At 72.0% G+C, this 57671-nt stretch carries 44 protein-coding genes, 1 tRNA gene and 3 pseudogenes (1 of these 48 only partly in view); 25 read left to right on the top strand and 23 right to left on the bottom strand.

From position 1 onward, the window contains the following. Positions 1 to 167: the beginning of a PaaI family thioesterase gene (locus ACQP2P_RS43305; RefSeq protein ID WP_433611105.1), read on the bottom strand. It extends 340 nt beyond the left edge of the window; only the first 167 of its 507 coding nucleotides appear in the window; it begins with the start codon at positions 165 to 167; the stop codon falls past the left edge of the window. A gap of 66 nt (positions 168 to 233) precedes the next feature. On the opposite strand from ACQP2P_RS43305, the gene ACQP2P_RS43300 reads away from it, so the two are divergent. The 4 genes from ACQP2P_RS43300 (at position 234) to ACQP2P_RS43285 (ending at position 5882) form a co-directional block, all read left to right on the top strand. Further along, complete coding sequence (locus tag ACQP2P_RS43300; RefSeq protein ID WP_433611103.1) at positions 234 to 719, top strand: winged helix-turn-helix transcriptional regulator; 486 nt, start codon at positions 234 to 236, stop codon at positions 717 to 719. A 112-nt stretch (positions 720 to 831) separates the two neighbouring features. After that, on the top strand, positions 832 to 2637 hold the full coding sequence (locus tag ACQP2P_RS43295; RefSeq protein ID WP_433611101.1) for a S8 family serine peptidase: 1806 nt from the start codon (positions 832 to 834) through the stop codon (positions 2635 to 2637). A gap of 27 nt (positions 2638 to 2664) precedes the next feature. Beyond that, positions 2665 to 5145: a putative bifunctional diguanylate cyclase/phosphodiesterase gene (locus ACQP2P_RS43290; RefSeq protein ID WP_433611099.1), complete on the top strand. Its 2481-nt coding sequence runs from the start codon at positions 2665 to 2667 to the stop codon at positions 5143 to 5145. Between the two features lie 38 nt (positions 5146 to 5183). After that, complete coding sequence (locus tag ACQP2P_RS43285; protein WP_433611097.1) at positions 5184 to 5882, top strand: NRDE family protein; 699 nt, start codon at positions 5184 to 5186, stop codon at positions 5880 to 5882. On the opposite strand, the gene ACQP2P_RS43280 is transcribed toward ACQP2P_RS43285, so the two are convergent. The 3 genes from ACQP2P_RS43280 to ACQP2P_RS43270 are packed head-to-tail and all read right to left on the bottom strand — an operon-like array spanning position 5871 to position 7709. Continuing rightward, complete coding sequence (locus tag ACQP2P_RS43280; protein ID WP_433611095.1) at positions 5871 to 6680, bottom strand: SDR family NAD(P)-dependent oxidoreductase; 810 nt, start codon at positions 6678 to 6680, stop codon at positions 5871 to 5873. The genes ACQP2P_RS43285 and ACQP2P_RS43280 overlap by 12 nt on opposite strands. After that, entirely contained in the window at positions 6677 to 7258 is a 582-nt protein-coding gene (locus ACQP2P_RS43275) for a DUF998 domain-containing protein (protein WP_433611093.1), read from the bottom strand. The genes ACQP2P_RS43280 and ACQP2P_RS43275 overlap by 4 nt, the downstream gene beginning before the upstream one ends. 10 nt (positions 7259 to 7268) lie before the next feature. Beyond that, complete coding sequence (locus ACQP2P_RS43270; RefSeq protein ID WP_433611091.1) at positions 7269 to 7709, bottom strand: DUF4396 domain-containing protein; 441 nt, start codon at positions 7707 to 7709, stop codon at positions 7269 to 7271. 103 nt (positions 7710 to 7812) lie between these two features. Here ACQP2P_RS43270 and ACQP2P_RS43265 point away from each other — a divergent pair, with 103 nt between their 5' ends. Then, entirely contained in the window at positions 7813 to 8775 is a 963-nt protein-coding gene (locus tag ACQP2P_RS43265) for a LysR family transcriptional regulator (protein WP_433611089.1), read from the top strand. A 33-nt stretch (positions 8776 to 8808) separates the two neighbouring features. Here ACQP2P_RS43265 and ACQP2P_RS43260 read toward each other — a convergent pair whose 3' ends face one another. Then, positions 8809 to 10365: a cellulose binding domain-containing protein gene (locus ACQP2P_RS43260; RefSeq protein ID WP_433611087.1), complete on the bottom strand. Its 1557-nt coding sequence runs from the start codon at positions 10363 to 10365 to the stop codon at positions 8809 to 8811. A 122-nt stretch (positions 10366 to 10487) separates the two neighbouring features. On the opposite strand from ACQP2P_RS43260, the gene ACQP2P_RS43255 reads away from it, so the two are divergent. Continuing rightward, positions 10488 to 14594, top strand: a complete 4107-nt coding sequence (locus ACQP2P_RS43255; protein ID WP_433611085.1) for an AAA domain-containing protein — start codon at positions 10488 to 10490, stop codon at positions 14592 to 14594. Positions 14595 to 14649: 55 nt separating this feature from the next. Here the strand turns inward: ACQP2P_RS43255 and ACQP2P_RS43250 are convergent, their stop codons facing one another. Beyond that, positions 14650 to 18324 carry a family 78 glycoside hydrolase catalytic domain gene (locus ACQP2P_RS43250; protein ID WP_433611083.1) on the bottom strand — a complete coding sequence of 1225 codons (3675 nt, stop codon included), beginning with the start codon at positions 18322 to 18324 and terminating at the stop codon, positions 14650 to 14652. A 258-nt stretch (positions 18325 to 18582) separates the two neighbouring features. On the opposite strand from ACQP2P_RS43250, the gene ACQP2P_RS43245 reads away from it, so the two are divergent. From ACQP2P_RS43245 to ACQP2P_RS43230, 4 genes are all read left to right on the top strand, one after another. Next, a complete protein-coding gene (locus tag ACQP2P_RS43245; protein WP_433611081.1) occupies positions 18583 to 19407 on the top strand; it encodes a cyanophycinase in 825 nt (274 codons plus the stop codon). Further along, positions 19397 to 22060 carry a cyanophycin synthetase gene (cphA, locus tag ACQP2P_RS43240; RefSeq protein WP_433611079.1) on the top strand — a complete coding sequence of 888 codons (2664 nt, stop codon included), beginning with the start codon at positions 19397 to 19399 and terminating at the stop codon, positions 22058 to 22060. Before ACQP2P_RS43245 ends, cphA begins: the two co-directional genes overlap by 11 nt. Next, positions 22042 to 23547: a serine/threonine-protein kinase gene (locus ACQP2P_RS43235; RefSeq protein WP_433611077.1), complete on the top strand. Its 1506-nt coding sequence runs from the start codon at positions 22042 to 22044 to the stop codon at positions 23545 to 23547. Before cphA ends, ACQP2P_RS43235 begins: the two co-directional genes overlap by 19 nt. Before the next feature lie 160 nt (positions 23548 to 23707). After that, entirely contained in the window at positions 23708 to 25036 is a 1329-nt protein-coding gene (locus tag ACQP2P_RS43230) for a hypothetical protein (protein ID WP_433611075.1), read from the top strand. A 1626-nt stretch (positions 25037 to 26662) separates the two neighbouring features. Here ACQP2P_RS43230 and ACQP2P_RS43225 read toward each other — a convergent pair. Together ACQP2P_RS43225 and ACQP2P_RS43220 are read right to left on the bottom strand one after the other, a co-directional pair. Beyond that, on the bottom strand, positions 26663 to 28756 hold the full coding sequence (locus ACQP2P_RS43225) for a DEAD/DEAH box helicase (protein WP_433611073.1): 2094 nt from the start codon (positions 28754 to 28756) through the stop codon (positions 26663 to 26665). Positions 28757 to 28798: 42 nt separating this feature from the next. Beyond that, a complete protein-coding gene (locus tag ACQP2P_RS43220) occupies positions 28799 to 29698 on the bottom strand; it encodes an NlpC/P60 family protein (protein WP_433611071.1) in 900 nt (299 codons plus the stop codon). Between the two features lie 118 nt (positions 29699 to 29816). Between ACQP2P_RS43220 and ACQP2P_RS43215 the strand changes: the two genes are divergently transcribed. After that, positions 29817 to 30680 (top strand): hypothetical protein, encoded by an 864-nt coding sequence (locus ACQP2P_RS43215; RefSeq protein ID WP_433611069.1) that lies wholly within the window; start codon positions 29817 to 29819, stop codon positions 30678 to 30680. 363 nt (positions 30681 to 31043) lie between these two features. On the opposite strand, the gene ACQP2P_RS43210 is transcribed toward ACQP2P_RS43215, so the two are convergent. Beyond that, entirely contained in the window at positions 31044 to 32660 is a 1617-nt protein-coding gene (locus ACQP2P_RS43210; protein WP_433611067.1) for a DEAD/DEAH box helicase, read from the bottom strand. 235 nt (positions 32661 to 32895) lie between these two features. On the opposite strand from ACQP2P_RS43210, the gene ACQP2P_RS43205 reads away from it, so the two are divergent. Further along, a complete protein-coding gene (locus ACQP2P_RS43205) occupies positions 32896 to 33570 on the top strand; it encodes a ferritin-like fold-containing protein (RefSeq protein WP_433611065.1) in 675 nt (224 codons plus the stop codon). An 80-nt stretch (positions 33571 to 33650) separates the two neighbouring features. On the opposite strand, the gene ACQP2P_RS43200 is transcribed toward ACQP2P_RS43205, so the two are convergent. Then, positions 33651 to 33884: a DUF3107 domain-containing protein gene (locus ACQP2P_RS43200; RefSeq protein WP_350619790.1), complete on the bottom strand. Its 234-nt coding sequence runs from the start codon at positions 33882 to 33884 to the stop codon at positions 33651 to 33653. Between the two features lie 69 nt (positions 33885 to 33953). Beyond that, entirely contained in the window at positions 33954 to 34592 is a 639-nt protein-coding gene (locus ACQP2P_RS43195; RefSeq protein ID WP_433611063.1) for a TetR/AcrR family transcriptional regulator, read from the bottom strand. 89 nt (positions 34593 to 34681) lie between these two features. Between ACQP2P_RS43195 and ACQP2P_RS43190 the strand changes: the two genes are divergently transcribed. The 5 genes from ACQP2P_RS43190 (at position 34682) to ACQP2P_RS43170 (ending at position 40835) form a co-directional block, all read left to right on the top strand. Continuing rightward, positions 34682 to 36793, top strand: coding sequence for a hypothetical protein (locus ACQP2P_RS43190; RefSeq protein ID WP_433611061.1), 2112 nt, complete (start codon positions 34682 to 34684; stop codon positions 36791 to 36793). Between the two features lie 27 nt (positions 36794 to 36820). Then, positions 36821 to 37849, top strand: a complete 1029-nt coding sequence (locus ACQP2P_RS43185) for an alpha/beta fold hydrolase (RefSeq protein WP_433611059.1) — start codon at positions 36821 to 36823, stop codon at positions 37847 to 37849. 6 nt (positions 37850 to 37855) lie between these two features. Next, positions 37856 to 38719, top strand: coding sequence for a DUF3152 domain-containing protein (locus tag ACQP2P_RS43180; RefSeq protein ID WP_433611057.1), 864 nt, complete (start codon positions 37856 to 37858; stop codon positions 38717 to 38719). Positions 38720 to 38786: 67 nt separating this feature from the next. Next, positions 38787 to 39965 carry an adenylyltransferase/sulfurtransferase MoeZ gene (gene moeZ / locus ACQP2P_RS43175; protein WP_433611055.1) on the top strand — a complete coding sequence of 393 codons (1179 nt, stop codon included), beginning with the start codon at positions 38787 to 38789 and terminating at the stop codon, positions 39963 to 39965. A 72-nt stretch (positions 39966 to 40037) separates the two neighbouring features. Further along, positions 40038 to 40835, top strand: a complete 798-nt coding sequence (locus ACQP2P_RS43170; protein ID WP_433611053.1) for a squalene--hopene cyclase — start codon at positions 40038 to 40040, stop codon at positions 40833 to 40835. A 341-nt stretch (positions 40836 to 41176) separates the two neighbouring features. On the opposite strand, the gene ACQP2P_RS43165 is transcribed toward ACQP2P_RS43170, so the two are convergent. Then, entirely contained in the window at positions 41177 to 42058 is an 882-nt protein-coding gene (locus tag ACQP2P_RS43165) for a hypothetical protein (RefSeq protein ID WP_433611051.1), read from the bottom strand. A gap of 99 nt (positions 42059 to 42157) precedes the next feature. Further along, positions 42158 to 42322 (bottom strand): annotated as a pseudogene (locus ACQP2P_RS43160) (integrase); the annotation flags it as partial. A 96-nt stretch (positions 42323 to 42418) separates the two neighbouring features. Here ACQP2P_RS43160 and ACQP2P_RS43155 point away from each other — a divergent pair. Both ACQP2P_RS43155 and ACQP2P_RS43150 read left to right on the top strand, forming a co-directional pair. After that, positions 42419 to 43138, top strand: a complete 720-nt coding sequence (locus ACQP2P_RS43155) for a hypothetical protein (protein ID WP_433611049.1) — start codon at positions 42419 to 42421, stop codon at positions 43136 to 43138. 62 nt (positions 43139 to 43200) lie between these two features. Next, on the top strand, positions 43201 to 43470 hold the full coding sequence (locus ACQP2P_RS43150; protein ID WP_433619519.1) for a transcriptional regulator: 270 nt from the start codon (positions 43201 to 43203) through the stop codon (positions 43468 to 43470). Between the two features lie 16 nt (positions 43471 to 43486). On the opposite strand, the gene ACQP2P_RS43145 is transcribed toward ACQP2P_RS43150, so the two are convergent. Beyond that, entirely contained in the window at positions 43487 to 44863 is a 1377-nt protein-coding gene (locus ACQP2P_RS43145) for a gamma-glutamyltransferase (protein WP_433611047.1), read from the bottom strand. A gap of 49 nt (positions 44864 to 44912) precedes the next feature. On the opposite strand from ACQP2P_RS43145, the gene ACQP2P_RS43140 reads away from it, so the two are divergent. Both ACQP2P_RS43140 and ACQP2P_RS43135 read left to right on the top strand, forming a co-directional pair. Further along, entirely contained in the window at positions 44913 to 46259 is a 1347-nt protein-coding gene (locus ACQP2P_RS43140) for an MFS transporter (RefSeq protein ID WP_433611045.1), read from the top strand. Then, the gene (locus tag ACQP2P_RS43135; RefSeq protein WP_433611043.1) at positions 46201 to 47661 is read left to right on the top strand and encodes a pyridoxal phosphate-dependent decarboxylase family protein; all 1461 of its coding nucleotides are present in this window, start codon (positions 46201 to 46203) and stop codon (positions 47659 to 47661) included. Before ACQP2P_RS43140 ends, ACQP2P_RS43135 begins: the two co-directional genes overlap by 59 nt. On the opposite strand, the gene ACQP2P_RS43130 is transcribed toward ACQP2P_RS43135, so the two are convergent. From ACQP2P_RS43130 to proB, 4 genes are read right to left on the bottom strand one after another with little or no spacing between them, the layout of a single operon-like run. Next, a complete protein-coding gene (locus ACQP2P_RS43130) occupies positions 47627 to 48598 on the bottom strand; it encodes a complex I subunit 1/NuoH family protein (protein WP_433611041.1) in 972 nt (323 codons plus the stop codon). The genes ACQP2P_RS43135 and ACQP2P_RS43130 overlap by 35 nt on opposite strands. Continuing rightward, complete coding sequence (locus ACQP2P_RS43125; RefSeq protein ID WP_433611039.1) at positions 48598 to 49116, bottom strand: NADH-quinone oxidoreductase subunit C; 519 nt, start codon at positions 49114 to 49116, stop codon at positions 48598 to 48600. Before ACQP2P_RS43125 ends, ACQP2P_RS43130 begins: the two co-directional genes overlap by 1 nt. Continuing rightward, entirely contained in the window at positions 49113 to 49622 is a 510-nt protein-coding gene (locus tag ACQP2P_RS43120) for an NADH-quinone oxidoreductase subunit B (protein WP_433080872.1), read from the bottom strand. Before ACQP2P_RS43120 ends, ACQP2P_RS43125 begins: the two co-directional genes overlap by 4 nt. A gap of 22 nt (positions 49623 to 49644) precedes the next feature. Further along, entirely contained in the window at positions 49645 to 50745 is a 1101-nt protein-coding gene (proB, locus tag ACQP2P_RS43115; RefSeq protein WP_433611036.1) for a glutamate 5-kinase, read from the bottom strand. Positions 50746 to 50797: 52 nt separating this feature from the next. On the opposite strand from proB, the gene ACQP2P_RS43110 reads away from it, so the two are divergent. Beyond that, the gene (locus ACQP2P_RS43110) at positions 50798 to 51097 is read left to right on the top strand and encodes an MGMT family protein (RefSeq protein WP_433611034.1); all 300 of its coding nucleotides are present in this window, start codon (positions 50798 to 50800) and stop codon (positions 51095 to 51097) included. A gap of 105 nt (positions 51098 to 51202) precedes the next feature. Here ACQP2P_RS43110 and ACQP2P_RS43105 read toward each other — a convergent pair whose 3' ends face one another. Beyond that, on the bottom strand, positions 51203 to 51958 hold the full coding sequence (locus tag ACQP2P_RS43105) for an SDR family NAD(P)-dependent oxidoreductase (RefSeq protein ID WP_433611032.1): 756 nt from the start codon (positions 51956 to 51958) through the stop codon (positions 51203 to 51205). An 84-nt stretch (positions 51959 to 52042) separates the two neighbouring features. Between ACQP2P_RS43105 and ACQP2P_RS43100 the strand changes: the two genes are divergently transcribed. Then, positions 52043 to 52660 (top strand): TetR/AcrR family transcriptional regulator, encoded by a 618-nt coding sequence (locus ACQP2P_RS43100; RefSeq protein WP_433611030.1) that lies wholly within the window; start codon positions 52043 to 52045, stop codon positions 52658 to 52660. A 1228-nt stretch (positions 52661 to 53888) separates the two neighbouring features. Next, positions 53889 to 54263, top strand: coding sequence for a hypothetical protein (locus ACQP2P_RS43095; protein ID WP_433611028.1), 375 nt, complete (start codon positions 53889 to 53891; stop codon positions 54261 to 54263). Positions 54264 to 54354: 91 nt separating this feature from the next. On the opposite strand, the pseudogene ACQP2P_RS43090 reads toward ACQP2P_RS43095, so the two are convergent. From ACQP2P_RS43090 to ACQP2P_RS43080, 3 genes and pseudogenes are all read right to left on the bottom strand, one after another. Further along, positions 54355 to 55040, bottom strand: a pseudogene (locus ACQP2P_RS43090) (HAD family hydrolase). Continuing rightward, positions 55037 to 55544 (bottom strand): annotated as a pseudogene (locus ACQP2P_RS43085) (hypothetical protein); the annotation flags it as partial. The pseudogenes ACQP2P_RS43085 and ACQP2P_RS43090, both read right to left, overlap by 4 nt. A 942-nt stretch (positions 55545 to 56486) precedes the next feature. Further along, positions 56487 to 56567: transfer RNA gene (locus ACQP2P_RS43080), tRNA-Tyr, on the bottom strand. A gap of 101 nt (positions 56568 to 56668) precedes the next feature. Between ACQP2P_RS43080 and ACQP2P_RS43075 the strand changes: the two genes are divergently transcribed. Beyond that, a complete protein-coding gene (locus ACQP2P_RS43075) occupies positions 56669 to 57163 on the top strand; it encodes a YajQ family cyclic di-GMP-binding protein (RefSeq protein ID WP_433080862.1) in 495 nt (164 codons plus the stop codon). A gap of 261 nt (positions 57164 to 57424) precedes the next feature. Here ACQP2P_RS43075 and ACQP2P_RS43070 read toward each other — a convergent pair whose 3' ends face one another. Further along, positions 57425 to 57565 carry a hypothetical protein gene (locus ACQP2P_RS43070; protein WP_433611026.1) on the bottom strand — a complete coding sequence of 47 codons (141 nt, stop codon included), beginning with the start codon at positions 57563 to 57565 and terminating at the stop codon, positions 57425 to 57427. Positions 57566 to 57671: the final 106 nt, after the last annotated feature.

Here is a 57671-nt window from a genome sequence, read left to right as displayed (position 1 = left end):
AGGCGCCCGGTGCCGAGCAGGTGCATGATCGGTGGGGCCGGCAGCTCGCCGCGGTTCATGGCCCGCAGCAGCTCCAGCCCGCTGCGCCGGCCCAGCTGCTCCGCGTTGAGCATTGGGTCGGACCACGAGAACGTGCGGCTGCGGAGGTCGCCCTCGGTCTGGGTCATGGCCCCAGCCTCGCGGCCCGAGGCTAAGTCTGTCAACAGGACTCAGCCCCGGGTTAGCCTGACAGCATGAGACCCAGGGCACTCGAGTGGTCCGTGGAGAACTGCACGATCGGGCGCGCGATGGCGATCCTCGGGGAGCGGTGGACCCTCGTCGTGCTCCGGGAGGTCTTCAACGGCATCTTCCGCTTCGACGACATGCGGGAGCGCACCGGCATGCCCCGGCAGGTGCTCACCAACCGGCTCGGCGTGCTCGTGGCCAACGGGATCCTGCGCCGGGTGCCCTACCGCGAGCCCGGGTCGCGGGCCCGCGACGAGTACCGCCTCACCGAGAAGGGCTTCGACCTCTACCCGCTGCTCGTCGCCGTGCGCGAGTGGGGCGACCGGTACCTCGCCGACCCGGGCGGCCCGCCGCTGGAGACCGTCCATCGCGACTGCGGCGCCCACGTGCACGCCACGCTCGTGTGCGAGGCCGGGCACCACGAGGTCGCACCCCGTGACGTCGTGCCGCGGCCCGGACCCGGGGCAATTCGGCGCACGCCCGCCAAAATCTAGTGCCCGGCGTCACGCACCGTGCGTGAAGTACGACCGATCTGTTGACAACGGAACGCTACGCGCTGCCCAACCATGGATCACGGCTAGTCATGAACCCATGGAAGGGGCCCGCATGCCGAGCAGAAACCGGGGCGCACTGGGCGCCGCATCCGCCGCGATCATCGCGATCGCGGCCGGAGCGGTCGCGCCGGGCGGGCCGGCGGTCGCAGCCACCACCCCGACGGCCACCGCCGCCGGCCTGACCCGCGTCATCGTCGAGTACGACGATCCCGACGCGGCCGCCCTCGCGGTCTCCCGCGCCGGCGGCAAGGTCGGGCGGCCGCTGTCCGTCGTGGACGGCTTCGTGGCCGAGGTACCAGGTCAGCGACTGTCGGCACTCAAGACCGCGCCCGGCGTGCGCGGGGTGACCGTGGACGGCACGGTCTCCCTCTCCGCCGCCCGGTGGCGCGCCGAGGGCGACTCCAACTCGATGTTCAGCGTCGTTCGCGCCACCGGCGCCCTCGACGTGTGGAAGAAGGTCGACTCGACCGGCCGGAACATCGCCGGCACGGGTGTCGGCGTGGCGCTCATCGACTCCGGCGTCTCGCCGGTGATGGGCCTCAACGACACCACCCGCATCGTCAACGGCCCCGACCTGTCGTTCGAGTCGCAGGCTCCCAACCTGCGCTACACCGACACGTTCGGCCACGGCACCCACATGGCCGGCCTCATCGCCGGGCGTGACCCGCTCACGAACCTGCTGGCGGTCCGCGACCCGAGCACCTTCACCGGCATGGCCCCGAACGCGACGCTGATCAGCGTCAAGGTCGCCGCCGCCGACGGGGCCACCGACGTGTCCCAGGTGATCGCCGGCATCGACTGGGTCGTGCAGCACCGCAACGACCCGGGCCTGAACATCAAGGTCCTCAACCTGTCCTTCGGCACCGACTCCAACCAGGACGCGAAGCTCGACCCGCTCTCCCACGCGGTGGAGTCGGCCTGGAAGAAGGGCATCACCGTGGTCGTGTCCGGCGGCAACGACGGCACCAGCCGCAGCAACCTGTCGATGCCCGCGGTGAACCCGTACGTCATCGCGGTCGGCGCCGCCGACTCCAAGGGCACCGACCCGCGCGCCGACGACGTCGTGGCCGACTTCAGCAGCCGCGGCAACGCCACCCGCTCGGTCGACCTGACCGCTCCCGGGCGCTCGATCGTCGGCCTGCGCGACCCCGGCTCGTACGTCGACGTGAACTACCCGACCGGGCTCGTCCCCGGCGACACCACGGGCCGCTACTTCCGCGGCAGCGGCAGCTCCCAGGCCGCGGCCATCACCTCCGGCGCGGTCGCGCTGCTGCTGCAGCAACGCCCGTCGCTCACCCCGGACCAGGTGAAGAAGCTGCTCACGAGCACCGCCGACGCCATGCCCAAGGCCGAGAAGCTCGGCAGCGGGGCGGGCGAGCTGAACATCAAGCGGGCCATCGACGCGCCGACGCCGACCACGGCCGCGGCCGCCCAGACCTGGACGGCGTCCACCGGGACCGGCTCGCTGGAGGCGTCCCGCGGCACCGCCCACGTGGCCGACCCGACGAGCGGCGTCGAGCTGACCGGCGAGCAGGACATCATGGGCCTGGCGTGGAACGGCACCACCTGGGGCAAGGCCGCCACGGCCGGCACCGCGTGGAGCGGCGGCGCGTGGAACGGCGCGGCCTGGACCGGCTCGGCGATGAGCACCGGCCTGTTCCCGGGCCTGCCGACGGCCCAGACCTGGAGCTCGGTCAACTGGGTCGGCACCAACTGGGACGGCCGCACCTGGAGCGGGCGCACCTGGAGCGGGGCCACCTGGGACGGGCGCACATGGAGCGGCCGAACTTGGTCAGGAAACACCTGGAGCGGCCGAACTTGGAGTGGGAGCTACTGGTCCAGCTCCATCTGGCAGTAACGCCGCATTAACCGTACAAACAGGGCGATGATGACGAAAGTACGCGGTTGGGGTCGCCCGGATGCGCGGGTCGCGACGCTCAGTCTCTGGCTGGGCGTCGCGACCGTCGCGGCGCACGCGCTGCGTATCCGGACCGTCGGCCTGCCCACCGCTCCCGATGCGGTACCCCTCGCGATCCTGCTCGTGGCCTTCGCGCTGACCGAGGGCTTCGCGGTCCACGTCCGGGTGCGCCGCGGCGGCCACGCGATGAGCCTCAGCGAGATCCCGATGGTGCTGGGGCTGCTGTCGGTCGACCCGACGCTGCTGCTGTGCGTGCGCCTCATCGGCGGGGTCGTGGGCCTGTCCGTCCTGCGCCGCCAGCGCGGCGTCAAGCTCGGCTTCAACATCGCGCTCCTCGGGGCGCAGACCACGGCCGCGGCCGTGCTGCTGCGCGCCCTCGCCGGACCCGTGCTGCCCAGCGGGCCCAAGGAGTGGCTGTACGTCCTGATCGCCATGCTGCTCTCCGACGTGATCGCCGCGGTCCTCGTCACCGCCGTGATCGCCCTGCACGACGACCCCAGCGAGTGGCGCCGGCTGCCGAGCGCCCTGCAGGGCCTCCCGCTCGTGGCCATCACCACCAGCATCGGGCTCATCAGCGCCCTCGCCATCGAGCGCGACGCCCGTGCCATCGCGCTGCTGGCCATCGTCTCCGCCGTCACGTACCGCGCCTACCGCGCCTTCGTCCACCAGAGCCAGGGCCACCAGCAGGTGGAGGAGCTGTACGCGTTCACGCGCGCCCTCGACGGCCCCCTCGACACCCGCGGCGTGGCCCGGATCGTGCTCGAGCAGGCCCGCGACCAGCTGCGCGCGGAGCGGGCCGAGCTCATCGTCCCCGACGCCGACGGCGCCCACGTGCGGCTGCGCATGCACGGGGCGAACATCTTCGACATCGGCACCGCCGAGGCCCTGCCCGAGACCGCATGGTGGCAGCCCGCCCGGGCCGGCTCGCCGGTGCTCGTGGCCAAGGGCAGTCGCGTGATCGGGTCCATCGAGGACGGCATCGCGGTGCCGGTACCGCTGAACGACGGCGAGTCCGGCGTGCTCCTCGTGGCCGACAGCCTCCCCGACATCCCCACCTTCGGTGAGCAGCACGTGCGGCTGTTCCAGGCGCTGGCCAACCACGCGAGTCTCTCGCTGACCAAGGCCCGGCTCCTCGACGACCTGCGCCGCGAGGTCGCGCAGAAGGAGCACCTGGCCAACTACGACCCGCTCACCGGCCTGCCCAACCGCCAGCGCTTCCAGGCGCTCACCGACCGGCTGCGCTCCGCCGGCACCCCCGTCGCCGTGCTCCTGATGGACCTCGACCGGTTCAAGGACGTCAACGACGCCCTCGGTCACGACGTCGGCGACCAGCTGCTGCGGCTCGTCGGCGAGCGCCTCCAGGAGCGGCTGGGCGACCGCGGCACGGTGGCTCGCTTCGGCGGGGACGAGTTCGCCGTCCTGCTGCCGAACATCCGCACGCGTGAGGTCGCCATCGCCGTCGGCGACGACCTCGGCGCCGCGATGGAGCAGCCGATCCCGATCGGGCACCTGCGGCTCAACGCGCGCTGCAGCATCGGCATCGCCCTCGCGCCCGAGCACGGCCACGACGCCAAGACGCTCATCCAGCGCGCGGACGTGGCGATGTACGTGGCCAAGACGACCCACACCGGCGTGCGCGTCTACACCAGCGACGACGACCGCAACAGCCCGCGCCGGCTCGCCATGGTCGCCGACCTGCGCGAGGCCATCCAGCGCCACGACCTCGTCGTGGTCTTCCAGCCCAAGCTGTCCACCGCGACCGGCGCCGTCGTCGGCGCCGAGGCCCTGGCCCGCTGGCACCACCCCGTGCACGGCTTCGTCCCGCCCGACGAGTTCATCCCCCTCGCCGAGCACTCCGGCCTCATCCGCCCCCTGACCCTGCACGTGCTCGAGGTCTCCCTGCGCCGGTGCGCGGCGTGGCGGCGCGCGGGCCACGACATGCACGTCGCCGTGAACCTCTCGCCGAACTCGTTGCAGGAGTCGGACCTGCCCGACATCGTGGCCCGCCTGCTCGGCCAGGCCGGCGTCCCGGCCAGCGCGCTCACCCTGGAGATCACCGAGAGCAGCATCATGGCCGACCCGACCGGCGCCCTCGTGATCCTCGACCGGCTGCACGCGCTCGGCGTGAAGCTCGCCATCGACGACTTCGGCACCGGCTACTCGTCCCTGGGCCGCCTCCGCGAGCTGCCCATCCACGAGGTGAAGATCGACCGCTCCTTCGTGCAGCGCATCGCCGTGGACCACCGCGACCGGGCGGTGGTGCGCTCGGCCGTGCAGCTCGGCCACGCCCTCGACCTGATGGTGGTGGCGGAGGGCGTGGAGGACGAGGAGACCCTGCACCATCTGCGGCAGGAGGGCTGCAACCTGGTGCAGGGCTTCTACATCTCCAAGCCGCTGCCCGCGGACGAGTTCGCGAACTGGCTCAGCGCGCGCGTCGGGGTCGCCTGAGTTCTCCTGCTCCGGCACTTGGCATAACGTTCCGGTTCATGTGCACCGTGCTCCTCCGGTTCGACCCCGACGCCACGTGGCCGGTCCTCCTGGCCGCGGTCCGCGACGAGTACCTGGCCCGCCCGTGGGAGCCCCCGGCCGAGCACTGGCCGGGCCGCTTCGGCGGCCGGGACAGCACCGCGGGCGGCACCTGGCTGGCCGTGGACCCGGCCCGCCCGAGCGTGACGGCCCTGCTCAACGGCTACCCGCCGCTCCCGCCGGCCGGCGACCGCCCGACGCGGGGCTCGCTGCCGCTGGCCCACTTCCCGCCGGAGGACGACGTGCTGCGCTCCTTCGACGCCTTCCACCTGGTGCGGGCCGAACCCACGGAGATCGCGGTGACGTCGTGGGACGGCGCGCGGGTGACCCACACCCTGCTCGAACCGGGCAACCACGTGATCGTGAACCAGGGCATCGACGTCAACGCGTTCGCCCCGCTGGCCACGGCTTCGACCCCGGATCCCAAGCCGGGCCTGTCGTCCCTGGAGGCCTGGGGCGACTGGCTGGCCCTGCTGGCGGGCGGCGAGTTCACGGGCGCGGCGGAGCGTCCCCTGCTGATCCGCAAGGAGGTGGCGGGGCTGCTCTACGGCTCGGGTTCGGCGGCGCTGGTCGCGATCGGTGAGCCGGGCGTGCGCTACGACTTCACCGCGAACCCCGGCCCGGAGGCGGCGTGGTCGGAGATTCCACTACCGAACTGATGGCAGGCCGGCCGCCTCGAGCGAGGACTGCCACAGGCGGGCCGCGCGGTCCCGGCCGGTCGAGCGCGGGGTGGCCGGGAAGAGTTCGCGGCGGAAGTAGTAGCCGCCGGGCACGAGCTCGCCCGCCGGGGCGTCGGCCAGCCACCGCAGCGTGTCGGCCGCCCGCTCCGGCGTGGTGGACAGCACCGGGATGAGCTTGCCCAGCATGAACAGCGGGCTGCTGGACGCGAACCGGCTGCGCACCAGGCCCGGGAAGAACGCGGTGGGCAGCACGCCGTCGGGCGCCCAGCGGTGTGCCGCCTCGCGGGTGAAGAGGATGTTGGCCTGCTTGGAGGAGCCGTACGCCAGCCAGCGCGCCCGGTGCGCGAGGGAGGCCCTCAGCGGGTCGTCGACGTCGAGGACGCCCCAGGCCTCGGCCAGCGACGCGGTGGTGATCAGCCGCGAGGCGCCCGCCGCGCGCAGGTGGCCCCTGAGCTCATGGGCCAGCAGGAATCCCGCCAGGTGGTTCACGACCAGGGCGCGGGGGCCGCGGTACAGCCCGCCGGCGTTGTTGACCAGCACGTCGATCCGGTCGCAGGCCGATTTGACCTCCTCGGCGGCCCGGCGGACCTGGCCCAGGTCGGCGAAGTCGGCCCGCACGGGGACGGAGCCGGGTAGCTTCGCGGCGACCGCGGACAGGCGGGACTCGTCGCGCCCGAGCAGGATCAGGCGGTCGCCGGCCCGGGCGAAGCGGCGGGCCGCGGCCAGGCCGATGCCGGCGCTGGCCCCGGTGAGCACGACCGTCCGCGGCAGGCTCACCGCCGCCTCGAGTGGCGTATTGCCGTGAGGACCACCCACACCGAGACCGCGACCAGGGCCGCCCGCTCCATCACGCCCGTGAACAGGGAGCGGCCGGCGAAGAGGATGCCGGCGGCCGAGAGCAGCAGCGGGGGGTAGGCGACCGCGATCCCCAGCCGGCCGGTCCAGCGGTCCGGCGGAGGTCGCAGGGAGTACAGGAGGATGGCCAGGGCGCACAGCAGCAGCGCGGCGATCGCGGCCACGGCGTGGACCAGGTCGCGGGCCGCCGGGGCCTCGTAGGGCGGCAGCGGGCAGCCGGGGCTGCAGTGCACCGCGCTCGACACGGCGGCCAGCGGGGCGGCCAGGGCCAGCGAGGCGGCGATCAGCCAGCAGGACCGCCGGGCCGGGATCGCCAGCAGGGCCAGCGACAGGGCCAGGAACAGCATGCTCGCCGCATACAGCCCGGCGTGCGGGGCGCCCGGGACGCCGGACTCCGACACGTAGGTCGCCGGCGGGGAGGTCGCCACCGCGGCCGTCAGGCCCGCGGCGCCGGTGCAGCCCGTTGCCGCGGATGCCGTTGCGGACCAGCGGGGGATCATCGCCCCAAGACTAACGGTGATGTTGGTGAACCACCGCGTGACCGCGGCCCCTCGCGATCAGGAAGCGGTTCACCGGGACCGTCACCGCGAAGGCCAGGACCAGGGAGATCAGCAGGCTCAGCCAGAACCGGGCGTCGGCCAGGCCGGCGTCCAGCGCGCCGGGAATGGCCAGGACCACGCCGTTGTCGACCAGCTCCATCGTGGCGATCGAGGCCGTGTCCGCGGCCAGGACCACCGGGAGGGCCGCGCGCAGGGTCAGGCCCGCCGACCGGACCGAGCGCAGGGTCAGCGCGTAGCCGAAGGCGAAGGCCAGGGCGATCGACACGATGATCGTCGTCGTGTTGCCCCAGCCCAGGGCCGTGCCCAGGACCATGCCCGCGACCTCGCCGATGGCGCAGCCGGTCAGGCAGTGCAGCGTCGCGGTCACCGCTTGTCGCGTCAGGGATTCCATGGCTCGAACCATATACCCCCCAGGGGTATCGTCCAAGTAAAAACGGTGTGTCTCGATCTCCAGGGGCCTTCTGCCAGGGGCTCGACGGCCCTACCGTCTCTGTATGGAACTGGAGCTGCGGCATCTGCGGGTCGTGTGCGCGATCGCCGACGCCGGCAGCGTGACCAAGGCCGCGTCCGCGCTCGGACTCGCCCAACCGGCGCTCACCGCCCAGCTGCAGCGCATCGAGCGCGCGCTGGGCGGGGCGCTGTTCGAGCGGGACCGGCGCGGCGCGCGGGCGACGCCGCTGGGGGAGCTGGTGCTCGCCCGGGCCCGGGTGCTGCTGCCGGCCGTGAAGGGACTGCAGGACGAGGCGACGCGCCTGGCCAGCGCGGCCGAGCCGGCGGGGCGGTACCGCATCGGGGCGGTCAACGGCCCGATCCTGGGCGGTCTGGTGCGCCGGATCACCAGCAACCACCCGGCCGCCCAGGTCACCACGCACGCGTCGTGGTCGGCGTCGGAGCTGGGCGACCTCGTGCTGGCCGGGAAGCTGGACTTCGTGCTCGTCGGCGCGTGCGGGGACGCGCCGCCGGTGACCGACCGGGGGCTGGCCTGGCGCGTGGTCGCGGCCGATCCCGTCTTCCTGCTGCTGCCCGAGGGGCACGAGCTCGCGGGGCGGGACGAGGTGGAGCTGTCGGAGCTGGCCGAGGCGCAGTGGGTGGCCGCGCCCGGGGACGGCTGCTTCTCGGCGTGCCACGCGGCGGCCTGCGCGCGGGCCGGGTTCACCCCGAAGGTGCTCTTCGAGACCGAGGTGCGCGGAGCGATCGACCTGATCGAGTCCGGCGACGCGGTGGGGCTGTGCCAGGCGACGCTGCGGCCGATGGCGGGGCTGGTCACCGTGCCGATCGCGGGCGCGCCGCTGCACTGGCGGCAGATGCTGGGCTGGCTGCCCGACGGCCCCGCGGCGGATCTGGCGGGTCAGGTGTGGGCGTACGCGATCGAGGCCTACGCGGATGCCGTCCGGCGCAACGAGCGCTACACGAACTGGCTGGGGCGGCACCCGGACCGCAGGGGGCTCACGCTGTGAGCCCCCTGCGTCGCGGAGCGCGGCGGCGGGCCGTCAGCCCGTGAAGGTCGCCGTGATCTGCGTGAACTGCCAGGTGTTCTGGGCGATGCCCGAGCAGTTCGACACCACGCCCCCGCCGGCGCAGCCCCGGTCGCGGTTGACCGACCAGAAGGCCAGGCGGGCGAGGTGGTTGTTCTGCGCGTAGTCGCGGATCTGCTGCCACTGCGCGGGGGTGGTGTTCTCCTGCTGGTCGGACAGGCCGTTCATGCCGGAGATGCCCATGTGCTTGTAGGCGGTGGCGTCGTCCCAGCCGAAGGCCGACTTGAGCATGGTCTTGAGGCCCTCGGAGGCGCTCACCGTGCTCTGGTACATGTTCGCGCCGCCGCCGAAGTCGAACGGCATGATCGTGAAGACGTCGATGTTGGCGCCCGTCGACGCGGCGCGGCTGATGAGCTGCTGCGCGTAGTAGCCGGGGCCGGTCGTCGCCGTGCCGAAGGTGACGATGACCTTCAGGCTCGGGTTGTTCTGCTTGACGATCTTGAGCGCGTCGACGATCCGGTTGCGCACCGTGTCGTTCTCGAACTCGTCGGTGTTCTCGATGTCGATGTCGATCGCCTTGAGGCCGTACGTGTTGATCACGGTCTGGTAGGCGCCGGCCAGGGCCTGCGGGGTGGAGCAGTTCGGGCCCAGCTTGTTGCCGGACCAGCCGCCGAAGGACGGGATCACGTCGCCGCCGCCGGCGCGCACCTGGTTGATGACGGTCTGGTCCACGCCGCCGGTGAGCGGCCGGCTGCCGTCCCAGGCCGGGTTGCAGCCGCCGCTGGCGAGCACGAACGCGAGCGTGAACCACTTGATGCCGGTCGCCTGCTGGACGGTCTGCGGGTTCGGCGGGTCGCCCCACTGGTACAGGTACGGGGCCGCCGCGCCCCCGGCCGGCGGGTTGGTGGTGCCGCCGGTGGTGGTGGCCGTGACGCTGTTCGACGCCGCGGACTCGCCCTGGGCGTTGTACGCCTTGACCGTGTACGTGTGCGTCGAGCCCGCCGCCAGGCCCGAGACCGTGGTGCTGGTCCCGGTGACCGTCGCCTTCACCGCGGTGCCCTCGTAGACGCGGTACCCGGTCGGGCTCCCCGTCGAGGCGTTCCACGCCAGCGCGAGGCTGGTGTTGGTCGTGGCCGTGACCCGCAGGTTGCCCGGCGCGCCCGGGGCGCCCGGCGTCGTGGTGCCACCGGAGCAGGAGGCACCGTTCAGGGTGCAGTTGGCCGGGTCGCCGCTGCCGGAGGCCACGAAGCCGAAGCTGGCCGTGCCGCCGGGGGCGATCGTGCCGTTCCAGCTGTTGGTGACGACGATGTGCCCGGTCGAGCCGGTCCGGTTGCTGTCCCACGAGGAGCTGATGGAGGTGCCGGAGGGCAGGTCGAACGCGACCGTCCAGCCGTTGATCGTCGATCCGGTGCCGTTGGTGATCGTGTACTTCGCCTCGTAGCCGGTGCCCCAGGTCGAGGTCTTCGTGAACGTCGCGGTGGCGGCCGCGGCGAACGCCGGCGCTTGTGAGATGACGGTGGCCGCGGCGGTCGCCAGGACGGCCGCGATCACCCCGATTCGCAGTCTCCGCACGATGGTGTGTCCTGCCTCGGGTAGAAGGGGGTTAGGCGCCCTTGGCGGGGAAGATTACGCGAAGGTTTGTTAACAGTAAAGGTCCCGATCAATCACTTGCCAGGACGGATACGCTCTGCGATGTGGAGGAAGCAAGGGGCGCGCTCGTTCAGGAGGCGGCCCGTCGCTGGCGGTCACAGCTGATCGACCTCGGCGGCCGCAACACGCTGCTGTACTACCGCGACCTGCGCGCGGGCACGCTGGACCTGACGAGCGCCGATCCGGTGGCCCAGCAGGCGCTGCTGGGCGGGCGCACACTGCCGCTCGGCCAGCTGTTCACGGAGCCCGACGCCCACGCCGCCGCGATCAAGCGGGCCCGCACGATCCGGAACAAGGCCCGCGAGCTCACCGAGGAGCGGGGCATCGAGACGTGCTTCGCCGCGATCGGCAGCGCCACCTGGACCCCGGCCCCCGGCGCCGGGGCCGCGCCGGCCGCCCCGGTGCTGCTGCGCTCGGCCCAGCTGCGCGCCCGCGGCGCGGCGGAGGACGACTTCGACCTCACGCTGCAGGGCGACCTGGAGCTCAACCCGACGCTGCTGCAGCTGCTCGAGGAGGACTTCGGCATCCGCGTCGACGCCGACGAGCTCGAGGAGCTGGTCAGCTACGCCTCCGGATTCGACCCCCAGCCGCTGTACGAACGGCTCGCCAAGGAGACCGCCGGCCGGGTTCGCGGCTTCGCCGTCACGCCCCGGTTCGTGCTCGGCACCTTCTCCTACGCCAAGCTGCCGATGGTCACCGACCTGCGGGTCGGCGCCCGGGCGCTGGTCGAGCACGACGTCATCGCGGCCATCGCCGGCGACCGCGACGCCCAGGCCGCGCTGCGCCCGGCGTCGGGCATCGCCGTGCGCGACCCCGACTGGATCCCGCCGGAGGACGAGTTCCTGGTCCTCGACGCCGACTCCTCGCAGAACTACGCGATCAACGCGGTCCTCGCCGGCCAGCACAGCGTGATCAAGGGCCCGCCCGGCACCGGCAAGAGCCAGACCATCGCCAACCTCATCGCGTCGCTGGTCGCCCAGGGCAAGCGGGTCCTGTTCGTGGCCGAGAAGCGCGCGGCCATCACCGCCGTGACCGACCGGCTGACCCGGCGCGGCCTGGGCAACCTGGTGATGGACGTGCACGACGGCACGACCTCCAGGAGAAAGGTCGCCGCCGACCTCAAGGCCGCGTTCGACTCCGCGGCCCGCATCGCCCAGCCCGACCTGGCGGTGCTGCACGAGACGCTGACCGCCCGGCGGGCCGCGCTCAACGACCACGACGAGGCCATGCACCAGATCCGGGGCCCGTGGGGGATCTCGGCGTTCCAGGCCCAGAACGAGCTGATCCGGCTCAACGCGCTGGTCACCCCGATGACCGCCGTCCGGCTGCGCGGCCCCGTCCTGGCCGCCCTCGACGAGGCGGGCGCCCGGCGCATCCGCGAGCAGCTGCGCGACTACGCCACGGTCGGCGGGTTCGCCCTGACCGAGCAGCAGTCCGGCTGGGTCGGGGCCGAGGTCCACACCCCGCAGGAGGCCCAGGCCGCCTTCGACCTCGCCGAGCGCCTGTCCGGGCGCACGCTGCCCGAGGCGCGGCCCGCGCTGGAATACGTCGCGGCCCAGACCGGCCTGCCCCGCCCGGTGAACGTGACCGGCTGGCGGGCGCTGTTCGCGTTCCTCGAGCAGATCGCCGCCACGCTGCGAAACTTCCAGCCGGAGGTGTACCAGGCGGATCTGCGCCCGTACCTGCAGGTCGCGGACCTGGGCTGGTGGGCCCGGCGCAAGCTGCGCAAGCAGGCCGCCCGGCTCTGGCGCGGCGGCGGGACCCCGAGCGCCGAGCAGCTCTTCGAGGGCCTGGCCGTGGCCCACCGCCAGCGGGAGCAGTGGGGTGGCGTGCCGCGGCTCCCCGACGAGCTGCCCCGCGCCCGCGCCGCGTTCGACGCGCTCGACCGGGAAGTGCAGCAGCTGCAGCGGTACTGCGTGCACATCCCCCTGCTCACCATGGACCTCGACGGCCTGGCCCGCACCGCGCAGGCCCTGGCCGCCGACGAGCGCACCCTGCGCCGCGTGCCCCGCCTCAACGAGCTGGCCGACGCGTTCGCCCGGGCCGGCCTGCACGAGCTGGTGGACGACCTGCAGGCCCGCCGGGCCGATGCCGACCAGGCCGCCGCGGTCTTCGACGCCTGCTGGCACGCCTCGATCCTGCAGCACCTGAACTTCACCGACCCGCGGGTGGGCGCGTTCGACGGGCCCCTGCACGCGCGGACCGTCGCGGAGTACCGCGACGCCGACCACCGCCACATCGACGCCACCGCCACCCGCGTGCTGCGGGCCGTGGCCGAGCACATCACCAAGGTCCGCGACGAGCACCCGGACGAGAGCCGCCTCGTCGAGCACCAGGCCAACCTGAAGCGCCGCCACCTGCCGATCCGTCAGCTCTTCGCGGCGGCCCCGCACATGCTCACCGCGCTGCGGCCCTGCTGGGCGATGAGCCCGCTCGTGGTCTCCCAGCTGCTCCCGCCCCAGGCCGACCTGTTCGACGTGGTCGTGTTCGACGAGGCCAGCCAGGTCACGCCGGCCGACGCCGTGCCCGCCCTGCTGCGCGGCCGGCAGGTCGTGGTCGCCGGCGACGAGCACCAGCTCCCGCCGACGTCGTTCTTCATGGCCGCGGAGGAGAGCGGGGGCACCGATCCGCTCGGGGTCAACCCGGACGGCTCCATCGACCTGTCCCTGACGTCCGGATACGAGTCCATCCTCGACGTGCTGAGCGCCCTGCTGCCCGGATACCTGCTGCGCTGGCACTACCGCAGCCAGGACGACCGGCTGATCGGGTTCTCCAACGCCCACATCTACGAGGGCTCCCTCGTCACCTTCCCGGGCGTCGCGGGGGAGGGCAGCGTCTCGCACGTCCACGTGTCCGGCTCGGCCGAGGGGTCCGGCTCGGCCGACGAGTCCGCCCCCGACTCGGTGACCGCCGAGGTCGACCGCGTGGTGGAGCTGATCCTGCAGCACGCCCAGGTCCGCCCGAACGAGTCGCTGGGCGTCATCACGATGGGCATCACCCACGCGGAGCGCATCGACCTGGCCCTGCGCCGGGTGCTGGCGGCCCGCCCCGAGCTGCACGCCTTCTTCGCCGAGACGGCCGCGGAGCCCTTCTTCGTCAAGAACCTCGAGCGCGTCCAGGGCGACGAGCGGGACGCGATCATCCTGTCGATCGGCTACGGCAAGAACGCGCAGGGGCGCCTGCTGTACCGCTTCGGCCCGCTCCTGCTCCCGGGCGGAGAACGCCGCCTGAACGTGGCCGTGACGCGGGCCCGGCGCCGGATGACCCTGGTGAGCTCGTTCACCGCCGCCGACATGGACCCGGCCCGCTCGACCAGCGACGGGGTGCGGCTGCTGCGCTCCTACCTGGAGTACGCCGAGTCCGGCGGCACCTCGCTGAGCACCGCCGCCGCCGAGCGCCCGGCCCTGGGCGCCTTCGAGGCCGACGTCGAGCGTCGCCTCACGGCCGCGGGCATCCCGGTGACCCCGCGCTTCGGCGTGGCCGGCTTCGCCATCGACTTCGCCTGCGCCCACCCCACGAACCCGAACGAGATGGTGCTGGCCATCGAGACGGACGGCGAGGCGTACCACTCCGCGAGCACCGCCCGCGACCGCGACCGGCTGCGGCAGGAGCAGCTCGAGCGCCTGGGCTGGCGCTTCCACCGCATCTGGTCGACGGACTGGTTCGCCGACCCGCAGGCGGAGACCGCCCGCGCCCGGGCCGCATACGACGAGGCCGTGGCCGCGGTGGAGGCCCGCCGCACGAACGAGCCGACGGTCGTGCTGCACCTCGACGAACCGGCGCCGGAGCGGCCCGCGTCGCCCCGCCCGCCGTTCGAGCCGGGTCGCCCGATCGCCGACTACCCTCACGCCCTCCTCGTGGACCTGATCCGCTGGATCGAGTCCGACACGCTGCTGCGCACCGAGGATCAGGTCGTGGAGGAGGCGCGCAAGCAGCTCGGCTTCAAGCGCGGCGGCTCGCGCATCAACGCGGCGCTGACGGCCGCCCTGGAGGAGGCCCGCGGCGAGTCCTCGTCCGAGCCCGCCCCGGCACCCGACCCGGCCCTCGACCCGCAGGAGCCGGACCCGGACCGCACGCGCGTCCTGCGGGTCGAGGACGCCGACCCGGACCGCACACGCGTCCTGCCGGTCCAGCGCCCCGAAACCGACTGACTCCCCGCGGGCGCGGGGCACTCAGGTGACTGAGTGTCCCGCGCCCCGGGGCCGGTCAGGCGGTGGCCGTGAAGGTGTAGGAGCCGGACGGGAGGTAGTAGGTCGCCGTGGCGGTCGGGACCGCCTGGGCCGGGGCGTTGATCGAGGCCGCGTTCGACGTCGGGATCTTGACCGTCGCCGTCGCGCCCGCCGGGATCGTCACCCGCAGGGTCAGGGTGCCGCCGGAGATGGACCAGTCGCTGACCGCGCCGCCGTACGGGGTGTCGTACGACGACTTGGCCGAGGTCAGGCCGCCGCCGGGCTGCGGCGCGACCGTGAGTGCGCCGTAGCCGGGCGACGCGGGGGCGAGGCCGCCGACCTGGCGGTACAGGAAATCGCCCACGGAACCGAGACCGTAGTGGTTGAAGGAGTTCATGCCCGGGTCGTTGAACGAGCCGTCGGTGCGGATGCCGTCCCAGCGCTCCCAGATCGTGGTCGCGCCCTTGTTGATCATGTAGCCCCAGCCGGGGAAGCCGGGCTGCGTGAGGATCTGGTACGCCGTGTCGGCGTGGCCGTTGTTCGCCAGCACCGGCAGCAGGTTCTCCACGCCGAGGAAGCCGACCGAGAGGTGGCCGCCGGTCGCGGCGACCTTCGCGGCGAGCTTGTCCGCCGCGGCCTGCACGCGGTTGGCGGGCAGCAGGCCGAAGGCGAGCGCGAGGACGTACGCGGTCTGCGTGTTGCCGCTGACCGTGCCGTCCGCCGCCACGAACCGGTTCGTGAACGCGGCCGCGACCTGATCGGCGAGCTGCCCGTACGAGGTCGCCTCGGCGGTGCGCCCGGTCGCCGCGGCCATCCGCGACACCAGCCGCGCCGACCACGCGAAGAACGCGGTCGAGATGACGTCCTGGGCGGTGTTGTCGTTGACGTTGAGCCAGTCGCCGTAGGTCGACACGTTGCGGATCAGGTCGCTGCCCGACGTGGCCCGCAGGTAGTCGACCCACCTGGCCATGGCCGCGAAGTGCTGGTCGACGACGCGCACGTCGCCGTAGCGCTGCCACAGGGTGTACGGCACGATCACCCCGGCGTCGCCCCACCCGGCGGTGCCGGCCCCCGCCGACACGCCCGGGGCCACGTCGGTGAACGCCCCGTCGGAGTGCTGCGCGTCGGTGAGGTCGTCGGCGAACTTGTCGAGGAAGCCGTGCACGTCGAGGTTGAACGTGCTCGTGGCCACGAACGCCGCGATGTCGCCGGTCCAGCCCAGCCGCTCGTCGCGCTGCGGGCAGTCGGTCGGGATCGAGAGCATGTTGTCGCGCTCGCCCCACAGGATGTTCTTCGCCAGCTGGTTGAGCATCGCGTTGGACGTGGTGAACGTGCCGGACTGCGCGCCGCTCGTCCACGCCGCGCGGCCGGTCAGCGTGTCCGCGGTCGGGGTGAAGCCCGACGGCAGGCCGGTGAGCTCGACGTAGCGGTACCCGTGCACCGTGAACCGGGGCTCGTAGGTCTCGGTGCCGGAGCCGCTGAAGGTGTACCGATCCGTCGCCGCCGCCCCGCGCAGGTTCGCCGTGTAGATGGTCCCGTCGGGGTTGAGCACCTCGGCGTGGCGCAGCTGCACCGTGGTGCCGGCCGGGGCGCTCATCGTCAGCCGGTCCCAGCCGGTGAAGTTCTGCCCGAGGTCGAGCACCCACACGCCGGGCTGCGGCTGGGTGATCGCGACCGGCCGGAAGTCCTGCTGCACGGTGACGCCGTTGTCGACCTGGGCGACGAGGTTGGGCTTCGTGCCGCCGCGCACCGCGACCGAGGACCACGCGGCGTCGTTGAAGCCCGGGCTGTCCCAGCCCGCGATGGCCATGCGGTTGTCGTAGGTCTCCCCGCCGTACAGATCGTCGGATCGGATCGGACCCGTGGTGACCTTCCAGGTGCCGTCGGTCTTGACGCTCTGCGTGGTGCCGTCGGTGAACGTGATCACCAGCTGGGCGGAGTACCACGGCTGGGTGCCGTAGAGCTGGCTGCCCGCGAAGCCGACGTTGCCGGAGTACCAGCCGTTGCCGACGTAGGCCCCGAGCGCGTTGGCGCCCTGGCGGATCTGCCCGGTGACGTCGTACTCCTTGTACTGCAGCCGCTTGTTGTAGTCGGTCCACCCCGGCGCGAGCACGTCGGCGCCGACCTTGGCCCCGTTGAGCCGGGTCTCGTGCAGGCCCAGCGCGGTGGTCAGCAGCCGCGCCGACGCGACCGCCTTGCTCACCGTGAAGCCCTTGCGCACCAGCGGCGTCGGCTTGACCACGAGCACGTTGGAGCCCCAGGGCCCGGTGCCGTAGGCCGCGACCGCCTGGGCCGCGGGCCAGGCCGAGTCGTTGAAGCCGGTCGTGTTCCAGCCGCTCGGGTTCGTGGTGCTCGCCTTCCACCCGGCGTCGCTGGTGATCGTCGGCCCACCGGCGACGGTCAGCTTGGCCAGCACGCCGGCCGGCGACTGCGTGGTGTTCTGCGCCGAGATGGCGATGGTGTTCGTACCGCTGGTGAGCCGCCCGGCCAGGTCCAGCGTCGCCGCCCGCTTCCACGAGTCGGTGACCCGCGGCGAGGAGCTGACCGGCACGCCGTTGACCCACACGTCGGCCGTGTCGTCGCCGGTCACCACGAGCGTCGCGCTCGACGGGGCGCCGGTGAGGGTGAAGGTGCGGCGGAAGTACCGGGTCGCGGCGGGCACGCCGGCGGCGGGGTCGCCCTCGGGGTACCAGATCCACGTCGCCCCGGAGACGTCGGCGCCGGTCGCGGGCGCCCCGACGAAGTCCGCGGTCCACTCGGAGGCCGGGCTGCGCAGCGCCGTCTCGAACGACTGGGTCGCGGACCAGGCCCCCGCGCGGCCCTGCGTGTCCCAGACCCGCACGCGCCAGAAGTATCCGCGCATGCTCGCCAGGGCCGGGCCCGAGTACGCGACGTCGACCTGGCTGCTCGAGGCGACCCGCCCGCTGTCCCACACGTCGGCGGTGTTCGCGCTGGTGGTGGAGACCTGGATCTGGTACGCCCCCTGCTCCTGCTGCCCCGTGGCGGCGCTGAGCTTCCACCCGAACAGCGGCTGCGCGGCGTCGACACCGAGCGGGTTCGCCCTGTGCTCGACCGTCGCGCTCGCGACGCTCAGCGGCGAGGCGGCGTTCGTGTCGGGCAGCACGACGGACGTGTTCCACGGCGAGGACCCGTAGAGCCCCAGGTCGGTCGCGGCCGCCCAGCCGCCGTCGCCGAAGCCGGGCTGCTCCCAGCCGGCCGGCGCGCTCTGCGCGGTCTTCCAGCTCGCGTCGGTGACCAGGTCGGCCTGGCCGCCCGCGGTCACCACGCGCACGTGCCCGAGCACCCCGGCCGGCCCCGCGGTGGTGTTGCGCGCGGCGATGGCCAGGGTGTTGCTGCCGCTCGTGAGCGCGCTGTGCAGGTCGACGTAGACGGCGCTCTTCCACGAGTCGGTCACCCGCTGCGAGCCGGCGAGGGGGCGTCCGTTGAGCCAGACGTCGACCGTGTCGTCACCGGTGACGACGAGCTGGGCGTCGCTGACGGCACCGGCCGCGACGGTGAAGGTCTTGCGGAAGTAGCGGGTGGCGGCGGGCACGCTGACGTGGGGATCGCCCTCGGGGTACCAGATCCAGTGCGCGCCGGACAGGGCGACCGGGGTGGCCGCGGCGGCCGGCGACGGGGGCGCCACGAGTATCAGCGCGGCGAGCGACACGAGCGCGGTGGCGGCCGCGCGCGTTCGTTTGTGCAGGGGCATGGCGGGCTCCCTCGGTTGTGAAACGTTTCATTAAAACGTTTCATATGCACATAGTGCGCCCACTGTAATGAGACGATCGTCGATAATCAATGCCGCCGTCGCACATCGCCGACCATGAACCGAACATTTTCGGAACTCGATGTCGATCCGTGGCTCGGGCCGGTGCCGGGCGGCGTCCGGCCGCAGCCCGCGTGAGCAATCCGGGCAAACGTCGGACGCCCGGCACCCCCGGTCCCCAAGATGGGACGTGGAGGTGGAATGGCCGGAAAACTGCTCGTCATCGGGGGCGCGGAGAGTCACGACGCCGGCGACGACGAGATCCTCGAGCGCTTCGTGCTGCTCGCCGGCGGCGGTGACGCGCACCTTGTCGTGATCGCCACCGCGAGCGAGAGTCCGGGGGAGCGGGAGAAGGAGTACGCCGAGGTCTTCCACCGGCTCGGTGCCGGGCGCGTCACGGCGCTGCGGCTCGAGTCGCGCGAGGACGCCAACGGCGACCTGGCCGTGGCCGCCATCGAGCGCGCCACCGGCGTCTTCTTCACCGGCGGCGACCAGTTGCGCATCACCACCGTGGTCGGCGGCTCCAAGGTCGACTCGGCGCTGCACGCGCGGCTGGCCGAGGGCATGATCCTGGCCGGCACGAGCGCGGGCGCCGCCATGATGTCCAGCACCATGATCCTCGGCGGGAGCGTCGCCTCGGTGAGCACGACCAGCGTGCGGACCGGCCCCGGCATGGAGTTCCTGCCCGGCGTGCTCATCGACATGCACTTCGCCGAGCGCGGGCGGCTCAACCGGCTGCTCAGCGCCATCGCGATGTTCCCGCACGAACTCGGGCTCGGCATCGACGAGAACACCGCCATCCTCGTCGACGGGGAGATCTTCGAGGTCCTCGGCCGCGGCACGGTCACCGTGATCGACGCCGGCCAGGCGCGTGACATCCACTGCCCCTCGGCCGGGTTCGCCGGGGAGCCCGGCGGCCCGATCGCGCTGTGGGGCGCCCAACTGCACGTCCTGCCGGCCGGACACCGGTTCAACCTGACCGAGCGGTCGCCGACGAGGAGAGCGGAAGAGGACAATGCGTATTGAAAGCAGCCGGCGCCTGCGGGGGCCCAACCGGTACCTCGCCCGCCCGGTCCAGGTGACCCGGGTGCTGCTCGACGGGCTCACCGGCCGCGAGACGTGCGACTTCCCGGGGTTGCCGGAGCGGCTGCTGGAGCTGCTGCCGGGGCTGGCCGAGCACCACTGCGCGGCCGGGGCGCCCGGCGGGTTCGTCGCGCGGCTGCACGGCGGCACCTACTTCGGCCACACCGCGGAGCACATCGCGATCGAGCTGTCCAACCTCATGGGCCGCGAGGTCAGCTTCGGCCGCACGGTGGGCACCGAGGACCCGGCCGCGTTCGACGTGATCATGGAGTGCCCCGTCGACGAGCCGCTTGAGTCCGAAATATCCGAGAAACTCCTTGAAAAGGCGATTCAGCAGTTCGTGCTCCCGCTGACCCGCGGCGAGACGCCCCCGGAGCTCGATCTGGCCGATCTGCAGCGGCGCTACGAACGCGAGAAGCCGGGCCCGTCGACCCGGTCGATCGCCCAGGCCGCCCGCGCCCGCGGCATCCCGGTCGAGCGCATCGGCGACCTGAGCCTGCTGCGGCTGGGCTACGGGCGCCACCGGCGGCTGGTCTGGGCGGCGCTGACCGACCAGACCTCGGCCATCGGCGTCGACATCGCCGGGGACAAGGAGCTCACCCGCCGCCTGCTGGAGGACGCCGGCATCCCGGTCGCGACGGGCGGGCCGGCCGACACCGTGGCCGAGGCGCTGAAGCTGTTCGAGGAGCTCGGCCCGCCGGTCGTGGTCAAGCCCCGCGGCGGGCGGCAGGGGCGGCACGTGTACCTCGGCATCGACACCCCCGAGGCCGTGCGCGCCGCCTTCAAGGCCGCGACCGCGGACGGCGGCGACGCCGTCGTCGAGCGCCAGATCGACGGCCGCGACTACCGGGTCCTCACCGTCGGGGGCGAGATCGTCGCCGCCGCCGAGCGGGTCGCCGCGCACGTCATCGGCGACGGCCGCACCGACATCGCCGGGCTCATCGCCCGCGCGAACGAGGACCCCCGCCGCGGCGACGGGCACGCCCGCGCGCTCACCCGGCTCGCGGTCGACGAGGTCGCCGAGACGCTCCTGCGCCGCCAGGGGCTCGGGGTGGGCGACGTGCCCGAGGTGGGGCGGACGGTGTGGCTGCGCGACAACGCCAACCTTTCCACCGGCGGTACCAGCGTCGACGTGACCAAACTCGTGCACCCCTCGATCGCCGACCTGTGCCGCCGGGTCGCCGGCCTCGTCGGGCTGGACATCGCCGGGATCGACCTGCGCCTGCCCGACATCGCCGAGGAGCTGTCCCTGCGCCGGGGCGGGGTGATCGAGGTCAACGCCGCCCCCGGGCTGCGCATGCACCTGGAGCAGCACGACGTCGGGGCCGCGATCGTCGACGCGCTCTACCCGGCCGGGACGCCGTCGCGGATCCCGATCGTGGCCATCACCGGCACCAACGGCAAGACCACGGTGGCCCGGCTGACCGCGCACCTGCTCGCCGGGGCCGGGCTGCGCGTCGGGCTGACCACGACCGACGGCGTGGTCGTGGGCGGGCGGCTGATTCAGCGCGCCGACGCGACCGGCCCCCGCTCGGCCCGCGTGGTGCTCGGCGACCCGACCGTCGACGCGGCCGTGCTCGAGACCGCGCGCGGCGGGCTGCTGCGCCAGGGGCTCGGGTACGACTGGAGCGACGTCGGCATCATCACCAACCTCTCCTCGGACCACCTCGGCCAGGACGGCATCGAGAGCATCGAGGAGCTCGTCGACCTCAAGTCGGTCGTGGCGGAGCGGGTGCGCGAGGGCGGCGCGGTGGTGCTCAACGCCGACGACCCGAGGAGCCGCGAGCTGGAGTTCCCCGGCCGCGAGATCATCTGGTGCTCGCTCGACCCGCGCAACCCGCTCGTGCGCCGGCACTGGGACTCCGGCGGGCGGGCGTACCTGCTCGCCGACGGCTGGCTCGTCGAGCTGGCCGGCCGGCGGTGGGTGCCGCTGCTCGCCGCGAACGAGCTCGGGGGCGGCTTCGGCGGCGCCGCCCGGCACCTGGTCGCCAACGCGCTCGCCGCCGCGGCCGCGGCCCGGGTGCTCGGCGTGACCACCGCCCAGATCGCCGACCGGCTGCGCCGCTTCGGCACCGACCCGGCCGACAACCCGGGCCGGGGGATGCTGCTGCGCTGCGGCGACGTCGACGTGCTGGTGGACTACGCGCACAACCCGGCCGCCATCGCCGCCGTCAGTGACCTGGTCGAGCGGGTGTGGGGCTGCGAGCGCGCGGTCGCCGCGATCACGCTGCCCGGCGACCGCCGCGACGACCTGCTGCGCGAGTCCGCGACGGTGGTCGGGTCCAGGTTCGGGCGCGTGGTGCTCTACGAGGACGCCGACCGCCGGGGCCGGGCCCCCGGCGAGGTGCCCGGGATCGTCCGGGAGGAGCTGCTGCGGGCCGCGCCCGAGACCGCCTGCGTCGAGGTGCGCACGGTCGACGAGGCGGTGCCGGCGGCCCTGGCGATGGCGCGGCCCGGGGATGTCGTCCTGCTGCTGTACGAGAAGATCGAGCCCCTCCTCGCCCTCCTCGAGTCCCACGGCGCTCACCCGGCGGACGATTTCCGTGTGACCGAGGTGAATCTGGGCATGACGATGGCGTGGACGGGAATGGCCTGAGTGGAGCGCGGTACCGCCTGATCGAGCCCCTGGGCGCGGGCGGCATGTCCGTCGTCTGGCGCGCCTTCGACGAAGTGCTCGAGCGGCCGGTGGCGGTCAAGGTCCTGGCCCCGAAGCTGCATGCCGACCCCGACTCCCGGCGGCGCATCCAGGCCGAGGCGCGGGCCGCCGCGCTGCTCAGCCACCCGCACATCGCGCAGGTGTACGACTTCGGCCATGGCCCCGACGACGTGCCCTACGTCGTGATGGAGCTGGTCACGGGCCGCTCGCTGGAGGAGGTCGGCCCGCTGCCGCCCGAGACGGTGCTGCGCACCGGGGCCGAGCTGGCCTCGGCGCTCGCGGCGGTGCACGCGCGCGGGCTCGTGCACCGCGACGTCAAACCGGCGAACGTGATGCTCACCGACGGCGGGGCCAAGCTGGTCGACTTCGGCATCTCCGCGGTCGCGGGGGACGAGAGCGACGTCGGCGGGCAGATCCTCGGCACCCCCGCCTACCTGGCCCCCGAGCGTATCCGCGGGCTGCCCACCACCGCGGCGACCGACGTGTATGCGCTGGGGCTGCTGCTGTACCGCGCCCTCGCCGGCCACTTCCCGTGGCCCGAGGGCGCGAGCACGACCGGCGTGCTGGAGGCGCACCGCCGCACGCGCCCGGCGCCCCTGCCCGACGACCTGGTCGACGCGCCGGTGGCGGCGGCCATCACCCGGTGCCTGGCCAAGGCGCCCGAGAACCGGCCCTCCGCCGCCGAGATGGCCGGCGTCCTGGCCGGCTTCCTGACGCTGGAGTCCCCCGTCACCTCCGAGGCGGACGCGCCGGTGCTGGACGAGACCGAGCGCGTCCTGCTCTCGCGGCGCATGCGCAGCCGCGTGATCGTGGGCGGCGTCGTGGCGGCCGCGGCCGTCGGGGTGCTGGCCCTGTCCACCTCGGGCAGCGCGGCCGAGTCGGCCCAGCCCGCGGCTCATGCCGAATCCGCGTCGTCCTCGTCCTCGGCTCCGGCGCCGGTCGACTGCAGCGTGGAGTACACGGTCCGCACCGAGCAGGCGGGCAACTTCAACGCCGACCTGCGCGTCAAGGCCGCGGGCGGCACCGGCGGCTGGAGCCTCACCTTCCGCGTGCCCGACGGCCAGGCGATCGGCGCGATCGACGGGGCGACCTGGCACCAGGACGGCGCGACGGTCCTGCTCGGTGGCGGTGACCTCGCCACCGACCTGTCCTCCGGCGCCGAGTTCACCGTCGCGGGCGCCTACCGCGACGCGTCCGCGCTGCCGAGCGACTTCGCGCTCAACGGCGCCGCCTGCCGCTCGGTCCTCGTCGCCCCGGCCGCGCAGGTCGTGGTCACGGTCGCCCCGCCGCCCGCCACCAACACCGGCACCGGCGCCAAGCCCGGCGCCGGGGCGAATCCCGGCGCGCCGAAGGCCCCGGTCGTGAAGGAGCCGGGAAAGCCGGCGAAGAAGGACAACGGGAAGAAGGGAAAGGGCAAGGACGACTGACCCTTTCGTAGTCTGATCGCCGTTTTGTAGGTTCTGGCGTGCAACCTTCCGGACTGGTACACAAGTCTGATCCTCGTGGCGTCCCGTCGATTCGTGGCCGCCCCGCCTTAGGGTGTTGAGGTCGACGGGCGTGTTGGGGTCGAAGGCAGGAGGCGCCGTCATGCGGTTCGAGATCAGCCGGGTCATGGACACCATCGAGCAGCGGCTGACCACGGACGTGACCTTGGCGCAGGCCGTGGTCGACCTCGCGGAGGTCGCCCGTTTCGTGGCGCTCGACGGCGGCCGCCCCATCAATCTCCTGCGCCTCGGCATGGTGGTCGACGCCCTGAGCCGCTACCTGATCGACGCCGGCGCGATGCTCTATCCCGTGGCCGGCCGCGAGGTCCTCTCCGAGGCCGCGCTCACGTCGAAGGAGCGCATGGTCCTGGGCCGCTGGGCCGACGACGGCCTGATCGAGGTCACCCCGGTGGTGGCCGACCGCCCCGCCGAGATCGCCGACTTCACCGGCCTGCCGCTCATCGTGGTGCGCGACCTGCCCCAGCAGGCGGCCCGCTTCCCGTGGATCGCCGACAGCCCCGAGCGCCTGCTGCGCCTGACCCCAAGGGCCGGCGGCGCCGTGCTGACGCCGGGCGGCGAGCCGACACCGCCGAAGGACGGCAAGGAGCGCCTGGTGGTCGTGGGCAAGGCGACGCTGCCGATCGTGCCGCCCGACCCGGACGACCCCGCGACGGAGAAGGAGATGGCCGAGCCGGCCCCCGCCACCGACCCGCCCCCCGCCGACCAGCAGGGCGGCCGCCCGGACGGCCTGCAGTCCTTCACCGCGCGCGGCGCCCAGCGCTTCGGCCGCACCCGAGTCGTACGCCGCCGCTTCACCAGAGCCGACCCCAGCGGCGTGGGCGCGTCGCTGATGGCCCGCGAGTGGCGCTGCAAGGAGCCGGACTGCCCCGCCTTCGGCCCGTCCCGCAGCATCGGCCAGCCGGTCCCGCGCATGCGCGCCGGCATGCCCGCCTGCCCCCGCCACGGCGAGGCCGTGAAGGACATCGGCCCGCGCCCACCGGCGTTCGCCGTGGCCGTGGTCGTGGACGACCTGGCGCGCCGCCGCTTCGTGGTCGCCACGGACCACCCCGTGCGAGTCGGCAAGGACCCGAAGAACCCCGACGACATCTCGGTCGCGACCTGGCTGCACGAGGCCGCCGCGGCCTGGATCGCGAAGGAGCACGTGCGACTCGAGGTGGAGTCGGGCCACCTGAAGGTGACCGACACCAGCGAGAACGGCACGGTGATCTGGAAGCGCTCGTCTCCCGACATCAAGGAGGAGACGGAGCGCATCTACAAGAAGTCCTACCAGCTGGACGGCTGGGACTCGATCGAGCTCTACACCGGCGTGGAGCTGGTGGTGGGCGACCACCGCCTGCAGACGGTGGTCGGTTCAGAGCCGGCATCGGTACTGCTGGACGCCCCCACAGTAGCCATGCGCCTGGTCGACTGAGCTGAGCCGGTCTGGCCGGCCCTGGGGCCTTGGGCTGCTGGACGCTCCGACGACGATGCTTTGCGCCTGGTGGACCGAGGCCGGCCCGGACGACAGTCGCAGCGTGTTCGGGCGGTCGGCCTCAGATTCGCCGACGTCACCGGTCTGTGCTGCTGAACGCTTCGACGGTGGCTGTGCGCCTGGCCGACTGACCAGCCCGGATGACGGTCGCGGCGCGCTGGGCCGCCGCACCAGATGGTCGCCGCTGCCACTCCTGCACGATCGAGTCGAGTGCACCCCGCAGCCCCGGACGCGCTCGGGCGGCCACCTGTCGGGCGCGCCGACAGGCCCAGGTCCCGGCGGACGCAGTTTGGCCGGGCGCGCCTTGGCCGGGCGCGCCTTGGCCGGGCGCGCCTTGGCCGGGCTCCTTGGCCGGGCTCCTTGGCTGGGGCTCCTCGGCCGGGTTCCGGTGAGGATTCGCTGCGGCCGAGTGCGGGGTGTCGGCGAGTCAGCGCTCTCCTTCGCTGATGGTCGGCCCGCGCAATGTCGACGCAACCGACGACAGCGGCCGCGGTGGAACTCCTACCGGTTGGATCGAGGGCACCGCTGTGTGGTGCGTCAAGAGGTCCCCGTGCCTGGTCAGGCCGCAGCTCGAACGTCGTACACATGTTCTATCCACAGGCTGTGGACGAACATGTGTACGAAGCGGCGGATCGTCGTGACCAGCGAAAACGGCGATACCTAAGGCTGGATCGAGCGCGGCCGTGCCACGGTCATGTCGTAGCTCGTAGCTCGTAGCTCGTAGCTCGTAGCTCGTAGCTCGTAGCTCGTAGCTCGTAGCTCGTAGCTCGTAGCTCGTAGCTCGTAGCTCGTGGTTCGTGGCGAACCGACGGCTCGGCGAGGGCGGCGATCGCGGCGAATTGACGATCACGGCGCGGCTCCCGCACGGCCGAGGCCGGGCGGCGTTCGCGAGGCGGCGGACCGGCGGGCTGGTTTGGCTGCGGTCGGGGGCTCGCGGGCCGGTTTGGCTGTGATCGGGTGGTGCTGGCTGAGCGGGGAAGGGTGGCCGGGTGGTGTTCGCGAGGCGGCGGGCCGGCGGGCCGGTTGGCGGTCGGGCGGGGCTCGCGAGGCGGCGAAGCGTGGCCGGGTGGTGCTGGCTGAGCGGGGAAGGTGGCCGGGTGGTGTTCGTGAGGTGGCGGGCCGGCGGTCCGGTTTGGCTGCGGTCGGGCGGGGCTCGCGAGGCGGCGAAGCGTGGCCGGGCGGTGCTGGCTGAGCGGGGATAGGTGGCCGGGCGGGGCTCGCGAGGCGGCGGACCGGCGGGCCGACTTGGTCACGGCCGGGCCGCGCTCGCCGAGCGGCGAAACGAGATCGGACGGCACTCACGAACCGGCGGCCCGGGCCCGGCAGGGGCCGTGGCCCCGCCTGGCCGTGGCCAAAACCGTGCGCGGGAGGCAGCGAACCAGCTGCCCCAGCGCAGCACCGTGGCGTCGGCGGGGCCGTGTGCGTGACACGCGGTGAACCGGCGGGCCGGCCGCAGCCCGCATGGCTGTGGCCGGGCCGCGGTCGCGAAGCGGTGGCGGTCGCGAGCCGGTGGCGGTCGCGACGTGGTGGCGGTCGCGAAGCGGTGGTGGTGGCGGTCGCGGGGCTTCAGGCGGTCAGGGCCAGGGCGAACGGCAGCACCGCCCGGGCGCCCGCCAGGCGTAGGGAGCGCGTGGCCAGGGCCATCGTCCAGCCGCTGTCGACCAGGTCGTCCACCAGCAGGATCGGGCCGGCCGTCGAGCGCACCGCCTCGGCCAGCTGGGGCGGGATGTCGAAGGCGCCGTGCAGGGCGCGCACGCGTTGGGCGCTGTTCGTCCGTGAGGCCGTGTCCGAGGTCAGGGCGGCGGGGATGGTGCCGAGCAGGGGGAGGCGGCCGACCTCGGCGATTCGGGCGCCCAGGGACTCGACGAGGGTGGGGGCGTGCTGGGAGCCGAGCACCACGACGCCGGCCGGGCGTTGCTCCCACCTCGCGTCGCCCTTGGCCCACTCGGCGAGGGTGGCCACGACGCCGTTGAAGAGCTCGTCCGGCAGCGGGGCGTCCGGGCCGTTCAGGACGGTCCGCAGGCGTTCGCCCCAGCCGAGGTCGCTCAGGCGGCCGATCGCGCGGCCCGGCAGCGACTGCTCGGCGGGCGGGATCTTGCCGCTGAGCGGCACGCCCACGGCCGGCAGGCCCGTCGGCCACAGCTTGCGGGGCGCGATCTCGACGCCGGCGCGGCCGAGGTGGGCGCGGGCGGCTTCCAGGGCCTCGGGGGAGACCGTCGTGGCATACCAGGCCCCCGCGCACACGTCGCACCGCCCGCACGGCGCGGCCTCCGGGTCGTCGAGCTGCCGGCGCAGGAACTCCAGGCGGCACGTCGTCAGCGCCGCGTATTGCCGCATCGCCTCCTGCTCCGCCTCCCGCGCCGTGGCGATGCGCGCGTAGCGCTCGGTGTCGTGCCGCCACGGCGTGCCCGTCGCCTCCCAGCCGCCGCCCCGCACGCGATGGACGGCGCCGTCGACGTCGAGGACCTTGAGCATCAGCTCGAGGCGGCCGCGGCGCAGCTCGACCCGCGGCTCCAGGGCCTGGATGGACAGGGGGCGCCCCGCGTCGGCGAGGACGTCGATGACCGCGCGGACCTGGTGCTCGGGCGGGAACGCGAGCGAGGCGAAGTATCGCCAGATGTCCCCGTCCTCCTTGCCGGGCAGCAGCAGCACGTCGGCCTTCTCGACGGCGCGCCCGGCCCGGCCGACCTGCTGGTAATAGGCGATCGGTGACGAGGGCGCGCCCAGGTGCACCACGAACCCGAGGTCGGGCTTGTCGAAGCCCATGCCGAGCGCCGAGGTGGCCACGAGCGCCTTGATGCGGTTGCCGAGCAGGTCGGCCTCGGCGTCGCGGCGGTCGGCGTCCTCGCTCTTGCCCGTGTAGGCGGCGACGTCGCAGCCCTGCGCGCGCAGGAACGCGGCCGTCTCGTGGGCCCCGGCGACGGTCAGCGTGTAGATGATCCCGGAGCCGGGCAGGTCGCGCAGGTGCTCGCCGAGCCAGGCGAGCCGGTGCGACGGGGAGGGCAGCGAGAGCGAGCCCATGCGCAGGGACTCACGGTCGAGGGAGCCGCGCAGGACCAGGGCGTCGCCCAGCTGCTCGGCCACGTCCGCGGTGACGCGGGCGTTGGCGGTGGCCGTGGTCGCGAGCACGGGGGTGCCGGGGGCGAGGTCGAGCAGGAGCGTGCGCAGGCGCCGGTAGTCGGGGCGGAAGTCGTGGCCCCAGTCGGAGACGCAGTGCGCCTCGTCGACCACGAGCAGGCCGGCGGTCGCGGCCAGCTTGGGCAGCACGTCGTCGCGGAAGGCCGGGTTGTTGAGCCGCTCCGGGCTGACCAGCAGGACGTCGACCGAGCCGTCCGCGATCTCGGCGGTGATCGCGTCCCACTCCTCGAGGTTCGCGGAGTTGATGGTCCGGGCCGCGATCCCGGCGCGAGCGGCCGCGTCGACCTGGTTGCGCATCAGGGCCAGCAGCGGGGACACGATCACCGTGGGCCCGGCGCCGCGGGCCCGCAGCAGGGCGGTGGCCACGAAGTAGACGGCGGACTTGCCCCATCCGGTGCGCTGGACGCAGAGCACCCGGCGGTGCCCGGCGACCAGCGCCTCGATGGCCGTCCATTGATCTTCGCGCAGCTCAGCGCTGGGTCCGGCGAGCTTCTTGAGTGTTGCCGTGGCTTCCTGTCGCACGCTGCCGACGCTAGCCGAGGGGTCTGACAAAAACCGAGTCGATCACAGCGGCCGCCCGTAGCCGACCACCGGAGCGTAATCGATCAGTCGCATGGAGATACGTTCGCCGGCCCGGGGCGCCTCGATCACGCGCCCGTCGCCGATGTAGATCCCGACGTGGCTGACGTCCTTGTAGTAGAAGACCAGGTCACCGGGGCGCAGCTCGGCCCGCGTGATCGGCTTGACCGTCTGCTTCTGGCGGGCGGCGTTGTGTGGCAGTACGACTCCCGCCGTCTTCCAGGCGGCCATCGTGAGCCCCGAGCAGTCGTAGCTGTTCGGCCCGTCGGCGCCCCACTGGTAGACCTTGCCGAGCTGCGAGAACGCGAACTTGACCGCCTGCCCGGCCGCGTCGGCGGTGAAGACCGGCACGTACCCGTCGTGCAGCGCACCCGACGGCGCCCTCGCCGTGCGCGCGCCCCCGAGCCGGCGCAGCTGCGCCTCGATCGCGGCCTTGCGCTGGCCCAGCTCGGCCGACTGCGCACGCTGCTGTTGCTGCAGCGTCGTCAGCTCGGTCTGCTGCGCGTCGAGCTGAGCCTGAGCGTCCTTGAGCGCCTTGAGCGCACCCACGCGGCGGCGCGAGATCTGGTCCAGTATCGCGAGCTGGTCCATCCAGGCCTCGGGCGACGCCGCCGAGATCAGCACCGCGGTCGAGCCGACAGCGCCGCTGCGGTACAGCGCGGCGGCCTGCGCGTCGGTCTCCCGCTGGGCGGCCTCGACCTGGGTCCGCAGCGGCCCCAGGCGCGAGTTCACCTGCTCCAGGCGCGCGTCGGTGGCCCGCAGGTCGTCACGAACGGCGTTGTACCGTTCGATGACGCCTTCGAGCTCCTGCCAGGCGTTGGCGAGCGCCCGTTGCCGGTCCGCGGCGGGATCCGCGTTCCCGGTTCCGGGCGCCGCCAGGAGCATGAGTCCGGCAACGACCAGTGATGCGGCGCTGCGCAAGTTCTTGCGACAAAACCCCACGTGTCACTAACGTCGCAATTTGGACATAAGTGACGTACCTTCCCCCGGTAGGGTGGCGCGCATGATGCTCAAGGGACCGTTCGTGGCGGCCGGCCTGGTCGCGGCCCTGCTGCTGGGCTTCGGCATAGCCCGCGCGACCGCGGCGCAGTCGACGCCCGCGGCGACGTCCGACCCGACGACGATCCCGTCGCACTCGCACGGCGGCGCGGTCATCGGCGACCTGGGCGGCTTCTCCCTGAGCGCGGGCGGCTTCACGCTGATCCCGGCCGAGGCGCCGACCTTCGCGGCGGGCGCCCGGCGCACCTTCGCCTTCAAGATCATCGGCCAGGACGGGAAGCCGGTCACCAAGTTCGTCCCGAACCACGACAAGCTGCTGCACTTCATCGTCGCCCGGCACGACCTGTCGGGCTTCCAGCACCTGCACCCGGAGATGGCCGCCGACGGCACCTGGTCGGTCCCGCTCACGCTGCCCACGCCGGGCATCTGGCGCCTCTACGCCGACTTCGTGACCCTCGACCCGGCCGGCCAGCAGCTGCCGCTCACCCTGTCGATCGACGCGACGGTGGCCGGAAGCTACACGCCGACGCCGCTCGCCCCGCCCGCACGCGAGGCCGGCGCGGACACGTTCAAGGTCACCTACGAGGGCACCCCGCGGGCCGGCGCCACCCAGCCGCTGACCTTCCGAGTCTTCGCCGACGGGGCGCCGGTGACGGACCTGGAGCGCTGGCTGGCCGCCTACGGCCACCTGGTCGTCCTCCGCGACGGCGACCTCGGCTACCTGCACGTGCACCCCGAGGACCAGCTCGTCGGTGGCGGGGTCAAGTTCTGGCTGTCCGCGCCGAGCCCGGGCCGATACCGCCTGTTCTTCGAGTTCCAGAAATCCGGCGCCGTCCACCGCGCGGAGTTCACGGTCGACGTGCCGTAAGAGCCAGAAGCAGATGGCTCGGGTCCGCGTCAGCTGCGGACCGTCGCTCCCGCCAGGAATCCCGACGTCCGTGGTGGCAAAACCGGGCCCGGTCGGCCCCGCACGGTCCGCTCGACGACCCCGAGCGGCCGCGAGGCCGGCGATACGGGCTGCGACTCCGCCGGACGGCTCCCGCCCTGGTGCGGGCCGCGACGATGCCCGGCCGCTCGCCGCTCGGAGGGCGGCGGCGCGGACGTCGGGCCCGGGGCCTGGACCACCGCGAAGGCCGGGATTCCTGGCGGGAGCGACGGTCCGCCGCCGACACGGACCCGAGCAAAGCAAAAGGGCGGGCCCATACGGACCCGCCCTCTTGATCGCTTCTTCCTACTCCACGGCGCTGTCGCCCTCGCCGCTTCCGCCTCGCCCGCGACCGCCCCGGCGCCGACGGCGCCGAGCGCGCCCGGCTCCGCCCTCATCCGAGGTCACGGCCACGGCCGAACTCTCCTCGGTCGCGGCCGAGGAGGCCACGGTGGCCGACGACTCGACGTGCTCGGCCGCGTCCACCTCGCCCCGGCGCCGGCGGCGACGCGGACGACGCGGCTCGGTCGGCTCGGCGGTCTCGGTGGCCGTGGCGGCCGGAGCCGACGACCGCGAACGTCCGCGGTCCCGACCGGCCCGCCCGCGCGGCTTGCCCTCGATGTCCTCCAGCTTCTCCGCCGACAGGCCCGCCCGCTTGCGGTCGGCCGTCGGCAGGGAGCCGGTGGTGCCGTCCGGGATGCCGATGTCGCTGAGCAGGTGCGCCGACGTGTGGTACGTCTCCGGCGGCTCCGGCAGCTCCATGCCCAGGCTCTTGTCGATGATCCGCCAGCGGGGCATGTCCTCCCAGTCCACGAACGTCACCGCGACGCCGGTCGCGCCGGCCCGGCCGGTGCGGCCGATGCGGTGGGTGTACGTGTCCGGGTCCTCCGGGCAGTCGTAGTTGATCACGTGCGTGACGCCCGAGACGTCCAGGCCGCGGGCGGCCACGTCGGTCGCGACCAGCACGTCGATCTTGCCGGCCCGGAACGCGCGCAGCGCCCGTTCGCGGGCACCCTGGCCCAGGTCGCCGTGCACGGCCGCGGCCGCGAAGCCGCGGAAGTCCAGGTCCTCGGCGACCCGGTCGGCGGCCCGCTTGGTGCGGCAGAAGATCATGGTCAGGCCGCGGTCGGTCGCCTGCAGCACCCGCGCCACGATCTCGATCTTGTTGAGCGGGTGCGTGCGGTAGACGAACTGCTTGGTCAGCGGCGACGGGCCGGTGTTCGCGTCGTGGTGCGCGTGGATCGTCATCGGCTGGCGCAGGAACCGCCGCGCCAGGGTCACGATCGGGTCGGGCATCGTGGCCGAGAAGAGCATCGTCTGGCGCTCCTCCGGCAGCAGCGTCAGGATGCGCTCGACGTCGTCGAGGAACCCGAGGTCGAGCATGCGGTCGGCCTCGTCGAGCACCAGCGCGCGCACGGCGTGCAGGCGCAGGTGCTTGCCCTTGGCCAGGTCGAGCAGGCGGCCGGGGGTGCCGACCACGATCTCGACGCCGTTGCGCAGCGCCTCGACCTGCGGCTCGTAGGCCACTCCGCCGTAGAGCGGCAACACCCGCACGCCGCGGGTCTTGCCGGCCGCCGCGATGTCGCGGGCGACCTGGAGCCCCAGCTCGCGGGTCGGCACGACGACGAGTGCCTGGGGCAGCCCGTCGGCGCCCTCGCCGGGGGCGGTGACGCGGTCCAGCAGCGGTACGCCGAACCCGAGGGTCTTGCCGGTGCCGGTCGGCGCCTGCCCGATCAGGTCGGTGCCCCGCAGAGCGATGGGCACCGCGTATTCCTGGATCGCGAAGGCGCGGGTGATGCCGACCGCTTCGAGCGCGGCCACGGTCTCGGGCCGCGCGCCCAGGTCGGCGAATGATGGTGAGTCGCCGCGCACGGGTGCGCGGGGGGCCACCGTCTCGGCGGCCTCAGTGTTGTCGATCGTCATGTTGTGCTCGGGGTGTCTCTCTCGCGGGAGCGCCCCTGAAGTGCCGGGTGCGCTCGATCTGTGTGGGGCGCGGGCCACACGCGACCGTTTGACTGCGGTCGCGGGCTACAAGCGCCGGTCTGCCTGGGCTAGGGTCCGCCCGGGCCTATTTCCGCCATTGTACCGACACCATGACGGATCCGCTCGCAACACTGCGTGCTGCCCGTCAGACGTGTCGGCGCGGTACTGTGCCGACGTGTCCGATGTCACTCCCGTCCGGTCCGCCGGAGCAACCGGTCCCGCGGCCGAGGCGGTCGTCGATCTGCTGGGCATGCTCGCGTACGGCGAGCTCGTCGCCTTCGACCGCATGGCCGCCGACGCCCGCCTGGCCCCTGACCTGCACCGCCGCGCCGTGCTCAGCGAGATGGCGGCCCGCGAGATCGTCAACTACCGGCGTCTGGCCGATCGCCTGGCCGAGCTGGGCACCGACCCCGAGGCGGCGATGGCCCCCTATGTCCGCGCCCTGTCGGACTACCACGAGCAGACGGAGCCCAACGACTGGCTCGAGGGCCTGACCAAGGCGTACGTCGGCGACGGCATCGCGGACGACTTCACCCGCGAGGTCGCCGCGGTGCTCGAGTCCGCCGACCGCGACCTGATCCTCGACGTCCTGCACGACTCGCGCCACGCCGACTTCGCCGCCGACGAGCTGCGGGCCGCGATCGCGATCGACCCGAAGGTGGCCAACCGCCTCTCGATGTGGGCCCGGCGCCTGGTCGGCGAGGCGATCTCCCAGTCGCTGCGGGTGGCCGCCGAGCGCCCGTCGCTCGGCACGCTCCTGGCCGTCCACGGCACCGACGTCCCGGCCCTGCTGAGGCGCCTGACCACGGCTCACACCGCGCGCATGGGTGCGGTGGGGCTCAACAACTAGCGGGGCCGCCGGCTCGACATCCCGGCCCACGAAAAAGGGCCCCCGAACCCGGGAGCCCTCTCACGCTGCAGAGCCGGCTCTCAGCGCGCAGCCGAGAACCCCACCGGCCGCGGGGACGACTCGGCGATCTCCACGTAGGCCAGCTTGCCGACGGGCACGATCACCCGGCGGCCCTTGTCGTCGACCAGGGACAGAACACCTTTATCGCCACCGTTGATCGCGTCGGTGACCGCAGACTCGACCTCGGCCGGCGACTGCGTGCTCTCCAGCACCAGCTCCCGAGGCGCGTACTGCACGCCGATCTTGACCTCCACGTCTTCCTCCTTGATCGGGCGCGGCCGTGCATAGGCCCGCACACCCAGTGTGGTTGAAGATTAACGCGATCAGGCGTGTTCGCCGTGCAGGGGGAAGCTCGCGATGCCGCGCCACGACAATGTGGTCAGCAGGTTCTCCGCCTCGTCCTTGTCCACCTGGCGGCCGTTGGCCAGCCAGAAGCGCGCGGCGATCTCGGCCGCGCCGACCAGCCCCGACGCGAGGAGCTCGGCGCGGGCACGGCTCACTCCGGTGTCGGCCATGATCGTGTCGGTGATGGCCGCGATGCAGCCGGTCTCGACGCGGTCCACGCGCTCGCGCACGGCGGGGTCGTTGCGCAGGTCGGACTCGAAGACCAGCCGAAAGGCTTCACTCTCGTGGTCGATGAAGTCGAAATACGCCTGGATCGCGCCCCGCACGCGGTCCTTGTTGTCGGTGGTCGCCTCCATCGCCGAGCGCACCCGCGAGACCATCGCGTCGCAGTGGGTGTCGAGCAGGGCGAGGTACAGCTCCAACTTGCCCGGGAAATGTTGATACAAGACAGGCTTCGAAACGCCCGCTCGCTCCGCGATGTCGTCCATCGCCGCGGCGTGGTATCCCTGGGCCACGAACACCTGCTGTGCCGCGGCGAGCAGTTGCTTTCGCCGGGCCGACCGGGGCAGCCGCACGGGCCGACCGGCCGCCTGGGTGCCGCTCATCGCCGAGGTCATGTTCACCATCCGGATTTGGGTCGAGATTGCAACTTACCCCCTTTCCACCCACACGGTAGCCTCACCTAGGGGCGACGGAGGAGCGTGCGGTGGACGAAACAGGGCAAGCCGGTAGCCCGGACGCGGGCGGTGCATACCCTGGTGGCAGCCTTGGCCCGGGTCCGGGCCTGGGTCGTGATCGTGCCGCATACCCGAACGGGCAGGTCAACGGCCAGACGCCGACCGACGACGCGCTCGAGGCGATCGTCTCGGCGTGGCGCGAGCCGGCCACCGGCGCGATCGCCGGGCGGGCCCAGGTGACGGGCGCGTTCAACATTTCCGGCATCAACGGCGGTCATGGCCTGGGGTCGAACGGCGTCAACGTCAACGGTGCGAACGGCTCGGCGAACGGCCACGGCGCAAACGGGACCAACGGCACCAACGGCACCAATGGCACCAATGGGACCAGTGGGATCAACGGCGTCAACGGTGTGGGCCCGCGCGGCCGGGCCGAGGTCCGCAGTCCGTATTCCGACATGCTGGCCCCGATGAGCCCGCCGGTCTCCGCCCCGCCGCCGGTCCAGCCGCCCACCTCGACGCTGCACTACGGGCACTACGGCCCCGACGGGCAGGGCTGGCCGACCTCGAGCCCGACCGGCGAGACCAAGAGCGTTGCGCCGCCGCCCGCGCCCGGCACGGTTTACGGAGCCCTGTCGACGGAGCACACGGGTGAGGTGCGCCGACCGATCTCCGCCCAGCCGTCCTACGGCCAGCAGCCCTACGAGCCCGAGCCGCAGGCCTACGAGCCCCGCTCGTACGAGCGGCCGAGCCGGGAGCTGCCGGCCGCCTACGAGCCGCCGCCGTCCGCGCTCGACCGCGTCGCGGAGCAGCAGGCGCAGGCACAGGCGCACGACCACTGGGGCTTCCAGGGCGGGCAGTATCAGCCCCAGGAGCAGCGCCACTGGGCCCCCGAGCCCGCCCAGCCCGAGTTCGACTGGGCCGCCCCGAGCCAGCACCCGGCCGCCCCGGCCGAGTCGGCGCCGCAGTCCGCTCCCGCTCAGCCCCAGCAGCTGCCGAGCCAGCGCGTCCCGCAGGACGATCCGCTCGTCGGGCCGCTGCCGCCCGTTCTGCTCGGCTCGGCCACCACGATGGCGCCCGCCGAGCCGGTGATGCCGACGTTCGCCGACGACATGCGTCAGCCCGCCTACGAGCCGCTGGAGCTGCCCCAGCGGGTGCCCTCCGAGCCCGACGTCCCGCCGGTGCCGGCCGGGGAGCCGCCGGCCGCCGCGGTCGGCGCGCCCGAGCTCACGCGGATCACCAACTACCTGCGCGAGGACGAGGACGGCGAGCCCGGCGACCCGGACTCGCGCCCCGACGGCTTCGACGTGCAGAGCGTCCTGCGGGCCGTGCAGACGGTCACCGGCGTGTCCCGGGCCAGCCTGCGCAAGAACGCCGACGGCCTGCACACCCTGCGCCTGGAGCTCGCCGACGAGGCCGACGCCGGGCAGGTCAGCCGGATCGTCGCGCGCATGCTCAACGACACGATGGGCCTGTCGGCCGAGCAGAATCCGCTGCTGCCGGAGGGCATGCCGGAGCCGGCCGCGTTCGCCGAGGCGCCCGCCTCCGCGCCGGTGCCCACCCCGCGGCCGCCGGCGACCGTCACGCGCAACTCGCCACACAGCGCTCTGCCGGGGTCAGGCCGCGAGGCCCGTCGCCGCCGGCCGGTGAGCAGCGGGGGACGCAAGCCCGCCGCGTCCGTCGAGAGCGTCGAGAAGAAGGCGCCCGCGCTCGTGCCGAACCCGGGCGCGATCGTCTCGCCGCGGGTCGTCATCGAGTCGGTGGACGTCAACACGCAGGGCATCGACGCGACCGTCGAGGTGCGCCTGACCGCCGACAACCAGCCGGCCGTCGGCGTGGCGAGCGGCCCGAACTTCGACGGCTACATGCTGAAACTGGCCGCCCTGGCCGCCGCCTCCGCCGTCGACCAGCTGCTGATCGACACCGACGCCTCCGTCCGCGCACGCTGCTACATCGAGCACGCCGCGGTCGTCGCGCTCGGCGGGTGCGAGGTGGCGGTCGTCGTGCTGCTGCTGATGTATGACGGCTTTGTGGAGCAGCTCACGGGCTCGGCCGTGGTCTCGGCGGACGGGGATTCGCGCCAGGCGGTCGTGCGCGCCACATTGGCCGCCGTGAACCGGCGATTGGAAGCTCTGCTGCCGTAAGGCGGGAACGCGCGGCACACTTGGCTCATGAGGCGAGCCACTCTTGTCCCGGAGCTCACGGTCCCGTCACCCGCCAGGCTGCCGGAGCGGTGGCCCGGACGAGAGGTCGAGCTCGACGGATCGGTGGCGTATGTCCGCGACACCCCGGCGCTGAGCGCGACGGCCGAACCCGCCGTCTACGTGCACGGCCTCGGCGGCTCCTCGACCAACTGGACCGATCTGGCCGGCATCCTGGCCGCCCGCGAGGACGGCCCCGCGCTCGACGGGCAGGCGATCGACCTGCCCGGTTTCGGGTACAGCGGCCGTGCCCGCAGCTACACCCTCGACGCGATGGCCGACCACGTCATCCGCTGGATCGAGCACAGCGACCGCGGCCCGGTCCACCTGTTCGGCAACTCGATGGGCGGCGCCGCCCTCGTCAAGGCCGCCGCGCGCCGCCCCGACCTCGTGCGCTCGCTCACGCTGATCTCCCCGGCGATGCCGTTCCTCGACCCGCGTCGCTCCCTGCAGGGCCGCGTGGTGCCGCTGCTCCTGCTGCCCAACGCGGCCCGGCTCGCCGCGCGGCACATGGCGTCCATGGCGCCCGAGGCGCTCGCGGACATGGTCATCGACTCCTGCTACGCAGACCCGACCCGCTATCCGCAGCAGCGCCGCCTGGAGGCCATCGAGGAGGCTCGGCTGCGCCATCAGGTGCCGTGGTACGCCGAGGCGTACGTCGGCAGCCTGCGCGGCCTGGTGAGCAGCTTCCTGCGGGCGTACCTGCCGGGGGAGGGGTCCATCTGGCGCGCCGCCGCGAGGATCACGGCGCCCACCCTGGTCATCGCCGGGCGCCAGGACAAGCTCGTGGACATCCGCACCGCCCCGCAGGTGGCCCAGCTCATCCCGGACAGCCGGCTGATGATGCTCGAGGGCGTCGGGCACGTCGCCCAGATGGAGGTTCCACGCACCGTGGCCCGGGCCGTGTTCGGCCTCATCGACGAGGTCTCGAACCCGGTTGCGGAACGGGTGCAGGAGGCGGTCCGCTCGCGCGTGGCCCGGGTGCGCATGGCAAGCTGAGCGTCGATGGTGAGCCGGCTGTTCTCTGACCGCCGGCGGGAGCCGGTTGCCCTGCCGAGCGACCCGACGGCCGCCCGCGAGATCGTGCGCGCCCATCGCCATCGCCGCCGGATCGAGGCGCGTCGGCGGCGGTACCTGATCGCCGGGCTGATGGCCGGGGCCGGCCTGCTCTCCGCGCTCGGCCTGACCCGGCAGCTGTTCTTCGCCGACGATCCCGCGCCCGCGCCGAAGGCGGCTCCGCGGCAGGAGGCGCCGATGATGGTGCCGCCCTCGCAGCCGGCCAGCCCGCCGCCCGAGGCCGGCGCGGCCAAGGGCGACGGCACCTTCTCCTACGCGACGACCGACGGGGCCGTGGCGGGGACGGGCGGGGCGGTGAAGAAGTACCGCGTCGCCGTCGAGAACGGCGCCGAGCTGAAGGCCGACGACTTCGCCGCGGCCGTCGAGAAGACCTATGCCGACCCGCGCGGCTGGACCGCGAGCGGCCAGCTGCGGCTGCAGCGCGTCAAGGGCGAGGGCGCCGCCGACTTCACCGTGTTCCTGGCCACACCGGTCACGTCCGAGGCGATGTGCGCCACGGCGGGGCTGCACACGGACGGGTACAGCTCCTGCCGCATCACCGGCAAGGTCATCATCAACCTGGCCCGCTGGAACACGGCCGTCCCGGACTACGGCGCGCCGGTCGAGGACTACCGCAGCTACGTCGTCAACCACGAGACCGGGCACGAGCTCGGCCACGGGCACGAGGCCTGCCCGGCCGCCGGAAGGCCCGCGCCGGTCATGATGCAGCAGACGTACGGCCTCAAGGGCTGCGTCGCCAACTCGTGGCCCTTCGTGGACGGTCAGGCGTACACAGGGCCTGAAGTGCCGTAGGCCGGACATGGCCTGAAGTGCCGTAGCTCACTCGGGTTCGGCGGTCTCGCGGGGCAGAATGAGAATCATGTCGCTGCCTCCTCTGGTCGAGCCCGCCACCGACCTGTCGGTGGACGAGGTCCGCCGCTACTCACGCCATCTGATCATTCCCGACGTCGGGGTGGCCGGGCAGAAACGACTCAAGAACGCGAAGGTGCTCTGTGTGGGCGCGGGCGGCCTGGGCTCGCCGGCACTCATGTACCTCGCGGCGGCCGGGGTCGGCACGCTCGGCATCGTCGAGTTCGACACCGTCGACGAGTCGAACCTGCAGCGCCAGATCATCCACGGCCAGTCCGACATCGGCCGCCCCAAGGCCGAGTCGGCGCGGGACTCGGTGCTGGAGATCAATCCGTACGTCAACGTCGTGCTGCACAACGAGGCGCTCAGCAACGACAACGTGATGGAGATCTTCGCGCAGTACGACCTCATCATCGACGGCACCGACAACTTCGCGACGCGATACATGGTCAACGACGCCGCGGTGCTGCTCGGCAAGCCCTACGTGTGGGGCTCGATCTACCGCTTCGACGGCCAGGCGTCGGTCTTCTGGGCCGAGCACGGCCCCTGCTACCGCTGCCTCTACCCGGAGCCGCCCCCGCCGGGCATGGTCCCGTCGTGCGCCGAGGGCGGCGTCCTGGGCGTCCTGTGCGCCTCGATCGGCGCGATCCAGGTGACCGAGGCCATCAAGCTCCTCACCGGCGTCGGCGACACGCTGCTGGGCCGCCTGATGGTCTACGACGCCCTCGAGATGTCGTACCGCAAGATCAAGCTCCGCAAGGACCCGAACTGCGCGATCTGCGGCGAGAACCCGACCGTGACCGGCCTCATCGACTACGACGACTTCTGCGGCGCCGTGTCGGACGAGGCCCAGGCCGCCACCGTCGGCTCCACGATCACCGCGAGCGAGCTCAAGGAGTGGCAGGACTCCGGCAAGCCGATGGACCTCATCGACGTGCGCGAGCCGGCCGAGTGGGAGATCGTCCGGGTCCCCGGTGCCCGGCTCGTCCCCAAGGGCGAGATCCTCAACGGCAACGCGCTGTCGGAGCTCCCTCAGGACAAGCAGATCGTCCTGTACTGCAAGAGCGGTGTCCGCTCCGCCGAGGCCCTGGCCGCGGTGAAGGCGGCGGGCTTCAAGGACGCCGTCCACGTGCAGGGTGGCGTGGTCTCCTGGGTGAAGACGGTCGACCCGTCGCTACCCATTTACTAGTTCTTCAGGTCGTGATGTTCCCCGCCCGGCTCACCCGTATGGGTGGAGCCGGGCGGGCGGTAGCCTACGGCCATGGTGGACCTTGACGCCGCGATCGGCTACGTAGTCGCCCACGGCGACGCCGTGGACCGAGCCCGCCTAGCCTGGCTGCGCACCGGCCAGACCCCGACGGCGGACGTCCTGGACCGGGCCGAGACCGGCCAGGCGTCGACGGGCGGATGGCCCGCATACTTCGGCGCCCACGTGGCCTCGATCGACGCCACCTGCTTCCGCCTGGCCGAGCTCGACGACCTCGGCGCGATCAACCGCCCCGCGGCCCGCCGCGCCCTGTCCTGGCTCGCGCACAGCCAGCGCCCGGACGGCATGTGGGAAGAAGACGAGTCCCTGGCCGGCGTCGCCCCTCCGTGGGCCCAGCCGGGCGACGACGAGGCCCGCTTGTTCCTCACGTGCAGCTCCGCGTACTGGCTGGTGATCGGCGGCCCCGCCCCCGGCGACGAGGACGAGCACGCCGCCCGGATCGCCCGCGCCGCGGAGGCCTTCCGCGCCTCGCTGCGCCCCGACGGCTCCTGGCCCTCGTTCCTCGTGACCGGCTGGCTGGGCTGCGCGGTGCTGTACCACCTCGGCTGGTTCTACGAGTCGGCGCAGATCCAGGTCGCGCTGGCCGACCGGGTCCCGACCATGACGGCCGCGGACACGGCGTGGCTGTACGCGTCGCTGCGGCGCATCGGGCTGTCGACGGAGGACTGGCTGCTGGGCGCGGCGCGCAAGCGCCTGCTGGAGACCCAGCGCAGCGACGGCGCCTGGACCAGCGACGACGGGGACCAGTTCAACGTCCACACGACGCTGCAGGCCATCCGCGCCCTCCGCTGACGCCGGCGCAAGCGGCCCCAGGGAGACCCACCACTTGCAGCAAGAAGCGCTCCCTAACAGGGGGAATCCCGTCGGAGGCGCTTCCGTTGCAGTCAGCCATGTACAGCCGTAGCCAGTCCTCCACGGGTGGCCACGGAGAATACGCGGAGAAGTTCCGTCCAAGGCCCAGGCAGCCCCCGGGCCAGGCTGCCCACCGCCGAGCAAGACGGCGTCTGGACGACCGACTCGCGCCGGCCGCCACGCTTCCCTGGTAGCCAACTCGACGCCTTCTAGCAGGCAGCACGCAGCCAAGAACCCTCCCGGTGCCCGTTGGACGCGGATGATCGTCGCCCGCGGCGTGGTTAGGCCTTGGGAATGAGGAACCCAGCGGAGAGCCACTGAACAAGCAATGTGGCGAGGTGGACAGCCGCCTCGGCCTCACCCTGGGTCTGTCGGCGAGACTTGGGGCCTCCCCCGTGTCGCGAGACCTGCCCGTGCCACAGCAACTCCATCATCCCGACAAGCTGGTCGACTTCCTGCGGCCGTCCATCGCTACCAGGAAGGAGTAGCTCCCATTTGTGGCCCGAGTTGTTGCGCAGCTCGCCGATCACCGTTCCTAGCGTGGCCTTGTTGGCGGCCGCTTTCTTGTGCTCAATCAACGGGCATGCCACCTCTTCGACAGCGCGGATTGCCTCACCATACGATTTGTCAGGATCTGGCGACACGCCGTAGGCCTCACTCCATGCTGCGCGTAGGTGTGCGCTTGCACTAGCAGGCGCCGCAGCCACACTCGCTTCGAACGCCTGTTCCGCAACTACGTCCACCCGCCGGATTAGGCACCGCTCGTCGAACTCAATTCGATACAGGGAACCAGCGTCGATGAGAAGGGTCTCAAGTTCCACAAGCTGTTTAACCCACCAGCCGAGGTGCCCCCACGTTTCCTCATGGGGATAGTTCCACCCCCACCCCGGATGGAGTTGGAGCACCGCATCAACAACCGTTAGCAGTTCGCGATTGGTGCGGTCGTTCACGATGAGCGATCTATACGTCTGGGTCGGGGTCTTCACAGACAAGCGCATCCGTAGTGCCACTCGCCGAGCGACATCCTCGTTCGTCGCGTCGGCAACCCACCTGCGCAGAGGAAGAACCAGCCATTTCGGCACGTCGTCGTAAAGCGTCTCGTCGGCCGGTTGGCCGGCCAATCGCTGGTCCAAAAGCTGAAAAGGGCGGGTTGTTTCGCTCACCGCATGCTCCTACATCGGTACGAGGGCGATGTAGGAGCATACGGCCTCGGGGTCACCAAAGTCGCGTCAGATAATGCCGAGGGCAGTGGTGGCTAATCCCTATCCCGCCATCAAGGCTTCAATGCGTTGGCGCGCAGGGTGGTCCTGGCCGACAACGCACTTGGCGTAGACGCGAAGGAGTGCAGCGGCGCTGTGCCCGGCCCAGTCGGCGACCTGGGTTGCCGGTACGCCCGCGTTCAGCTGAGTTGACACGGCGGCAGCTCGTCACCGCCGTGCTCGATAGCTTCCGTTCGGTCGCGGTCCAGCCCGATCCGCTGTGCTCTGTTGCGCAGATCTGGTCTGTAATGCAAAGCTATCTCCATGGAAGACGAGCCGGAAAGTCCCCGTGAGCTCCTGGCGTCGGTGCGTGCGCTGACGCGACGAGTCCGTGTCGCCCAGCGCGGCACCTGGTTCCCACTGCTGGTCTTCGCGACGATCACGCTGGTCGCGATCCCCGTCTACCGCTACGTCCCCTACGTCGACGTCTTCGGCACCTGCCGATCCGGCCCGCAGGACACGGTCTGCATGGGGCCCAACCCGGCCGAGCTCGGATACTGGACGGTCGCGCTGCTGCTCGCCTACGCGGCGATCGCGGCCTTCTACGTGAGCAAGTCCCGGCGGCGCGGCCTGGGCACCCCCGTCCGCCCCTACGTCGTCGTCGGCGCCGTGCTGGCCGTGCTGATGGCGGCCGTGTCGATCTGGCTCACGTTCCACCCGATCCTTCCCCCGCCCGCCGACCCGCTCTCCACCGACCCGGCGCGGATCGAGGCCGGGCCGCTCGTGTGGCTCGTGAACGGGCTGGCCGGCCCCCTGGCGGTGATCGGGCTGGCGCTGCTGGTGCTCGCCTGGGTCGAACGGCACTGGGCGTTGCTGGCCTACACCCTCGTCTACCTGGCGGTCGGCATGGTGCAGGGCAACCAGGCCATCCGCTCGTCGTCGCCGTGGTTCTTCCTGCCGTACCTGCTCGTCCCCGCGGGTGTGCTGCTGCTGGGCGCGGCCGCGTTCGCCGCGTTCCGGCCGAGGGCCGAGGCTCGCGCGTGACGACGGATCACCCCGCGAACGGCCTCGACGACGTCGTCCACCAGCGCGTCCGGCTCGGCATCATGGCCATCGCCCACCAGGCCCGCCAGGTCGAGTTCGGCTTCCTCCGCACCACCCTGCAGCTGACCGCCGGCAACCTCGGGCAGCACCTGACCGTGCTGGAGAAGGCCGAGCTGATCCAGATCGAGAAGGGCTACGAGGGCAGGCGCCCACGCACCTGGGTCACTCTCACCGCCGCCGGCCGGGCCGCCCTGCGCGACGAGATCGCCCACCTCAAGCAGCTCATCCAGCAGGTCGAGCAGGCGGAGACGCCGCCGGACGCCGAGGGGTGACCGGGGGCGCATCCGGCTACAGGAGGCGCCCGATGCCGCCTCGCCTCGGGTCGCCGGCCGCGCCCGCGATCCCCACCGCGCTCACCCCGCCGAAGTAGTGGTCCAGCCCGTCCCACCGCTGGACCTTGTACCCCGCCTCCTGCAGCGCGTCGAGTTCGTCCTCGGGGTAGCCGGGCTCGGCGTGCACCAGGTCGGAGACGACATGGAAGCGCGGCCGGCGGATGGCGGTCAGGGTGTCGTCGCCGTCCACCACGGTGTTGATGAGGGCGTGCAGCAGCGCCGTGCGGATGCGCGTGGCGCCGGCCGAGCCGATGGCCAGCAGCAGCGGGCCGTCGGGGGCGGTGACGACGGCCGGGCACATGCACGATGCCATGCGCTCGCCCGGCCGGGTGCCCGGCCGGATCAGCTCGCCCTCGCCGAGCATCGAGTTCAGGTGGATTCCGAGGCCGTCCAGCCACACGCCGGACCCGATCCCCAGCGTCAGCCTCACGACGCAGGCGTTGCCGTCGGCGTCGACGACCGAGATGTTGGTCGTGTCCCCGAGGCGCTGGGTGCCGTAGGCGCGCAGGGCGTCGGCCAGCGCCACGGCGCGCGGCGCGCGGGGCATGGCGACCAGGTCGGGCAGCGACCCCAGGGTCACGATGAAGTCGTTCAGGTCGGGGCGGGCCGAGACGGTCAGGCCGGCCAGCGGCGCCGACGCCACCGGCTGCACCTGGACCTCATACGCCGACAGATCCGTCGACGTCAGGATTCCGCCGCCCGCGGCGACCGTCGCGACCATCTGCCGGCCCACCTCACCGGTGTAGAACGCGGCCGGGCCCGAGTCCGCAAGGATGGCCAGGGCGCGATCCAGGCCCGGGTGGAACAGGAGGTCTCCGCCCGACAGGAGGCGGCCGGTCGGGGCGTACACCTGGGCGCCGAGCCCCGGCAGCATCGCCGGGGCCAGGGAGGCCAGCGTCGAGGCGTGCGGCTGGGGCAGCAGCGTGCCCGAGCGGGCCAGCGACAGCGCGGGGGCCACGACCCGGGGCCAGGGCAGGCGGCCCCAGCGCGCGTGGATGGCGCCGGCGCCGGCCGGGACGCCGGGCACGCCCACGCTCGAGGCGCCGATCTCGTACCGCTGCGGAACCCCGCCGAAGGAGATGGCGATCGGCTCCATCGGCGCCGCGGCGCGCGTCGCGTCCAGGCCCGGCACCGAGCAGAAGAAGTCGAGGCAGGTGGTGGTCCCGGTCGCGGCGTCGTAGAACGTCGCGAAGCCGCCGCCCGCGATGCCGGTCAGCACGCTCTCGGCCACGCAGCCGGCCAGCATCGCGGCCACGGCGGCGTCGGCGGCGGAGCCGCCCTCCTCCAGCACCCGCAGACCGACCTCGGTCGTCGCCGGATGTCCGGCCGCCACCCCGGCGGGGACTTTCCATGAGGAATTCTCGCGGTAGCATCCGTGGACCATGAACCACCCGTCGGAGTCACTGCCCGGTCGCGTGCGGGCGGGATACGCACTCGGCTCGCTCGTCACGGGTGCCTTCGGCACCGTGCCCGGTCTCCTGCTTCTGCCCTATCTCACCGACACCCTCGGCGTCGCGGCCGGGTTGGCCGGGCTGCTCGTGCTGGCGCCGAAGGCATGGGACGTGCTGATCAACCCGGTTGCCGGGCGGATCTCCGATCGTACTCGCACGCGCTGGGGCGCCCGCCGGCCGTTTCTGCTCGGTGCCGGCCTCGCCGTGGCCCTCCTCTTCGCGGCGATCTTCGCGGCCCCGGTCCGAAGCGGCGTGTACGTCGCGCTGACGTTCCTCGCCACGGCCACCGCCTACGCGTTCTATCAGGTGCCGTACGTCGCGATGCCCGCCGAGATGACCGACGACTACACCGAGCGGACCCGCCTGATGACCTGGCGCGTCGCCCTGCTCGCGGTCGCCATCCTCGTGTCGGGCGCGCTGGCCCCGGTCGTGACCAAGCAGTTCGGCGACGGGATCCCGGGCCACCGCGCCATGGGCGTGTTCGTGGCCGTCCTCATCGTCATCGGTACCCTGGGCAGCTTCTTCGGCACCAGGAAGGCGCCGACCGGCCGCACCCTGCCCAGCGAGGGCTCGCTGCGGGCCCAGCTCGGCACCGCGAGGAACAACAAGGCGTTCACCCGGCTGCTCATCTGCTTCATCGTCCAGGCCGCCGGGATCGCCACCATGCTCGCCGGGGTCAGCTACTTCGCCACCCAGATCCTCGAGGACCCGGACACGGGCTCCACCGTGCTCTTCGCCTGCTTCGTCGGCCCGGCCCTGCTCGTGATGCCGCTCTGGTCGCGGGTCGGGGCGAGGATCGGCAAGCTGCGCGCGTACGTCCTGTCCAGCCTGATCTTCGCGGCCGCCGCGGCCCTCATCGCGCTGGCGCCGGTGCTGCCCAACGCCGTCGTGTACGTGGTCACTGGGCTCGTCGGCTGCGGCTACGCCGGCCAGCAGGTCTTCGGCCTGGCCATGCTCCCGGACTGCATCGCGTTCGACGCCGCGCGCACGGGCCGGCGCCAGGCCGGCGTGTTCACGGGGCTGTGGACGGCCGGCGAGACGTTCGGGCTGGCGCTCGGGCCCGGGATCTTCGCGCTGATCCTGGCCGCGTTCGGGTACGTCTCCAGCGACTCCGGCACCGCCGCGGCCCAGACGGACACCGCGAAGCTCGGGGTGCTGCTGGGCTTCACGGTCGCGCCGGCCATCGTCGTCGCATTGGCGTTGTTCACTCTGCGAGGCTATGACCTCGACGAGGAGCGACTGTCGCGGGAGGGTGAGGAACTTGAGCGCACTGCCTGAGCGGGGCATCCCGGCCCGGGACGTGCTCGCGGAGCTCAAGGAGCTGCGCGCGCACGACCTGCCGACGCATGGCGGGCGGCTGTTCGCCTACGTATACGACCCCGGGCTGGCCGGGCTCGACGACCTCGCGGCGGCCGCGCACGCGATGGCCTCGCACGTCAACGGGCTCGACCCGACCGCGTTCCCCTCCCTGCTGGCGATGGAGAACGACCTGGTCGGGGCGGCCGCGCAGGTGCTCGGCGGCGACGAGCACACCGTCGGCAGCGTCACGTCCGGCGGCACCGAATCCCTGATCCTGGCCGTGAAGGCGGCCCGGGACGGGCGGCCCGACATCGCGCGCCCGCGGCTGGTCATGCCGGCCACGGCCCACGCCGCGCTCGCCAAGGCCGCGGCCTACCTGCGCGTGGAGCTCGACACCGTGCCCGTCGACCCGGTGTCGCTGCGCGTCGACCCGGCGGCGGTCGCGGCCGCCATCACCCCGGAGACGGTGCTCGTGGCCTGTTCGGCGCCGTCGTACGCGCACGGGCTGATCGACCCCGTCGAGCCGATCGCCGCCGCCGCGCGGGCCGCCGGGGTCCGCTGCCACGTGGACGCGTGCTTCGGCGGCTGGACCCTGCCGTACCTGCGCCGGCTGGGCGAGCCCGTCCCGCCGTTCGACCTGTCGGTGCCGGGGGTCACCAGCATCTCCGTCGACCTGCACAAGTACGCCTACGCACCCAAAGGCGTATCCGTCCTGCTGCACCGCGACGAGTCCCTACGCATGGCGCAGTACTTCGGGTACGCCGACTGGCCCGGGTACACCATGGTCAACCCGGTCATCTCCTCGACGCGCTCCGGCGGCCCGATCGCCGCGGCCTGGGCCACCCTGCGGCACATCGGCGACGACGGGTACCTGGCGCTGGCCGCGAAGACGCGGGACGCCACCCGGGCGATCGCGGACGCCATCGCCAGGATCGAGGACTTCTCCGTCGTACCGCGGGAGTCGACGGTCGTCGCCTTCACGTCCTCCGGCGTCGACCTGTTCGTGCTCGCCGACGAGCTCGCCGCGCGCGGCTGGCACACCCAGCCGCAGTTCCGGCACGGGGAGATGCCGGCCTCGGTGCACCTGACCGTCACCGCCGCCGTCGCGCCGCGGGTGGGCGAGTTCGAGGCCGACCTGGCCGCCGCGGTCGCCGCCGCCCGCGCGCACGGGCCGGTCGAGCTGCCCGACGGCGTGCTGGACCTGCTCGAGTCCGCCCCGGTCGAGCAGCTGGCCGCGGCCCTGGGGCTGGGCGAGGGCGGGGGCCTGCCGGAGCGCATGGCGGCCGTGAACTCGCTGCTGAACGCGGCGGCACCGGCCGTACGAGAGAAGCTGCTGGTGGCTTTTCTCAGTCTCCTGCAGCGACCTTCACGGCGGCCGTGAGCACGAGCTGGGCCAGCGCGGCGGGGACCAGCCCGAGCCAGCACAGCCGCTGGAGCTGGTCCTCGCGCAGCCGCGGGTAGGACACCCGCACCCAGATCACCACGAACGACACCGCGAACACCTTGATCAGCGTCCAGAGCCAGCCGAGCTGCGCGTCGAGGCCGAACGGGCCCTTCCAGCCGCCGAGGAACAGCACCGTGGTGAGGGCGGCGATGACGACGATCCCGACGTACTCGGCGAGCAGGAAGAAGGCGAACCGCAGGCCCGTGTACTCCGTCATGTAGCCGAAGACCAGCTCGGAGTCGGCGATCGGCATGTCGAACGGCGGCCGGCGGATCTCGGCGAGCCCGGCGGTGAAGAAGACGAGCATCGCCGGCAGCTGCCACAGCAGCCACCACGGCCGCCAGGCCTCGACGATGCCGGACAGCGACAGGGTGCCCGCGGCCATGGCGACCGACAGCGCGCTCAGGATGAACGGCAGCTCGTACCCGAGCAGCTGGGCCGCCGCCCGGAGCCCGCCCAGCAGCGCGTACTTGTTCGCCGACGACCACGCCGCCATGAGCACCGCGACCACGCCGACGCCGACCACCGCGAGCACGAAGAAGAGCCCGATGTCGAGCTTCTGCGCGACCAGCCCGTTCGGGCCGAGCGGGATGACGAGCAGGACGGCGAGGTACGGCAGCAGCGCGATCACCGGCGCGAGGCGGAACACCGCCCGGTCGGCCGCCCGCGGGGTGATGTCCTCCTTCTGCACGAACTTCACGCCGTCGGCGACGAGCTGCGCCCAGCCGTGGAACGCGCCCGCGTACATGGGCCCGAGCCGGCCCTGCATGTGCGCCATGACCTTGTGCTCGGCCTGCCCGACGACGAGCGGCAGGGTGAGGAACGCGATGACGACCCCGACAACGCGGATCGCGACATCCAGCCAGATCGGCATCACTTCGGCCACTCTTTGGGATCCGGAACCCCGGGCGGCCGCATCGGGGCGCGCTTGCTCACCGTGTGCTCGCTCTCGCCGGGCTCCTTGGCGCCGGGCCAGGGCTTGGCGACCCGGGAGGCGAGCACGAACTCCTTGCGCAGCGGGTGGCCCTCGAACTCGTCGGGCAGCAGCAGCGGCTTGAGCTCGCCGTGCCCGGTGAACCCGATCCCGAACATCTCGTGCGTCTCCCGCTCGTGCCAGGCCGCGCCCGGGTAGATGCCGACGATGCTGTCGATGGCCGGCGCCGAGCGCGGGATCTCGGCCCGGATCAGGACGCCCGTCTTGCGCGTGGTCGACCAGAGGTGCACGACGATCGTGAACCCGCCGGGCAGCTCGTCGACGGCCGAGAGCCAGTCGAAGAAGTCGAAGCCCTCGTCCCTGGCCGTCGCGATCGCCTCGGCCCAGGTGCCGGCGGGAACGTCGTAGGTCGGGCGGGCGAACCGGCCGCCCCCGCTCTCGGAGACCTCGCCCTTCACTTCTTCACCGGCGGGGCCATGAGCGCCTTGACGTCCGGCCGCGGGGTGCCGCCGAGCCCGGCCTGCTCGCCCGCGATCTTCTCCTGCAGGCGCATGATCCCGTGCAGGAGCGCCTCGGGCCGCGGTGGGCATCCCGGCACGTACACGTCCACGGGGATGATCTGGTCGACGCCCTTCGTCACCGAATACGAGTCCCAGTAGGGCCCGCCGCAGTTGGAGCAGGCGCCGAAGCTGATGACGTACTTCGGCTCGGGCATCTGGTCGTAGAGCCGCTTGACCGCGGGCGCCATCTTGTCGGTCACGGTGCCGGAGACGACCATGAGGTCGGCCTGCCGCGGCCCGTGGGCGAACGGGATCACGCCCAGCCGCATGAAGTCGTGCCGCCCCATGGAGGTGGCGATGAACTCGATGGCGCAGCAGGCGAGCCCGAAGTTGAACACCCACAGGGAGTATCGCCGTCCCCAGTTGAGCACGAACTTGATCGGCTCACCCAGCACTCCCGACATGGCCACAGCCTACTCGCGGCGGCTACAGCAGCACGAGGTCGTCGCGGTGGACGACCTCGCGCTCGTACGCCGGGCCCAGCTCCGCCGCCAGGTCCCCCGTCGAGCGCCCCAGCAGCGGCGGCAGCTCGGTCGCGTCGTAGTTCACCAGCCCGCGGGCCACGGCAACGCCGCCCCCGTCCACGAGGTCGACCGGATCGCCCGCGGCGAACCGCCCGTCCACGGCGGTGATCCCGGCCGGCAGTAGCGACGCGTGCCCGCCCACGACCGCGCGCACGGCCCCCGCGTCCAGATGCAACCGCCCGCGAGGGCTGGTCGCGTGCGCGAGCCAGAACAGCCGGGCCTGCGGCCGCTCCCGCTGCCGGTGGAACAGCGTGCCGACGGGCTGCCCGGTGAGCACGGCGGAGGCCTGCGGCGCCGACGCCAGCACGACGGGGATGCCGCTCGTGGTGGCGATCCGCGCGGCCTCGACCTTGGTGACCATCCCGCCCGTGCCGACGCCGGCCCTGCCCGGCCGCCGGACGTCCACGCCGTCCAGGTCGGCGAGCGTGCGCACGTCCGTGATGGCCGCGGACGTGGGCAGCGACGGGTCGCCCGTATACAGGCCGTCCACGTCGGACAACAGCACGAGCAGATCGGCGTGCACCAGCGCGGCCACGAGCGCCGCCAGCCGGTCGTTGTCGCCGAAGCGGATCTCCTGGGTCGCGACGGTGTCGTTCTCGTTCACGATCGGGATCGCCTTCAGGTCCAGCAGGCGCCGCAGGGTGCGGTAGGCGTTGCGGTAGTGGGCGCGGCGCGTCACGTCGTCGACGGTCAGCAGGACCTGCCCGACCACGCGCCCGTGCCGGGCGAAGGCGTCGTTGTACGCCCGCATGAGCAGCCCCTGCCCCACGCTCGCCGCGGCCTGCTGGGTCGCCAGGTCGCGCGGGCGCCGGGGGAGCCCCAGGGGGGCCAGGCCGGCCGCGATGGCGCCCGACGAGACGAGCACGACCTCGGCCGGCGTCGTGGCCAGCGCCTCGACCAGCGCGTCGACCCGCGCCTCGTCGAGCCCTCCGGCCGCGGTGGTCAGCGACGACGACCCGACCTTGACGACGATCCGTCGAGCCTCGGTGACCTGTTCACGCACGCCGCTCATCTTGCCGCGTGCGTCCGCCCCGGGCGCGGTAGGTTCCCATATCGTGGCGGACGAGGAGTACACCGAGCGGGTCCTGTCGCTCGTGGAGCGCATTCCGCCGGGGCGCGTCATGTCGTACGGCGCGATCGCCGAATACCTCGGCCAGGGCGGACCGCGCCAGGTCGGCAGCGTCATGTCCCACTACGGCGGCCCGGTGCCCTGGCACCGAGTCGTGGCCGCGAACGGCCGGCTCGTGCCCGGCCACGAGCGGGAGGCGCTGCGCCGCCACCGCGACGAGGGCACGCCGCTGCGTGGGGACAAGGTGGACATGCGCCGCGCCCTCTGGTGGCCCGACTCCGACTGAGCCGCTCAGCCCTCAGCCCTCAGGCCGCGCGGGCGGCGCCGTGGGCCGTGACCGCTGAGGCTTTAAGCCGCCCGGGCGGCGCCGTGGGCCGTGACCGCTGAGGCTTTAAGCCGCCCGGGCGGCGCCGTGGGCCGTGACCGCGGTCAGGCCGCCGTCCACCGCCAGCGTGGCGCCGTGGATGTGTGCGGCCTCGTCCGACGCCAGGAACACCGCGGCCGACGCGATCTCCGCCGGGCTGGACAGGCGCCGGCTCGGGACGGTGGCGACGATGCGCTCGAGGTACGGCCGTATCGGCGTGGACCACTCCACGTCCGTGGGGCCGGGGGCGATGGTGTTCACCCGGATGCCGTGCGGGCCGAACTCCGCCGCCCATGCGGCCGTGAGCGCGTGCAGGGCCGCCTTGGTCGCGCTGTAGAGGGCGCTGCCGGGCATGCCCGTGAGCGCGTTGATCGAGCCGATGTTCACGATCGCGCCCGAGCCGCGGGCCAGCATCTTCGGCGCCAGGGCGGCGGTGAGCAGGTAGGGCGCCTTGACGTTCGTGGCCAGAGCCGCGTCCACCACGTCCTCGGGCGTATCGGCGGTCGAGCGGCCGCCGACCAGGTAGGCGGCGTTGTTCACCAGGATGTCCACGTCGCCGGCCCGGGCCGCGAACTCCTCGATCGCCCCACGGCCGGCGGCGAGGTCGACGGGCAGGAAACGGGCGCGGCCGCCGATCGCCGCGGCCACCTCGGCGCCGAGGTCGGCCCGGCGGCCGCTGACGATGACATCGGCGCCCTCGGCGGCGAAACGCTCGGCGATCGCGCGGCCGATGCCGCTCGTCGAGCCGGTGATGAGGGCGGTGCGGTGGGCGAGTCGGCTCATGACGTACAACTCCTGAATGGACTAGACGGTCCAGCCAAGGTAGCAATTTCTGGACCGATCGGTCCACATGGCTAGGATGTGCTGGTGAGCACGTCCCTGACGCCGAAGGGGGCCGCGACCCGGGAGCGCATCGTGGCCGGCGCGGCGGCACTTCTGCGCGAGCGCGGCGTCGATGAGGTGTCGCTCGACGACATCCGGGCCGCGACCGCCACGAGCAAGAGCCAGCTCTTCCACTACTTCCCGGACGGGCGCGCCGGACTCCTGCTGGCCGTCGCGCGGCACGAGGCTTCAGCGGTACTGCTCGACCAAGAGCCCCACCTCACCTCCCTCGGCCCTCCGGAGTCCTGGGCGGCCTGGCGGGACGCGGTGGTCGAGCGCTACGAGGCCCAGGGCACGCGGTGCCCCCTGGCGGCCCTGACGCGCCAGCTGGCCCCGACGAACCCAGAGGTGCGGCCGATCGTGTCGGACCTGCTCGAGACCTGGCGAACGCGACTCACCGAGGGCGCGCGCCGAGCCGGCGCCCCCGACCCGGAGCGGTCGGGGCTGGTCATCCTGGCGGCGGTGCAGGGTGGCGTCGGCATCCTGATGGCGACCGGGGACTCGACGGCGCTGCGGGTGGCCCTGGACGCGGCTTTGGCCGAGGTCGGCAATGCAAAAGGGCCCGTCGGTGACGGGCCCTTCAGACTTGCCGGTGGCGGGTAGAGGATTCGAACCTCTGTAGCTTTCGCGACGGATTTACAGTCTTAGAAATAGGTGCTGCTCTACCTGCAAAAAGACCTGCTGTCGGCTCCCCGTTGTCGCGTCACGGTTGCAGAGGTACTTGAGTCGGAGCCGCCAAGAAGGGCAGGTCACCGCAGCTCCACTCCCGTCTAGATCCTCGACGCTTCCCATCAATCCCCCGTCGCCGAATCACCTCGCATTGATGGTGGACTTGAACGGAAAAGTCCGTTCTGTCCGCAAATCACTCTCGTGGCTGCTCCGATGAGGTTGAGGCGTGGGCCATCAGGATTGTGTTCTCCATCGATCAGCGTCCTTGGTGACCACATCAGTCTGAAAGTTGCCACAGGCAGTGGATTCGTCCTTGACGTCATTCCGATCTTGTCGCCTCAAGTGGCAGAGTTGGAAGGACACGCCAGTTGGTCAGGACTAGACCGGCGAATTAATTGGTGGCAGTCTCCATCGGAATGAGTGGTATGTCGGGTGTGGAAAAGTTCGGCAGGCGATGGCTGGACTACTTTCTCGGGAAGCGTTGGTGGCAGGGCGTTGGCGCGCTACTGACTCTCGTTTCGATCGTTGTCGCAATCGTCTCGTGCGGCCCGAGCCGTGACGATTCCAAACCGTCGAACCAAATAATTGGAAACTGCAACGCGCAGGGCGGGAGCAATACCGTACAGTGCGCGGAGAAGCCTAAATGAAAGCATCTTGGCGGCTTGGCATGGCGGCATCAATTGCACTTGCACTTATTCCTGGGCTCGGGGCGTGCTTTCTGAGGCAATCGGACGATAAAATCGTTCCGAAAGGGTCGGCTCCTTCCCTTGGGGCGGAGGCCGTAGGCCCGCAGATTGTGGGAAACTGTAATGCCCAGGGAAAAAACATAGTCATCAGCTGCGTGTTCTTGCCATCTTCGTCCTCGATGGCGAAGGTTTTTGTTGAGACTAGCAACTACACGGACGTTTGGTTCGACGCGTCGCCAGAGAAGCTGCCATGGCCGCCGTCTTTCAAAAGTGATTGGGCACACTGCCGAGACTGGGACTCATGGCTCCGTGGAGCCTCAAACGTGTATTTCGATAGCCCTGAAGTGTTATTTAGCATGCTTGCCGGAGATCCGGATGTTCTTGTTGTAAAAAATATCACGGCTACTATCTATCGGCGTAGCTCTCGGCAAATCGGGTCCGGAACATGGGTGAAGTGTAGGTGGAATGGCGGAGACGTGGACCCCTTCTACAACGCCACTATTGATACCAATAAGGGTACTACCGAAATACTGGAAAATGGTCTCGCTGCAGGCGGCCAGGACGACCGAAAGTACCCAATGCCCCCAGGCTCAGTTACGCTGAAGCAGAAGGGTTATGCCACTATTCGTTTGAGTGTCAACTCTCAAGAGCAATTTCGGTACGAAGGAGCGATTGTTATTGACGCAATCATCAATGGAAACGAGGTTCAGTATAGGATTGGCGACCAGGATCATCCCTTGAGATGGATAACACGTGCGGACTCGGAAGACTACGGGCAGCACGCCTTTTATGGTTGGGATTCCCGGCAGCGTGCTTGGGTGAAGAATTACTCCCCTCCATCTCAACAATAGGCGCATATTCGATCTACCTAAGCTCGTAGATGTAGAGTCTAAAGAGGCCCGCCGTTCTTAAGTAGAGCGAAATGCGGCGCGATGGTTCCTCTCATAGCGCCTCCAGGTATAAGGCAGCATCGGCCATGCTCGTTATTACTATGTCGGCCTTCAGCTCCCTGAAGCGGCTAACCTTAGAGGCCTTGTCGGCGTAGGCGATTACTGGCACGCCGGCAGCTTGTGCGCCCTCGATGTCGAACAGAGAGTCGCCGATTAGTACGCATCTGCTGGCTTCACCTGGAGCGCGGCAGCCGCGCGCAATAGCGGCTCTGGGCTAGGTTTCATCCGTTCGGGGTCGGCGTAGGCGCGGCCAGAGATGAAGGCGACGTAGTCCTTAAGGCGGTGCTCTTGGAGGTAGGCCTCGATTGCGCCGGCAGAGTTGTTGCTTACGATCGCCACCGGCCGCCCAGATTCGCGAGAGGATTCGATCACAGCTCGGCCGTTTGGCTCTGGAATCGCGGACTCAACGGCAAGTAACTCGGCCCGGCAAAGCCCATCCTCTACCTCCCGGAGCAGATGGGGCTTGCCAACGGTCGCCGACCAGCGAAGCACCTCCATCGGGTCGGTCTCGGAGCGGATGCCTTCGGCGAGGTTCACGCCGCGCGCTTTAACCATGTCGAGTAACTCGGCTGCGATCTGGGGGGCGGGGTAGCCGCCGAAGATGGAGCACACCGGCCCGTCGAAGTCGAGCAGGATCGCCCGGCTGCGGGCCAGCAGCCCGCGCAGGTCGTCGTTCATCCCTGGTACTCCCTCGCCACGCTGTCCCACACCGAGTCGAACCACTGCTTCGACGCCGTCACGAACTGCGTGCCATGCGACCAGGCCGAGGTCGCTGAGCTCGTGCACCTGGTCGACGATCGCGTCGAGCGACCGGTGCGAGATGCGCTCCATCCGTTCCCGCACGATCGGGTCATCGGCGCCGGTGTCGGCTCGTGCCGGCAGAGCCATGGGCACGCCCATGTCGGACACCAGGACCCGGATGGCGATGCGTTTGGGCACCAGCTGGCCCGCGCGCACCCGGTCGAGCACCTCGGCCAGGGCCCCCTGGAGCGTCTCGCCGAGGAACCCGGCGAAGTCAATGGTCACGTCTTCGCGCTCGAACGCGGCCTCCAGGTGCGGCCGCAGCTCGACCGGCCGCTGGGTCTGCGCGCGCACGAACACGCCGCTGCCCTGCCGCGACACGATGAGCCGCTCCGCGCGCAGCGCGTCGAGCGCGCCCTTCACCGTCTCCCGGGCCACGCCGCCGCACCTCACCAGCACCGTGGCGTGGCTCCAGGCGAACACCGTTGCGCTGTCGGCGCTCAAAGAGGCCGCGCTGGTCCGGAAGGTGCTCGACACCCTCGCCTTGCGTAGCAGCGACGGCAAGCCCGCCGCCGCGACCGTGACCCGCAAACGGGCGGTGTTCTCCAACTCCCTGCGGTACGCCGTCGAGCTGGGCGTGCTCGACGTACACCCGCTCTCGCTGGTGAGCTGGACGGGGCCGAAGAAGGACGAAGGCGTCGATCGGGCCGTTGTCGCCAACCCGAAGCAGGTCGCCGACCTCCTGGCCGCCGTGGCCGAGGAGAGCCCCGAGCTGGAGGCGTTCTTCGGCTGTATGTACTACGCCGGGCTGCGGCCGGAGGAGGTGCTCCACCTCCCCGCCGACGAGTTCGAGCGACCGCCGAAGCCGGGCGCGTTGGGCTGGCTGCACCTCACGGGCGCGACGGTGGCGGTCGGTCAGGGCTGGAGCAACGAGGAGGAGGTCACCGAGAACCGCGGGCTGAAGCACCGCGCGAAGACGGCCACCCGGCGCGTGCCGGTGGCGCCGCCGCTCGCCGAGCTGCTCGCGCGCCACATCGCGGAGTACCCACCCGCTGAGAATGGCCGGCTGTTCGTCACCCGCAAGTGGCTGAACGCGGGCGTACCAGGCCACCCAGGTCGCCGAGCGGGCGGGCAACAGCGTGAAGGTGCTGCTGGACGTGTACGCGAAGTGCCTGGACGGGGGAACCGAGGCCGCGCTGTACCGCATCGGCCTCGCGCTGGGCCTCGACCAGGGCGAGGACGAGGAGGCGGCGGCCTAAACCGTGGTCGCGTATTGGTCGCGACGGGTGAGATCTGCCTGTCCCGAGTGAGACGCAGTGGGACCGACGAGAGAGGCCCGCGACCCGGGGTTTCCCCTGGTCGCGGGCCTCTCTGTACTGCCAGTGGCGGGTAGAGGATTCGAACCTCTGTAGCTTTCGCGACGGATTTACAGTCCGCTCCCATTGGCCGCTCGGGCAACCCGCCTGGCGGAAGCCAGAATAGCGGTAGGCCCCGGGGGCAATGCAAACGGGTACCCTCGGCACGCCCACAACCGTCTTCGCACGCAGTAACCGGGAGCGTCTGCCATGGCTTCGGCACCCTCGTTCGACATCGTCAGCAAGGTCGACCGGCAGGAGGTCGACAACGCGCTCAACCAGGCCGAGAAGGAGCTGGCGCAGCGGTTCGACTTCCGCGGCACCGGCGCTGAGATCAAGTGGGCCGGGGAGGAGACGGTGGCCCTCCAGGCGGAGACCGAGGAGCGGGTCGTCGCCGCCCTCGAGGTCTTCAAGGAGAAGCTGGTCAAGCGCAACATCTCGCTCAAGTCCCTCGACGCGGGCGAGCCCCGCCCGTCCGGCAAGACCTTCAAGATCGACGCCAAGATCGTGCAGGGGATCGAGTCGGACAAGGCCAAGGCCATCTCGAAGAAGATCCGCGACGAGGGCCCGAAGGGCGTGCAGGCCCAGATCCAGGGCGACCAGCTGCGTGTGACCGGCAAGAAGAAGGACGACCTGCAGGCCGTCATCACCCTGCTCAAGCAGGAGGACTTCGGCATCGCCCTGCAGTTCACCAACTACCGCTGACCTGGCGCTGCTCCGGCTCGCCCGCGGGCCGGAGCAGTCAGTGCCCCCGGAGCGTTCAGCGGCGCTTGCCGGGCTGCGCGACGTGGGTCTGGGGTGGTCAGCGGCGCTTGTTGCGCTGCACGACGTGGGCCTGGAGCGGTCAGCGGCGCTTGTTGCGCTGCACGACCACCACCACGACGGCGGTCACGATCACGGCCACCACCACCACGACGCAGCAGCACAGAACTTCCCACGGCCGGATCGCACCCATAGCCGCGCAGCCTAGCCGAGTGACACCTCCGCCGTTGACCCGTCTCGATCGACAAGATCGCGGAGGTCGCTGGGCGCGCGGACGAGCAGGAAGCTGTCCGTGTGGCGGATCTCGATGTCGAGCTCGCCGGCCTCGTCCGGATCGGTCAGCACGACTTGGAGCGTCTGAGCCATGGCTGCCGACCCTACAGGGCGGCCGGTTTCGCATCGCTCGTGTGAGTGAACGGCGAGCGCTGACCGGCGGACACCGGTCAGCGCT

Source organism: Dactylosporangium sp. CA-139114, from assembly GCF_050955725.1.
Lineage (GTDB): Bacteria > Actinomycetota > Actinomycetes > Mycobacteriales > Micromonosporaceae > Dactylosporangium.
This window is presented reverse-complemented; position numbering and strand designations above follow the sequence as displayed.

Coding starts and splice junctions, on each gene's coding strand:
- ACQP2P_RS43275 (WP_433611093.1), bottom strand. CDS start 7,258: ATGATCCCCCGCTGGTCCGCAACGGCATCCGCGGCAACGGGCTGCACC.
- ACQP2P_RS43290 (WP_433611099.1), top strand. CDS start 2,665: ATGATGACGAAAGTACGCGGTTGGGGTCGCCCGGATGCGCGGGTCGCG.
- ACQP2P_RS43135 (WP_433611043.1), top strand. CDS start 46,201: ATGACCTCGACGAGGAGCGACTGTCGCGGGAGGGTGAGGAACTTGAGC.
- ACQP2P_RS43140 (WP_433611045.1), top strand. CDS start 44,913: ATGAACCACCCGTCGGAGTCACTGCCCGGTCGCGTGCGGGCGGGATAC.
- ACQP2P_RS43210 (WP_433611067.1), bottom strand. CDS start 32,660: ATGACGATCGACAACACTGAGGCCGCCGAGACGGTGGCCCCCCGCGCA.
- ACQP2P_RS43220 (WP_433611071.1), bottom strand. CDS start 29,698: ATGCTCCTGGCGGCGCCCGGAACCGGGAACGCGGATCCCGCCGCGGAC.
- ACQP2P_RS43130 (WP_433611041.1), bottom strand. CDS start 48,598: ATGCCGATCTGGCTGGATGTCGCGATCCGCGTTGTCGGGGTCGTCATC.
- ACQP2P_RS43105 (WP_433611032.1), bottom strand. CDS start 51,958: ATGAGCCGACTCGCCCACCGCACCGCCCTCATCACCGGCTCGACGAGC.
- ACQP2P_RS43250 (WP_433611083.1), bottom strand. CDS start 18,324: ATGCCCCTGCACAAACGAACGCGCGCGGCCGCCACCGCGCTCGTGTCG.
- ACQP2P_RS43215 (WP_433611069.1), top strand. CDS start 29,817: ATGATGCTCAAGGGACCGTTCGTGGCGGCCGGCCTGGTCGCGGCCCTG.
- ACQP2P_RS43185 (WP_433611059.1), top strand. CDS start 36,821: ATGAGGCGAGCCACTCTTGTCCCGGAGCTCACGGTCCCGTCACCCGCC.
- ACQP2P_RS43245 (WP_433611081.1), top strand. CDS start 18,583: ATGGCCGGAAAACTGCTCGTCATCGGGGGCGCGGAGAGTCACGACGCC.
- moeZ (WP_433611055.1), top strand. CDS start 38,787: ATGTCGCTGCCTCCTCTGGTCGAGCCCGCCACCGACCTGTCGGTGGAC.
- ACQP2P_RS43195 (WP_433611063.1), bottom strand. CDS start 34,592: ATGACCTCGGCGATGAGCGGCACCCAGGCGGCCGGTCGGCCCGTGCGG.
- ACQP2P_RS43155 (WP_433611049.1), top strand. CDS start 42,419: ATGGAAGACGAGCCGGAAAGTCCCCGTGAGCTCCTGGCGTCGGTGCGT.
- ACQP2P_RS43075 (WP_433080862.1), top strand. CDS start 56,669: ATGGCTTCGGCACCCTCGTTCGACATCGTCAGCAAGGTCGACCGGCAG.
- ACQP2P_RS43180 (WP_433611057.1), top strand. CDS start 37,856: ATGGTGAGCCGGCTGTTCTCTGACCGCCGGCGGGAGCCGGTTGCCCTG.
- ACQP2P_RS43285 (WP_433611097.1), top strand. CDS start 5,184: ATGTGCACCGTGCTCCTCCGGTTCGACCCCGACGCCACGTGGCCGGTC.
- ACQP2P_RS43230 (WP_433611075.1), top strand. CDS start 23,708: ATGCGGTTCGAGATCAGCCGGGTCATGGACACCATCGAGCAGCGGCTG.
- ACQP2P_RS43120 (WP_433080872.1), bottom strand. CDS start 49,622: ATGTCGGGAGTGCTGGGTGAGCCGATCAAGTTCGTGCTCAACTGGGGA.
- cphA (WP_433611079.1), top strand. CDS start 19,397: ATGCGTATTGAAAGCAGCCGGCGCCTGCGGGGGCCCAACCGGTACCTC.
- ACQP2P_RS43170 (WP_433611053.1), top strand. CDS start 40,038: ATGGTGGACCTTGACGCCGCGATCGGCTACGTAGTCGCCCACGGCGAC.
- ACQP2P_RS43270 (WP_433611091.1), bottom strand. CDS start 7,709: ATGGAATCCCTGACGCGACAAGCGGTGACCGCGACGCTGCACTGCCTG.
- ACQP2P_RS43150 (WP_433619519.1), top strand. CDS start 43,201: ATGGCCATCGCCCACCAGGCCCGCCAGGTCGAGTTCGGCTTCCTCCGC.
- ACQP2P_RS43300 (WP_433611103.1), top strand. CDS start 234: ATGAGACCCAGGGCACTCGAGTGGTCCGTGGAGAACTGCACGATCGGG.
- ACQP2P_RS43265 (WP_433611089.1), top strand. CDS start 7,813: ATGGAACTGGAGCTGCGGCATCTGCGGGTCGTGTGCGCGATCGCCGAC.
- ACQP2P_RS43295 (WP_433611101.1), top strand. CDS start 832: ATGCCGAGCAGAAACCGGGGCGCACTGGGCGCCGCATCCGCCGCGATC.